Consider the following 56305-nt stretch of genomic DNA (forward strand, 5'->3'; position numbering starts at 1 on the left):
AAGTCGGCCGGGCCGACTTCCTGCGCAACGCCGTGGAAGCCCCGGCGGCGAGGCGAAGCCGGATGGGGTGGGAGCGGGAAAGCGAATGGGCCCGCGCGCTCGGGTGAGCGGGCGGGCCCCTTCGGGTGTCCGGCTAGGGCGTTTCTTTCCGATCATCGGATCGTTGGTCTGGTCGTGCCGTTGACTGACGCGCAGTGGGCGCGGATAGAGCCGTTGTTGCCGGACCGGACGCCGAGACGGGGCGGGCGTTGGCGCGACCACCGGCAGGTGATCGACGCGATCGCGTGGAAGTTCCGGACCGGCTCGCAGTGGGTGCACCTGCCCGCCGAGTACGGCTCGTGGAAGGGCGTCTACACGCGGCTGAGGAACTGGGCGATCGACGGCACCTGGGAGCGGGTCTTCACCGCCCTGCTCGCCCAGGCCGACGCCGAGGGCGACCTGGACTGGGTCGTCTCGGTCGACTCCACGATCGTGCGAGCGCACCAGAACGCGGCCGGGGCCCGCCAAAGGGGGCCCCGGCCGACGAACCCGATCACCATGCGATCGGACGCTCCCGCGGCGGGCTGACCACCAAGATCCACCTTGCCGCGGACGGCCGATGCCGCCCGCTGTGCTTCCACCTCACACCCGGCCAGGCCGGCGACGCACCCGCGTTCGAGCACGTCATGGCCGCCCTTCGCGTGCCCAGGCCGATCGGTCGGCCACGCACCCGGCCCCTCGTGGTCCTGGCCGACCGGGCCTACTCGTCACGGCCATCCGCGAGCACCTGCGCAGGCGCGGGATCCGGGCGGTGATCCCGCAGCCCGCCGACCAGATCGCCAACCGCAAGCGCAGGGGCCGTCGCGGCGGTCGCCCGCCGGCCTTCGACCGCGAGGCCTACAAGCAGCGCAACACCGTCGAGCGGTGCATCAACCGCCTGAAGAACTGGCGTGGCCTGGCCACCCGCTACGAGAAGACCGCCACCGTCTTCCAAGCCGAACTCCACATCGCCGGCATCTTCATCTGGTCCGCCCGCTGATCCAAAAGAAACGACCTAGCCCACGGAGGAGTAGGCGATGATGCCGCGGCGGAGGCCGTCGACGGCCTTGCGGGCGGTCCGGCGGAGTTCGACGTCCTCGCCGGCGGCGTCCTGGATCTGGCCGAGGACGTCGATCAGCTGCTTGGTCCAGCGGACGAAGTCGCCGGCCGGCATGTCGGCGTCGCGCAGGACCTGGTCGAGGTTGTGGCCGAGCGCCCAGCGGTAAGCGACCCAGGCGAAGCCGAGGTCGGGCTCGCGCTGGCCGACGCCCTCCGCGGTGTTGATCCGGTGCTGCTCCTCCAGGGCGTCCAGGTGGCCCCAGATCCGGACCATCTTGCCGAGCGCCTCCTTGGCCGCGCCCTCCGGCACCCGGGGGGCGCCGGCGTCGTCGGACTGGCGGGCCTCGTACACCAGCACCGAGGCGCAGGCGGCGAGTTCGGCGGCGGCCAGGCCGCTCCAGACGCCCTCGCGGATGCATTCGGAGGCGAGCAGGTCGAGCTCGCCGTACAGCCGGCCGAGCCGCTTGCCGTCGTCGGTGACGGTGTCACCGCTGAGGTAGCCGAGGTCGGTGAGCAGTCCGCAGACCCGGTCGAAGGTGCGGGCGATGGTGTGGGTGCGCGAGCGCATCCGGCGTTCCAGCAGCTCGGTGTCGCGGTGCAGCCGGTGGTAGCGCTCGGCCCAGCGGGCGTGGTCCTCGCGGTCGGAGCAGCCGTGGCAGGGGTGCTGGCGCAGTTCGGTGCGCAGCCGGGTGATCTCCGGGTCGTCGGCGGCGGCCGCGCGGCCGCGCCGGAACCGCTCGGGCTCCAGGTGACCGGCCTTGGTGCGCAGGGCCGAGGCGAGGTCGCGCCGGGACTGCGGGCTGCGCGGGTTGAAGGACTTGGGGATGCGCAGCCGCTCGACCGCGACGACCGGGTGCGGGAAGTCGATCATGGCGAGCCGCTTGACCTGCCGCTCGGCGGTGAGCACCACCGGGCGGGGGCCGTCCTGGTAGTCGGGGTGGCGCGGGCCTCCCCGGCCGGAGCGGTTGACCGGCGGCAGGCCCGGGTCGAGGACCAGGGCGAGGCCGGCGAACTTGCCGGTGGGCACGTGGATGACGTCGCCCGGCTTGAGCTGCTCGATGGACTCGACGGCGGCCGCGCGGCGCTGGCTGCTGCCCTCGCGGGCCATCTCGTTCTCGCGGTCCTTGAGCTTGCGGCGCAGCTCCATGTACGCGTCGAAGTCGCCGAGGTGGCAGGTCATCGACTCGCGGTAGCCCTCCAGCCCCTCCTCGTTGCGCTGCACCTGACGGGCGATGCCGACCACCGAGCGGTCCGCCTGGAACTGGGCGAAGGAGGTTTCCAGCAGCTCGCGCGAGCGGTGCCGGCCGAACTGGGAGACCAGGTTGACGGCCATGTTGTAGGAGGGCCGGAACGAGGACTTCAGCGGGTAGGTGCGGGTGCCGGCCAGGCCGGCCAGCGCCTCGGGGTCGAGGCCGCGCTGCCAGAGGACCACGGCGTGGCCCTCGATGTCGATGCCGCGCCGCCCGGCCCGGCCGGTGAGCTGGGTGTACTCGCCGGGGGTGATGTCGGCGTGGGTCTCGCCGTTCCACTTGACGAGCTTCTCCATGACCACCGAGCGGGCGGGCATGTTGATGCCGAGCGCCAGGGTCTCGGTCGCGAAGACGGCCTTGACCAGGCCCTTCACGAAGAGCTCCTCGACGACCTCCTTGAACCGGGGCAGCATCCCGGCGTGGTGGGCGGCGATGCCGCGCTCCAGCCCGTCCAGCCACTCGAAGTAGCCGAGGACGTGCAGGTCCTCGTCGGGGATGTCGGCGCAGCGCTCCTCGACGATCGCCCGGACCCGGGCGCGGTCCGCGTCCTTGTTGAGCCGCAGGCCGGAGCTGAGGCACTGCTGGACGGCGGCCTCGCAGCCGGCCCGGCTGAAGATGAAGGTGATCGCGGGCAGCAGGCCCTCGGCGTCGAGCCGGTCGATGACGTCCACGCGGCTCGGCGTCCAGACCCGGCCGGGCCGGCCGTTGGGCATCGAGCGGCCCCGGCCGCGGCCGAAGCGGTCGCGCGGGTTGCGGTCGAGCTCGGAGCGGGCGAGCCGGACCAGCTCGGGGTTGACGGCCTTGCCGGGGTTCTTCAGGTTGTGCTTGGGGCGGCCGTCGCGGTCGGGGTCGGCGAACAGGTCGTACATCCGGTTGCCGGCCATCACGTGCTGCCACAGCGGCACGGGGCGGGTCTCGGAGACGATCACCTTGGTGCCGCCGCGCACGGTGTCCAGCCAGTCGCCGAACTCCTCGGCGTTGGAGACGGTCGCGGAGAGCGAGACGAGGGTGACCGACTCGGGGAGGTGGATGATGACCTCCTCCCAGACGGCGCCGCGGAGGCGGTCGGCGAGGTAGTGCACCTCGTCCATCACGACGTAGCCGAGGCCGTCGAGGGTGCTGGAGCCCGCGTAGAGCATGTTGCGCAGCACCTCGGTGGTCATCACCACCACGGGTGCGTCGCCGTTGACGGTGTTGTCGCCGGTGAGCAGGCCGACCTTGGCGGCGCCGTAGCGCTTGACCAGGTCCCCGTACTTCTGGTTGGAGAGCGCCTTGATCGGCGTGGTGTAGAAGCACTTGCGGCCCGCGGCCAGGGCCAGGTGCACGGCGAACTCGCCGACGATGGTCTTCCCGGAGCCGGTGGGGGCGGCGACCAGGACGCCGGATCCGGCCTCCAGCGTCTCGCAGGCCTCCAGCTGGAAGTCGTCCAGCGGGAAGTCGTACAGCTGCTGGAAGCCGTACAGGGCGGTGGCCTGCTCCTTCGCCCGGCGACGGCTGGCCGCGTACGCCTCGGCGGGGCTGAGCTCCTGGTCGTCCTGGGGCTCTGGATCGGGGGTGTTCATCGCCGTCCGGGTGTGGTTGGTGTGATCTCGCATCTCAGCGAGAGGTTACCCGGGAGGAGTGACATCGATAGCACCGTTTTTCCGTGACCTGGACGACCGGGACCACCGGGGCCACCGGCGCCGGCCGACGGCCCGGCCCCGGCCCCGGCCCCGGCCCCGGGGCTCAGCCCTTCAGCAGTTCCACCAGCCCGTCCGCCAGCCGCTCGTACTCCTCCGGCCGGTTGTACAGCTGCGCGCTGACCCGCAGCACCCCGCCGCCGGCCCACGGGCGGACGGCGATCCGGGTGCCGAGCCGGTGCCACACCTCGGCCATCAGCGCCTTCACCTGCGGCTCGGTCTCGCCGAACCCGTCCGGCAGCCGGACGGTGCTCATCCAGACCCCGGGGGTCGCGGGCAGCGGCGCCAGGCCGGCCCGCTCGGCCAGCACCCGGCGGCCGTACGCGGCGAGGGCGGTGTTGTGGGCGGCCACCTCCGCGTGGCCGAGGTCGCGCAGCAGCTCGAAGCCGGCCGGGGCGGCCAGCCAGGGGGTGTAGTCGCAGGTGCCGCGCCACTCCACGTTGCCCGGGAAGCCCTTGTCGTGTTCCCAGGACAGTGCCAGCGGGCGCACCCGGGCGGTCCACTCGGGGCGGACGGCGAGCACGCCGGTGGCGCGCGGGGCGAAGGCCCACTTGTGCAGGTTGCCGAACCAGAAGTCGGCGTTCGGATCGATCGGGGCGGGCAGCATGCCGGGGGCGTGGGCGCCGTCCACCACGGTGGTCACGCCGCGGGCGCGCAGGTCGGCGAGCAGGGCCGGGCCGGCCACCAGGCGGGCGGTGGGCGAGGTCAGCTGGTCCAGGATCGCGACGGTGGTGCGTCCGTCCACGGCGGCGAGCACCGCCTCCCGGACGGCCTGCTCGTCCGGGGCGTCCAGCGGCACCTCGACGACCACCACGTCGGCGCCGGTCTCGGCGGCCCTGCGGACCGCGGCCCGGGTCACCGCGCCGTAGCCGTGGTCGGTGACCAGGATCCGGTCGCCGGGGGCGAACGGGATGCTGTCCAGGGCGATCGCGACGGCCTCGGTGACGTTGGCGACCAGCGCGAGCCGGTCCGGGTCGGTGTCCAGCTCGGCGGCGAGAAGGGCGCGGGCGGCGGCGATCCGGGCGGGGAGGTCGGCGAAGAAGCCGTCCGGGTCCCGCTCGTGCTCGGTGCGCAGCCGCTCCTGCGCCCGCTGCACCGGGACGGGCACGGCGCCGAACGAGCCGTGGTTCAGGTGCGCGGTCTGCGGGGACACGCTGAACAGCCGGTCGGCGGCGGGCAGGGGGGCCGGGGGTTCGGCGGTCCGCAGGTCCTCGGTCACGGTTTCCTCCGCTGGCCGGCGCACCGGTGGTCGGCGCGCCGGTGGCTCGACGTCTCGGCGGGCCGGTCGACACCGGCACGCACTGATGTGTGACATTTCACATGACAGACTACTGGTCGGGGCCCACACCTCGCGACCACCATCGGGCCGTGACCAACACCGACGCCTTCCTTGCCCTCAGCGCCCGTACCGGCCGGTTCGCCTTCGGCGCGCCGCGTGCGTACACCCTCGCCGAGGACGGTACCCGGCTGCTGCTGCTCCGCTCCACCGGTCCGGAGGATCCGGTGGACCGCCTCCACCTGCTCGACACCGCGACCGGCGAGGAGCGCCTGGTCGCCGACCCGGCCGCGCTGCTGCCCGGCCGCACCGGCCGCCGCGACGACCTGCCCGTCGTCGAGCGCCGGCTGCGCGAGCGCACCCGGCTGGTCGCCGCCGGCATCGGCACGTACGCCGCCACCGCCGACCTCGCCACCGCCGTCTTCACCCTGGACGGCCGACTGTTCCGCACCGACACCACCGCCGGCACCAGCGACGAACTCCCCGTCGCCGGGCCCGCGTTCGACCCCCGGCCGGACGCCACCGGGCAGCGCGTCGCCTACGTCGCCGAGGACGCCCTGTACGTCACCCCGGCCCTCGAACCGTTCTCCCCCGTCGACGGCGCCCGCTGGGGCGTCGCCGAATTCGCCGCCGCCGAGGAGCTCGGCCGCTCCCGCGGCCACTGGTGGCGCCCGGACGGCGGCGCGCTGCTGGCCGCCCGGGTGGACGAATCCGCCGTCCCCCGGCGCTACTTCGCCGACCCGGCGCACCCCGGCGAGGCCCCCGAGGACTTCGCCTACCCGCAGGCCGGCGGCCCCAACGCGGACGTCCAGCTCTGGGTGCTCGGCCTCGACGGCACCCGGGTCCGACTGCGCTGGGACGCCGAGGAGTTCCCGTACGTCTGCGCCGCCTCCTGGGCCTCCGCCGAGGAGGTGCTGCTCACCGTCGCCGACCGCCTGCAGCAGAACGTGCTGCTGCTGAGCGTCGACCCGGCCACCGGCGCGAGCACCGAACTCTCCCGCACCACCGACGAGTTCTGGGTGGACGACCTGCCCGGCACCCCGGCCCGGCTGGCCGACGGCCGGCTGCTCACCGTCCACGACACCCCGCAGGCCCGCGGCCTCGCGCTGGACGGCAAGCCGCTGGACACCGCCGGCCTGCAGATCCGCCGGGTCGTCGGCCGGCTGAACGGCCGGCTGCTCTGCGAGACCGGCGAGGGCGACCCCTTCGACCAGTACGTCCACCTGGTCGACCCGGACGGCGGCGCCCCCGAACCGCTCGCCTCCGGCCCCGGCACCCACACGGCCCTCGCCGCCGCCGACACCCTGCTGCTCACCTCGGCCGGCCCGGAGGGCGTGCGGCGCGTCGTCAGCCGCGACGGCCGCGAGCTGCCGCTCACCGACCACAGCGCCGCGCTGCCCCACCGGGTGGAACCGCGACTCGCCCGGGTCACCGGGCGCGCCCTGCCCAGCGCCGTGGTCTACCCGCGCGACCACGTCCCGGGCCGGCGGCTGCCCGTCCTGCTGGACGTCTACGGCGGGCCCGGCTACCAGGCGGTGGCCAACGAGCCGCGCCGCTGGCAGCTCAAGCAGTGGTGGGCCGACCAGGGCTTCGCGGTCGTCACCGTCGACAACGGCGGCACCCCGTTCGTCTCCCCCGAGTTCACCCGCACCATCTTCCGCCGCTTCTCCCAGGTGGCGCTGGACGACCAGGTCGACGCCCTGCACGCGCTCGCCGAGCGGCACCCGGACCTCGACCTCGGCCGGGTGGGCGTGCGCGGCTGGTCCTACGGCGGCTACTTCGCGGCGCTCGCCGTCCTGCGCCGCCCGGACGTCTTCCACGCCGCCTGCGCGGGCGCCCCGCCCACCGACTTCCGGCTCTACGACACCGCGTACACCGAGCGCTACCTCGGCCTGCCGCAGGACAACCCCGAGGGCTACGCCGACGACTGCCTGATCACCGACGCGCCCGGCCTGGCCAGGCCGCTGCTGCTGATCCACGGGCTGGCCGACGACAACGTCCACCCCTCGCACACCCTGCTGCTCTCCCAGGCGCTCACCAGGGCCGGCCGGCCGCACAGCGTGCTGCCGCTGCCCGGGGCCACCCACATGACCCCGGGCGGCCTGATGGAGCAGCTCGCCGAGGCCGAACTCGCCTTCCTGCGGGCGTCCCTGGGGTAGTCCGTTGCACCGCCCGGGCCGGACTGCGACACTCCGCACGATCGCCGCCCGGTCCGGGCGGGCCAGGACGACGGGGAGAACGCGGATGAGGATCGACCGACCCGGCCCGGTCGGGCGGCGGCAGTGGACGCCACTGGCCGCGGGCAACGCCGGACTCGCCTTCGGGCTGGAGCTCGCCCTGCTGGCGTCGCTCTGCTACTGGGGCTTCCAGGCCGGCCCGAATGCCGGCCTGCGGCTGCTGTTCGGGCTCGGCGCTCCGGCCCTGGCGGCCGGCGTCTGGGCGCTGTTCCTGGCCGCGGGCGGGCCGGCCGTCCGGCTGCCGGTCGGTGCGGAGATCGTGGTCAAGCTGCTGGTCCTCGGCACCGGCGCGCTCGCCCTGCACGCCACCGGGCGGAGCACCCTCGCGCTGGTGTACGGCGCGCTGGTGGTGGTCAGCGTGGCCCTGGAGTACACCACCGGCTGACGGTCCGGCAGGCCAAGGGCGTCGTACCTCCTGGTGCGGCGCCCTTCCGCTTGCTCCACACCTCTTCCACGTGACCCGTCACATGTGAAATATTACCTGCGCTTCACCGACTGATGACCTGAAGGACCCCCATCCCCCCGAAAGGACCGGTCAGTTGCGCAGACTGTCCGCCGCCCTCGCCGCCGCGCTCACCACCGGCGCGATAGCGGCCACCCTGCTGGGCACCCCCGCCCAGGCCGCACCCCCGACCCCCGCCGCCCTCGCCGCGGCCCAGGCCGACGCCGAACAGGGCGCCGAGGCCCCGCCCGCCCCGCTGGCCCCCCAGGAGCGCGAGCGCCAGGCGCTGCGCGGCAAGGCCCTGGAGCAGCTCAACAAGGGCTCCGTCGCCAAGAGCGCCGGCAAGCGGGCCCCGGCGAAGGTGAAGATCGGCAACGACTACGTCCAGCTCGCGCACCAGCGCACGGACAAGGTCTTCGTGATCCTCGCCCAGTTCGGCGACGAGGTGGACAACACCACCCAGTGGAACGGCCAGCCCCGCTACGGCGGCACCCCCGGCCCGGCCCACAACCTGATCCCCAAGCCGGGCAAGGACGACAACCACACCCTGTGGTCGCAGGACTTCAACCGCGACTACTACCAGAAGCTGTTCTTCGACGACTCGCCCGGCGCCGTGTCGATGCGCAACTACTACCGCACCCAGTCCTCCGGCCGGTACGACGTCGAGGGCACCGTCAGCGACTGGGTCACCCTCCCGTACAACGAGGCCCGCTACGGCAGCAACAAGGGCCCGCAGGGCTCCGGCGCCTGGACCCAGGGGCAGGAGTTCGTCCGGGACGCCGTCAAGGCCTGGTACGACGGCGAGATCGCCAAGGGCCGCTCCGCCGCCGACATCAAGGCGCAGCTCGCCCAGTACGACGTCTACGACCGCTACGACCACGACAAGGACGGCGAGTTCGCCCAGCCGGACGGCTACCTGGACAACGTCGTCGTGGTGCACGCGGGCGTGGACGAGACCTGGGGCGGCGGCGCCCAGGGCGCCGACGCTCTGTGGGCGCACCGCAGTTGGACCTTCCCGGACGCGACCGGGCAGACCGGCCCGGAGGGCAACAAGATCGGCGGCGCCCCCGTCGGCGACACCGGCCTGTACGTCTACGACTACGTCCAGGGGGGCGAGAACAGCGGCGTCGGCCTGTTCGCCCACGAGTACGGCCACAACCTCGGCCTGCCCGACCTCTACCCCACCAACGGCGGTGACAACAGCGTCAACTTCTGGTCGCTGATGTCCTCCGGCTCGTACCTGGGCAAGGGCCCGAACACCACCGGCGGCTACCCCGGCGACCTCGACGCCTGGAGCAAGCTGCAGTTCGGCTGGCTCGACTACGACGAGGCGCAGGCCGCCACCCGCTCCACCCACGCCCTCGGCGTGAGCAGCTACAACACCGACCAGGCCCAGGCCGTCCTGGTCCACCTGCCGGACGGCACCACCCGCACCGACCTCGCCGACCCGTACGAGGGCGCCAGGCAGTGGTGGAGCGACACCGGCGACAACCAGGACAACTCCCTGACCCGGGACGTCGACCTGCGCACCGCCGCCGGTCCGGCCGCCCTGGACGCGGCGGTCTGGTACGACACCGAGCAGGACTACGACTTCCTGACCGTCGAGGCCTCCACCGACGAGGGCAAGCACTGGACCGCCCTCGGCGGCACCGTGGACGGCGCCCCGATCGGCAACACCAGCGCCAACACCCCCGGACTGAGCGGCGCGTCCGGCGCCTACAAGCAGCTGCACATCCCGCTGGACGGCTACCTCGGCCGACAGGTCCGGCTGCGCTTCCACGTCACCTCGGACAGCAACACCCACGGCCGGGGCGTGCTGGTGGACGCCGTCAAGGCCACCGCCGGCGGCGCCGAGCTGTTCACCGACGGCGCCGAGAACGGCGCGAACGGCTGGACCGCCAACGGCTTCACCCCCATCGACGGCCGCACCGCCGTCAAGCAGCACCCGCGCGCGTACCTCGCCGAGAACCGCCGCTACACCGGCTACGGGGCGTTCCTGAAGACCGGCCCGTACAACTTCGGCTACAGCGGCGTCGCGGGCAAGGCCAACGTGGTGGACAACTACCCGTACCAGGAGGGCGTCCTGATCTGGCTGTGGGACACCTCGTACGGTGACAACAACACCAAGGACCACCCCGGCGGCGGGCTGATCCTGCCGATCGACGCCCGCCCGGCGCCGATCCGCTTCGCCGACGGGACGCTGGTCAACGGGCGGGCGCAGACCTACGACGCGACCTTCTCGCTCAAGCCGACCACGCCGTTCACCCTGCACAAGGGCGGCGTCGCGGTGCGCATCCCGTCGAAGCCGGCCGTCCCGGTCTTCAACGACCGCACCGGGGTCTACGGCGACCCGGCCACGCCGCAGCTGACGGTGAAGGTGCCGGACACCAACACCAAGATCGAGGTCGTCCGGGAGTCCCAGGGCGGGAAGATCACCACCGTCCGGGTGGGCCCGGCCTCCTGAGCCGGGAAGCCCCGCGGAAGAGGCCCCGGATCCCCCCGACGACAAGGGATCCGGGGCCTGCTCGTGCCCGCCCCGTCGGGGCCCGCTCTTACCCCGCTCGTGCCCGCCACGGGGCCCGCCCGTGCCCGCCCCGGCTCAGCGCCCGAGGCTGCGGGCGGTGCGCGCGGCCGTGGCCACCCCGAGGGCGGTGATCGCGGCGATCCCCAGGGTCATGTACCGGGCCGAGTCGACCGGGGTGTCCCCGCCCAGGTTGACCAGGGTGCCGGCCAGCGCCGAGGTCACCGAGAAGGCGATCAGCTGGGTGGTGTTGATCGCCGCGGCCGCCTTGCCGCCCTCCGCCGGGTCGCCGCTGCTGCGCATCGCGGCCACGCTGAGGTGCGGGAAGGCCAGGCCTATCCCGGTGCCGGCGCCGAAGAGCGCCACCGCCCACAGCACCACCCGCGGCCCGGAGGCGTGCCCGGTCTGCGTCAGCCCGTAGACCAGCAGCCCGCCGACCAGCACCAGCGGTGCGACGCGGATCGCCAGGGCCCGGCCGCGGGCCGTCCCGATCCCGACGCTGAACAGCTGGGCGGTGGTCCAGCCGGCCGAGGTCGTGGCCCCGAGGAACCCGGCCACCAGCGGGGAGAGGCCGCCCAGCTGCTGGCCGAACAGCGGGATGAAGTTCTCCGTCACCACGCCCGCGCAGAGCACCGCGACGGTCAGGTAGAGCCACTTCAGCGGGTTGCCGGCCCGGTAGGTCTGCTGCGGCAGCACCGTGGCCGCCCCGCGCCGCTCGGCCGCCACGAAGCCCACCAGCAGCGCCAGTCCGGCGAGCAGGCACAGGGCCGTCGGCCAGCCGCTGGGCACCGTCGAGCTGACGCTGAAGGCGGCGGCCGCCAGGGTGAGCAGCAGCAGCGAGGGCAGCGGCACCGGGCCGCTGCCGTGCCCCGCGCCGGGGCGCCCGGGCAGCACCCGGCGGGCCAGGACCGCCAGCACCAGCGCGGCGACCAGCAGCAGGACGTACGCCCCGCGCCAGGCGCCGAGCTGGGCGAAGAGCCCGCCCAGCGACGGTCCGACCAGGGTTCCGACGCCCCACATCGCGGAGACCAGTCCGGCCGCGCGGGTCCACAGCCGCTCCGGCAGGGCTCTGCGGATCACGGCGTAGCCGAGCCCGGCCACCAGCCCGCCGCCGAGGCCCTGCACCACCCGGCCGAGGATCAGCGCCGCCATCGACGGGCTGAGCGCGTTGACCACCGCGCCGGCGCCGAAGACCAGGAAGCCCAGCACGTAGGCCCGGGCGGCGCCGAGGCGGTCCAGCAGCCGGCTGACCAGCATCGAGGCGATGACGGCGGCCATCAGGAAGCCGGTGGCCACCCACGCGTAGTACCGCTCGCCGCCGATGTCGGCGACGATCGAGGGCATCAGGGCGGCGGTGAAGTAGAGGTTCATCGCGTACAGCGCGACGCCGCCGGCCAGGATCGAGGCGGAGGCGGCGTAGCGGCGGGAGAAGAGTTCGCGCCACCCGCCGGGGGCTCCCGCGGACGGCGACTCCGACGGGTAACTGTCCAGCTCGGCGGTGGTGGTGTCGTTGTCGACGGCAGCTGATTCGGTCACGTCCGGTACGCTAGGACTTCAAGAGAACTTGAAGTCAAGGAGCCGCCATGACCACCGCGCCGGTCGATCTGCTGAGCGTCGGCGAGGTGGCCCGGCGGGCCGGGATCGCCACCTCGGCGGTGCGCTTCTACGAGGACCAGGGGCTGATCTCCTCCGAGCGCACGACGGGCAACCAGCGGCGCTACCGGCGGCACGTGCTGCGCCGGATCTCGCTCATCCTGGTCGCCAAGCGGCTCGGCATCCCGCTCTCCGAGGTCGCCGAGGTGTTCACCGGCCTGCCCGAGGACCGGATGCCCGGCAAGCACGACTGGGAGCGGATCTCCCTGCGCTGGGCCGAGCAGCTGCGCGCCCGCCGGGCCGAACTGGAGCGGCTGGAGGACGAACTGACCGGCTGCATCGGCTGCGGCTGCGTGTCGCTGCGCCGCTGCCGGGTGCTCAACCCGGGGGACGAGCTGGCCGCCGAGGGGCCCGGCCCGCGCCGGCTGCTGCCGGAGGAGGGCCTGCTGCCCGCCGAGGAGTGAGCGGGCAGCAGGACCGAGCGCGGAGAGTGGGCGGGGAAAGGGTGGAACCCGGTCGGACGCGGCCCTCGCAGGGTTCCCCGCCGCGTCCGACCGGGGGCTTGTGCGGCCTCAGGCCTCCGGGAAGTGGCAGGCGGCCTGCCGCTCGTCGGGCCCGGCGATCCTCAGCAGCGGCCGCTCGGTCCGGCAGATGTCCTGGGCCTTGGGGCAGCGCGGGTGGAAGGTGCAGCCGGGCGGCGGGTCGGCCGGGCTCGGCGGGTCGCCGAGCAGCACGATCCGCTCCCGGTTGCGCTCCGCCTCCGGGTCGGGCAGCGGGACGGCGGACAGCAGCGCCCTGGTGTACGGGTGCGCGGGAGCGCCGTACACCTCGGCCTTGTCGCCGATCTCCACGATCCGGCCCAGGTACATCACCGCGACCCGGTCGCAGACCCGCTTGACCACCGAGAGGTCGTGCGCGATGAACACGTACGCCAGCCCCAGCTCCTTCTGGAGCCGCTCCATCAGATTGACCACCTGGGCCTGGATGGAGACGTCCAGCGCGGAGACCGGCTCGTCGGCGATCACCAGCCGCGGCGAGGTGGCCAGCGAGCGGGCGATGCCGATGCGCTGGGCCTGGCCGCCGGAGAACTCGTGCGGGTAGCGGTCCAGGTGCTCGGGGATCAGCCCGACCAGCTCCATCAGCTCGCCGGCCCGCTTGCGCGCGTCCGCCGCGCTCCCGCCCTGGACCAGCAGCGGCTCGGAGATGATCCGGGCCACCGTCTGGCGGGGGTTGAGCGAGGAGTACGGGTCCTGGAAGACCATCTGGAGGTCGCGCCGGTGCGGGCGCAGCCGGGCCTGGGAGAGCCCGCCGATCTCGGTGCCGTCGAAGGTGACGGTGCCCGAGGTCGGGTCGAGCAGCCGGACGATCATCCGCCCGGTGGTGGACTTGCCGCAGCCGGACTCGCCGACCAGGCCGAGCGTCTCGCCCGCGCCGACGTCGAAGCTCACCCCGTCCACCGCCCGGATCGGCGCCCCGGGCCGGCCGGTGCGGCCGCGCCGGCCGGGGAAGGTCTTCACCAGGTCCCGGACGGACAGCAGCGGCGCGGTCGCGCCCTTCGTCGACGGTGTGGTCATCACAGCACCCCTTCCGGCACCAGCGGCAGGTGGCAGGCGGCCTGGTGGCCGGGGGCGAGCCGGTCGAGCACGGGGCGCTCGGCCAGGCAGCGGGTCTGCTCCTCGGCGGACGCCGCGGTGGTGCGGGCGCAGCGCGGGGCGAAGGAGCAGCCGGGGGCGGGGGCGATCAGCGACGGCGGGCTGCCGGGGATGGCCCGCAGCGGGGCGTCGTCGGCGTCGTCCAGGCGCGGCAGCGAGTCCAGCAGGCCGCGCGTGTACGGGTGCGCGGGCTGCGCGAACAGCCGGTCCACCGGGGCCTGTTCGGCGGCCCGGCCGCCGTACATGACCAGCACCTCGTGGGCGACCCGGGCGACCACGCCGAGGTCGTGGGTGATCATCACCACGCCGAGGCCGCGCTCCTGCTGGATCCGGGCGATCAGGTCGAGGATCTGCGCCTGGACGGTGACGTCGAGGGCCGTGGTGGGCTCGTCGGCGATCAGCAGCTCGGGCTCGCAGGCGAGCGCCATGGCGATCATGACGCGCTGGCGCATGCCGCCGGAGAACTGGTGCGGGTACTCGTCGACCCGGCGGGCCGGCTCCGGGATGCCGACCTCGGCCAGCATCTCCACCGCCTTGGCCCGCCCGGCCTTGCGGTTGGCCTTGAAGTGCACCCGGTAGTGCTCGGCGATCTGCTCCCCGACGGTGTAGAAGGGGTGCAGGCTGGACAGCGGGTCCTGGAAGATCATCGCGATCCGGCGGCCCCGGACGGTGCCCAGCTCCCGCTCCCCGAGCCCGTTCAGCTCCTGCCCGTTCAGCCGGATCGAGCCGGTGACGGCGGCGCCGCGGTGCAGGCCCATGACGGCGAGCGAGGTGACGGACTTTCCGCTGCCCGACTCGCCGACCAGCCCGAGGGTGCGCCCGGCCTCGACGACGAAGGAGATCCCGTCCACCGCGCGGACGGTGCCGCGCGGGGTGTCGAAGGCGACCTTGAGGTCCTCGACCTCCAACAGCCTGGTCATCAGTACCTCACTCTCGGGTCGACGAACGCGTAGAGCAGGTCGACCAGCAGGTTCGCCGCGACGATGAAGAAGGCCGCGAGCAGGGTGACCCCGAGGATGACGGGCTGGTCGGAGCGGGCCAGGCCGTCGTAGAACAGCCGGCCGACGCCGGGCAGGCCGAAGATCGACTCGGTGATGACCGCGCCGGCCAGCAGGCCGCCGAGGTCCATGCCGAAGATGGTCAGGATCGGCGTCATCCCGGCGCGCAGCCCGTGCTTGACGGTGACCGTCCGCGGCGGCAGGCCCTTGGCCCGGGCGGTGCGGATGTACGGCTCGGCCATCGCCTCGATCATCGAGTTGCGGCTCTGCCGGGCGTACATGGCCGCGTACAGCAGGGCCAGCGCGATCCACGGCAGCAGCAGGTTGGAGCCCCACTCGAAGGGGTTCTCGGTGAACTTGTGGTACGAGGGGTAGGGCAGCAGCCCGGCCGTCCTGACGACGCCCCAGATCAGCATGATCGAGGTGAAGTAGACCGGCAGCGAGGCGGCGCCGACGGACAGCACCATCAGCGTCTTGTCGACCGGTCGGCCCTTGCGCAGCGCCGAGGTGACGCCCGCGCCGAGGCCGAGGACCAGCCAGAGCACGGCCGCGCCGAGGGCCAGCGAGACGGAGACCGGCAGCCGGTCGGTGAGCAGGTCCCAGACCGGCAGCCCGTACTCGTAGGAGTAGCCGAGGCAGGGGAAGCCGCAGTGCACCGCGCTGGGGCCGGAGCCGTAGTCGCGGCCGGCGAAGATGCCGCCGAGGTAGGCCAGGAACTGGTCCCAGACCGGCTTGTCCAGGCCCATCGCCGCCTTGACGTCGGCGAGCCGCTCGGGGCTGCAGGTCTTGCCGCAGGCGGCCGCGGCCGGGTCGTTGGGCAGCAGGTAGAAGATGGTGAAGGTGATGGCGCAGATGGCGAGCAGGATGCCCGCCACACCGAGCAGGCGGCGGCCGAGGTAGAGGATCACGACCGGCCTCCCCGGGGGTCGAGGATGTCGCGCAGCGCGTCCCCGAGCAGGGTGAAGGCGAGCACGGCGACGAACAGGAAGGCGGTCGGGATCAGGAAGTAGGTCGGGTCGGTCTCGTAGTGCACGATGCTCTCGGCGATCATCTGGCCCCAGGACGCGGTCGGCGGGCGGACGCCCACGCCGAGGTAGCTGAGCGCGGCCTCGGTGGCGATCATGCCGGGGATGAGCAGGGTGGTGTAGGCGATGATCGGGCCGGAGACGTTCGGCAGGATCTCGCGGGTGAGGATCCGCCAGGAGCGCGCCCCGCCGACCTTGGCGGCCTCGACGTACTCGCGGTGCTTGAGCGAGAGGGTCTGGCCGCGCACCACCCGGGCGATGCCGGGCCAGGTGAACAGCCCGATCACCAGGGTGATCAGCAGGATCCGGTTGACGTCCTTGGCCACCGACATCATCGCGATCATGAAGATCAGCGAGGGGAAGGACATCGTGAGGTCCATCAGCCGGGACAGCAGCGTGTCGACGCGGCCGCCGAAGTAGCCCGCCGCGATGCCGGCCAGGGTGCCGGCGATCACGACCACCGCGGTCGCGGTGAACGCGATCAGCAGGGACACCTGACCGCCGTGCAGCACCCGGGCGAACAGGTCGCGGCCGCTGCCCGGCTCGACGCCCAGCCAGTGCCGGGCGCTGATGCCGCCGAAGTCGCCCCTGGGCACGCCGCCCAGGTACGGGTCGACGGCGCGCTTGTCGAACTCCTCGGGGGTCCAGCCGCCGAGCGCGCTGAGCGGTCCGGCCAGCGCCGTGATCAGGATCAGCACGCCGACGGTGATCAGCCCGAACCGGGCCGAGCCCTTGGCCCACAGCTGGTCCCAGACCAGCCGCCAGGGCCCGCGCCCGGCACTCTTCTTGGCGCCCCCCGCCGTGGCGTCGGCCACGGCGGCGGGCTCAGTGGTGGTACTCATCGCTGCCGGCCCCTCACTTGCCCTTGGCGGGGTCCTTGAGGCCGATGGCACCCAGGTCGAGCATCCCGGCGAAGCCCGAGTTGCCGAAGGCGCCGGCCACGTTGGTGCCGACCAGCAGGGGGCGGCGCTGCCAGATCAGCGGGACGGCCGGGGCCTTCTTCGCCAGGTCCTGGTCCAGCTGCTGCCAGGCCTTGTTGGCCTCGCTGACGTCCGTCATGGCCGCGATCTGGTCCATCCGGTCCATCGTGGCCTGGTCCTTGAACTGGCTCAGGTTGCCCTGGTTGCCCTTCTCCTTGATGGTGCGGCCGTCGAACTGGAACGGCAGGAAGGTCGCACCGGAGGGGTAGTCGGGACACCAGCCGCTGATGGTCAGGTCGGGGGCGTTCTTGATGTCGCCGACGGTGTCCTGGAAGGCGGACGGGTCGGTGGTGTTGATGGTGACCTGGACGCCGGCCTTGGACAGCGACTGCTGGATCGCCTCGGCACGGCTCTTGTCGCCGAGCGAGACGGTGAGCGAGACCTTGAGGTCGCTCTTGCCCGCCTCCTGGAGCAGCTTCTTGGCCTTCTCCGGGTCGCCGGCCGCCGGGACCTTCAGCGGGTCGGACTTGACGCCGCCGGTCAGCGAGGGCGGCAGGTAGGAGGTCGCCACGTCGGCCATCGCCGGGCCGCCGAAGGCCGTCACCTGCCCCTCGCGGTCGACCGCCCACATCATCGCCTCGCGCACCTTCGGGTCGTCGAAGGGGGCCTTGGCGGTGTTCATGTACAGCATGTCGGTGCAGCCGGTGACCTCGGCGGCCATCCGGGCCTTGACGTCCGGCTTGGGCAGCACCTTGGCGACGGTCTCGTGCGCCATCCACGGCATGTTGATCGCGTTGGCGTCGGCGCCGTCGCTGGCGATGATCCGGTCGTCGGCCTGGCCGCCCTTGATGCCCTGGGTGACCACGACCTTGTCCGGGTAGGCCTTGCGGACGGTGTCGGTGGCCGGGTCCCAGTTGGTGTTGCGGACCAGCACCAGCTGCTTGCCGCGGTCGTAGGTCTCGATCTTGTACGGACCGGAGGAGAACGGCCGGGCGTCGTACTGGGTGCCCTTCTCCTGGGACTGCGGCACCGGGGAGAAGGTCGGCAGCGAGACGGTGGAGGAGAACTCGGCGACCGGGCGCTTCAGGTGGAAGACGATCGTCCTGTCGTCCGGGGTCTCGATGCTCGCCAGGTGCTCGCCGTTCAGCGGGCCCTTGTAGTTCTCGCCGCCGGCCAGGTACTGGATCGCGTAGTCGGGGCCGCCGGTGAGGTCCGGGGAGTAGGACCGCTCGACGTTGTACTTGATGTCGGCGGACTTGATCGGCGTGCCGTCCTCGTACTTGAGGCCGTCCTTGAGGGTGAAGGTCCACACCTTGCCGCCCTCGGAGGACTTGCCGAGGTCGGTGGCGAGGTCCGGGACGATCTCGCTGCCCGCCGCGCCCGGCTCGGCCTTGAAGGTGGTCAGGGTGCGGTAGAGCAGCCGGGTGCCGAAGTCCATGTGCGGCACCACCCAGCTGCGGGCCGGGTCGAGGTGGGCGAAGTCCTGGTTGGTCAGGACGGTGAGGGTGCCGCCCTTGACGGGGGTGCCGCCGATGACCGAGCCGGACGCGGCGCCCGGGCCCTTGCCGTCGGAGGGGGCGGCGTCGCTGCCGCTGTCACTCTTGTCGTTGGAGCAGGCCCCGAGGCCGAGGGTGAGGGTCGCCGCGAGGGCCGCCGCGAGGGCGGCGTGGGTGCGCCTGGTCATGTGCAACTCCGCTGTGGGGGGCCCGATCCGCCGGATCTGGCCGCTGCGCTGTGTGACCCGTAACATAGTAATGTGAAATTGCACTGCACAAGAGGTGACGGCTCCCGTTACCGAGCTGTGTCCGTGCCAGGCATCTCCCCAGCCCCACCAAGGAGTTCACCGGTGACCCTTCCCCCGACCGGCCTCAACACCGGGAGCCACGACCTCCCGGTCTCCCCCGCCCTCGCCTCGTTCATGGGCACCCGGTGGGCCGCCACCCCCATTCCCACCGACCTGCGCGTCCCCGGCCACGACCGCTTCCCCGGCCGCCGCGCCCGGCTCTCCGCCGCCTTCCCCGGCGAGCGGCTGATCGTCCCGGCCGGCCGGCTCAAGGTCCGCTGCAACGACCTCGACTACCGCTTCCGCCCGCACAGCGCGTACGTCTGGCTCACCGGCCTCACCGGCGAGGACCAGGCCGACCACGTCCTCGTCCTCGAACCGGCCGGCCCCGAGGGCCACGAGCCGGTGCTCTACCTGCGCCCCCGCTCCCCCCGCGACGGCGGCGAGTTCTACCGCGACCGCCGCTACGGCGAGTTCTGGGTCGGCGCCCGGCCCGACCTCGCCGAGGCGGCACAGCTCACCGGGGTGCGCACCGAACACCTCGACGACCTCGGCAAACTGCTCACCGGCCCCCAGCCGCCCACCCGGGTGCTGGCCGGCACCGACCCGCTGGTCGACGAGGCCACCGGGCGCCCGAACGGCGACCACCGGGACAGCGAACTGGCCGCCGTCCTCTCCGAGTTGCGCCTGGTCAAGGACGAATGGGAGATCGGACAGCTGCAACTGGCCGTCGACCACACCACCACCGGCTTCGAGGACGTCGTCCGCGCCCTGCCCACCGCACTGCGCCACCACCGCGGCGAGCGCTGGATCGAGGGCGTCTTCGACCTGCGCGCCCGCGCCGAGGGCAACGGCACCTCCTACACCACCATCGCCGCCTCCGGCGCCCACGCCTGCGTGCTGCACTGGATCCGCAACGACGGCGCCCTCGACCCGAACTCCCTGCTCCTCCTGGACGCAGGCGTCGAGACCGACACCCTCTACGCCGCCGACATCACCCGCACCCTCCCGCTCAGCGGCACCTTCACCCCGGTCCAGCGCCAGGCCTACGACCTCGTCCTCGCCGCCCAGAGCGCCGGCATCGCCACGCTGCGCCCGGGGGCCCGGTTCCGCGACTTCCACCGCGCCGCCATGCGGGTCATCGCCGAAGGCCTCGCCGACTGGGGCGTCCTGCCCGTCTCCGCCGAGGAGGCCCTCGCCGAGGACAACGGCCTCTACCGCCGCTACACCCTCTGCGGCAGCGGCCACATGCTCGGCCTCGACTACCACGACTGCGCCAAGTCCCGCGCCGACCGCTACCTCGACGGCACCCTGGAGGAGGGCATGGTCCTCACCGTCGAGCCCGGCCTCTACCTCCAGCCCGACGACGAGACCCTCCCCGCCGAACTCCGCGGCCTCGGCATCCGCATCGAGGACGACCTGGTCATCACCGCCGACGGCGCCCACCTGATGTCCGGCGCCCTCCCCCGCACCGCCACCGACGTCGAATCCTGGATGGCGGACCTGCTGTCCTGAGGAGGCAGCGGACGATCAAGCCACCTTGATCGTCCGCTCCCCTCGCCGAATCGTCACCTCGACCTCGCCGCCGATCGCCGCCGAATACGCCCGCAGGTTGTCCAGGCTGTCCACCTGCCCGTGCTCGATCTGCGACACCCGCGCCTGACTCACGCCCATCAGCGCCGCCACCTCCTTCTGGGTGAGGTTGGCCGACTTCCGCATCTCGGCCAGCTCATGCCCCCGAATCTGAGCAAGCATCTCCTGGCGGACCTGCGCCCGCCTCGTCTCCGCCTCCGGCGTCACCAGCTCGGGAAACCGCTTCACGACCTCGGCTCGCACCTCGGTCCAACTACGCCCCGCGAATTCCCGCTCAATCCACCCCTGCGAGGGACAACACGCCGAGTCCTGCGCGCCCCCGACGCCCTACCCCCGCGCCGCCTGCCACAGCTCCGCGACGATCTGCTCCGCAGGCCCCGTGCGGGCCAGGTGGTGGGCGGTGCCGGCCCAGAGGTGCATGGCGGCCGTGTCGCCGCGGCGGGCGGCGGCGGCGCGCAGGGGGGTGGTGAGGCGGTTGACCTCGGGGTAGGCGGGCGGGGCGTACGAGCCGTGGCGGTCGATGAAGGCGTTGCGCAGGCCGCGGGCCGGGCGGCCGGTGAAGGCGCGGGTGACGACCGTCTCCGGCAGCTCGACGAGCGCGGCCCGGTGGGCGGCCGCGGCCCCGGACTCGTCCGACCGCAGCAGGGCCGTGCCCAGCTGCACCGCCACCGCTCCCGCCCGCAGGGCCGCCGCGACGGCCGGGCCGTCGCCGAGCCCGCCCGCGGCGATCAGCGGTAGCGCCGTCACCTCCCGCACGGCGGCCAGCAGGTCGAGAAGCGGCAGCTCCCCCGGCTCGTCCGTCACCCGGTGGGTGCCGCGGTGGCCGCCCGCCTCCGGGCCCTGCACGCACAGCGCGTCCATCCCGACCGCCTGCGCCGCCCGCGCCTCCTCCGGCGTGGTGACGGTGCCGATCTGGGTCGTCCCGGCCGCCCGCAGCGCCGCCGCCTCCTCGGCCGTCGGCAGCCCGAAGGTGTACGAGACCACCGGCACCGGGTCCGCGAGCAGCGCGGCCAGCTTGGCCTCCCAGTCGTCCCGGTCCGGCCCGTCCTCCTCCGGCAGCGTCACGCCCCACCGCTCGGCCTCGGGCCGCAGCCGCTCCCGGTAGGCGGCGACGGCCGCCCGGTCCCCGGGCGTGCCCGGCACGAAGAGGTTCACCCCGTACGGCCGGTCGGTCGACGCCCGCACCGCGGCGATCTGCTCGGACATCCCGGCGGCGGTCCTCATCCCGGCGGCCAGGAAGCCCAGCCCACCGGCCCGGTTCACCGCCGCGACCAGTGCGGGCGTCGAGGGGCCGCCCGCCATCGGGGCGGCGATCACGGGGACGGCGAGCTCGTCGAGCCGGACGGTCATCGGGCGCTCCTCACACTGCTGCGGGTACGGAACACCCCCACCCTACGCTCGGCGGATCAGCCCCCGCCGCCGTGCCTCGCGCACCGCCGCCGTGCGCGAGTCCACGCCCAACTTGGTGTAGATGTGCACCAGATGGGACTTCACCGTGGCCTGGCTCAGGTGCAGCCGCTGGCTCACCTGCTGGTTGGTCAGCCCGTCCGCGACCAGCCCCAGCACCTCGGTCTCCCGGGCGCTGAGCGCCGCCGCCGGCGTCCGCATCCGCTCCAGCAGCCGGTCCGCGACGCTGGGCGCCAGCGCGCTGCGCCCGGCCGCGGCGGCCCGTACCGCCTGGGCGAGCTCCTCCGGCGGGGCGTCCTTCAGCAGGTAGCCGGTGGCGCCCGCCTCCAGGGCCGGCAGGGTGTCCGCGTCGGTGTCGTACGTGGTGACCACCAGGACCCGCGGCGCGCCCGCCCGGGCGGTGATCGCCGCGGTGGCCTGCGCCCCGTTCATCGCCGAGCCCGGCCCGAACTGGAGGTCCATCAGCACCACGTCCACGCCCGGTTCCGCCGCCAGTTCGACGGCCCGCTCGGCGGTGGCCGCCTCCGCCACGATGGCGAAGTCCGGCTCGCACTCCAGCACCGCCCGCAGCCCGGCCCGCACCACCGGGTGGTCGTCCGCGATGAGCAGCCTGATCACGGGCCGGCCTCCGGGGTGACGGGCAGCTGCACCGCCACCGTGGTGCCCTGCCCGGGCGCCGACTCCACCGTGAAGCGGCCGCCGAGCGCCCGCGCCCGGGCCCGCATCGAGGGCAGCCCGAACCCGCCGTCCCCGTCGGGGCGGCCGGCCGCCACCACCGCCGGGTCGAACCCGGCGCCGTCGTCGTACACGTCCAGTGCCACTTCGCCCTCCATGTAGCTGAGCGTCACGTCGGCCCGCGAGGCGCCCGCGTGCCGGACGGTGTTGCCGAGCGCCGACTGCGCGATCCGCAGCAGCGCGACCTCCTGCGCGGCCGGCAGCCGGACCGGGTCGCCGAAGACGTGCAGGTGGACGGGCAGCGTGCCGTGCGCCGTCGTCGTCGCGCACAGCCGCTCCAGCGCGACCGGCAGCGGGTCGCCGTCCAGCGCGGGCGGGGTGAGCGCCCGGACGAACCTGCGGGCCTCGTCCAGGTTGTCCTGGGCGGCCTGCCGCGCCTGCTCGACGTACCCGGCGGCGGCCTCGGTGCGCTCCGGCAGGGCCCGCTGGGCCGCCCGCAGCAGCAGCTGGATGGAGCTGAGGCTCTGCGCGAGGGTGTCGTGGATCTCCCGGGCGAGCCGCTCCCGCTCGGCCAGCACCCCGGCCGCGTGGTGCGCGGCGGCGAGGTCGGCCCGGGCGGCGGTCAGTTCGTCGATCAGCCGGCGGCGCTCCTCGCTCTCCCGGTACAGCGCCTGGTAGCCGAGCACGGTGGCGGTAGCGACGGCCGCGCCGAGCGCGGGCCCGATCGAGGCGGCGAAGCTGAAGCTGTGCTGGTGCCAGGACCAGGCGGCGATCGACGCGGCGGCGGTCAGTCCGACGGCGACGAGCCCACCGCGCCGCCCCAGCAGGTGCAGTTCCAGGAAGTACAGCGGGAACGCCAGCCAGACCCCGTCCTGGGTGGCGATCAGCACGCCCGCCCAGGTGGCGCCGAGCAGCACCAGCCAGAGCGCGGCCGCCCGGCGCGAGCGGCGCACGGCGGCCAGCTGCGGCCCGACGGTGTAGACGGCGGCCATCGCGGTGGCCGCGGCGGCGACGGCGGCGGGATCGCCGCCCCGGTCGACGAAGACGGCCCGGGCGACGGCGAGCGCGAGCAGGCCCGCAACGAGCAGGTGCAGGCAGACCTGGAGGACGCGGGCGACGGGGGTGGTTCTGGATCGTTCGGTCGCCATCCGTCCAGCCTAAGTTCCGCGCCGGCGTCCGGCATCAATCAAAAGGTTGAACTCGGCCTCTTCCCTTTGATGCCCAGGATGCAATCCCCGGCGCGATGCCCCGGGGCCCCTCCGTCCGGGACGGTGGAAGAGTCGAAAACACCTGTGCAGAGGAAGGTTCACCGTGTTCGTCGCCTGGAGGGACCTGAGGTTCGCCAAGGGGCGGTTCGCCTTGATGGGGACCGTCATCGTGCTGATCACCGTACTGGTCGGCCTGCTGTCCGGGCTGACCGCCGGGCTCGGCCGGCAGAACATCTCCGCGATCACCGGCCTGCCCGCCGACCACCTGGTCTTCGGCAAGCCGGCCGACGGGCAGAAGCTCTCCTTCACCGATTCCCAGGTCACCCCCGACCAGTGGCAGGGCTGGGCCCGCGAGCCCGGCGTCACCTCCGCCCAGCCGCTCGGCATCACCACCACCAAGGCCGCCGCCGGGCAACGCACCGCCGCGCTCTCCGCCTTCGGCGTCCCGGAGGACTCGGGGCTCGCCCCGCAGGGCACCCGGATCGCCCCCGGCCAGGCCGTGCTGTCCAGGACCGCCGCCGAGAACCTGGGCGGCCTCGCCCCCGGCGCCGAGTTCACCCTCGGCGGCCACCCGCTGCGGGTCGCCGCCGTCCAGGGCGACGCCGCGTACAGCCACACCCCGGTGATCTGGACCTCCCTCGGCGACTGGCAGCAGGCCGCCCCCGGCGGCACCGGCCACGCCACCGTCATCGCCCTCACCACGGCGAAGGGCGCCGACCTGGCCGCCGCCGACGCCCGCCACGGCACCGAGACCCGCACCCGCGACGACGCCCTCACCGCGATCGGCTCCTACACCTCGGAGAACGGCTCCCTCCAGCTGATGCGCGGCTTCCTGTTCGCCATCTCCGCCCTGGTGATCGGCGCGTTCTTCACGGTCTGGACGATCCAGCGCAGCGGCGACATCGCCGTCCTCAAGGCCCTCGGCGCCTCCACCCGCTACCTGCTGCGCGACGCCCTCGGCCAGGCCGTCCTGCTGCTGGTGCTCGGCACCCTGCTGGGCACCGCGGTCGCGGCCGGCTTCGGCGCGCTGATCGGCTCCGCCGTCCCCTTCGTCCTGGACGCCCCGACCGTCCTGCTGCCCGCCGCCGTCATGATCGCCCTCGGCGCGATCGGCGCGGCCCTGTCCATCCGCCGGATCACCTCCGTCGACCCGCTGACCGCCCTGGGGAGCGCCCGATGAGCCTGACCCTCGACCGCATCACCCTGACCTACCCGGACGGCGACGGCCGGCTCACGGCCCTGGACGAGGTCTCGCTGACCGTCCCCAAGGGCTCGCTCACCGCCGTCGTCGGCCCCTCCGGCTCCGGCAAGTCCAGCCTGCTGGCGGTCGCCGCCACCCTGATCACCCCGGACTCCGGGCAGGTCGTCATCGACGGCACCGACACCACGGGCCTCGACCGGGCGGAACTCACCGCGCTGCGCCGCACCAGGATCGGGATCGTCTTCCAGCAGCCCAATCTGCTGCCCTCGCTCACCGCGGTGGAGCAGCTGCAGGTGATGGCCCACCTGGACGGCCGCGCCCCGCGCACCGCCCTGCCCCGGGCCCTGGAACTCCTGGACGCCGTCGGCCTGCGCGACCAGGCCGCCCGCCGCCCGCACCAGCTGTCCGGCGGCCAGCGCCAGCGGGTCAACATCGCCCGCGCGCTGATGAACGACCCCACCGTCCTACTGGTGGACGAACCGACCAGCGCCCTCGACCACGAGCGCGGCGCCGCCGTCCTGGACCTGATCACCGACCTCACCCACCGCCGGGCCACCGCGACCGTCCTGGTCACCCACGACCGCACCCACCTGACGGCCGTCGACCAGGTCGCCGAGGTCCACGACGGCCGGCTGACCCTGCCCGCGGCGGCGCTCTGACCTACTTCTTGGCCGTCAGCACGTCGTCCACCGAGAGCGTCACCGACGCTCCGATCGACTCCGGCAGGGTGAAGGACTGCCCGGGGTGGTGGACGGCGTGCACCCGGTACTCGCCGTCGTCGGGTTCGGTCAGCACCATCACGCGCTGGTTCATCCGGTCCACGATCACGTAGACCGGCACCCCCGCCGACGCATAGACAAAGGGCTTCTTCTTCAAGTCATCGCTGTAGTTGGACGAAGTGACTTCCAGAACGAGCCGGAAGACCGCCGGGTCGTAGCAGTTGTACTCGATCAGGTGATCGTCGATGTCGGCATCGACAACAGCCAGGTCGGGAACCGCATAGTCGGATGGCCCGTCCGGCAGCCAGATTCCAACGCCCTGAAGGACATCGGTCCCGCCTCCGTCGAGGCCGGCCTCGAACAGGACACGCATCAGGCGGCTCAGCGACTTGCTGTGCGAAGCATTCGGCGGCGGCGTCACGGCGATCTGGCTCCCGACGATCTCGACCCGGTAGCCGGGGAACTGTTCGGAGATCAGCTCAGCGGCTTCGAGCAGCGTCGGCTGCTCCATGGGCTCTTCCACTGCTGCGGCGGACATGGAATTCCTCCTGGCTGCCGATGTCGAGAGCATCATCGTAGAACTCGGACGCCTCCCGGCGCCCGATCCTCAGTCCTCACCCGAACGAGTGGTTCAGCTCCGGCGGGCCCCGAGTCGCAGGGCCGAGGCCTCCGGCTCGGCGGGCTTCTCGCCGCCGGCCCACAGCGAGCGGACGTGGCTGAGGTGGCGGGTCATGCAGGCCTCGGCGCCGGCCGAGTCCCCGGCGAGCATCAGGTCCAGCAGCTCCAGGTGCTCCTCGGCCGAGGAGACCAGCTCGCCGCGCTCGTCGAGCCGGTTGAGGCCGTACAGCCGCGAGCGCTTGCGCAGGTCGCCGACGACCTCGACCAGGCGGGAGTTGCCGGCCAGCCCCAGCACGTCCAGGTGGAACTGGCGGTCGGCCTCCAGGTAGCCGATCAGGTCGTGCTTGCGGGCCGCCGCGACGATCGCCTCGGCCTGCGGGCGCAGCCGTTCCAGCTGCTCCTTGGTGGCGGTGCGCGCCACCCGGCCGACGGTCGGGACCTCGATCAGGGCGCGGATCTCGGTGAAGTCGTCGAGGTCGCGGTCGGTCAGCTCGGTGACGCGGAAGCCCTTGTTGCGGACGGCCTCGACGAGGCCCTCGCGGGCGAGGTCGAGCATGGCCTCGCGGACCGGGGTCGCGGAGACCCCGAAGTCGGCGGCGAGCGCGGGTGCGGAGTAGACCACGCCGGGGCGCAGTTCGCCGGAGATCAGGGCCGCCCGGAGTGCGTGGGCGACCTGGTCGCGAAGCCGCTCCTGTACGGAGATCAGGGTGCGGGATTTGAGGTCGGCCATGGTGTTCCTCCGGGTGGGTGCAGAACACCAGCGTACAATGTCACGTTACGTTGCGTACGCGACAGCTGGTGATTCGAACACCCGTCACCGGCCCGCCGGGCCGGCCCTCCGTGACGCCGAATGCCATGGTGGCAGCGGCCGTCGGCCGTGACAACGGCCGACGGCACACGATCTTCGGGTCCGCACGGAGGGCTACGCCCGACGGAACCGGCCCACCAGGCTGCTCAGACTGGCCGCACCCTCGCCGGCCGCCACGCCCCGCCGGACCGCCTCCGCGAGGACGGCCGGCAGGGCGCCGTCCACCCCGGAGGCCTCCGCGGTGTCCCGGACGTGCTCGATGCTCGCGAGCGCCATCGCCAGCCGGTCGACGTCCCCGCGGTGGTCCCCGGCGGTGATCCGCGGCGCGTAGAACTCGATCATCCGCGGCACCAGCGAGGCGGTGGGCAGGGCGTACGGCCGGAACTCCTCGGCCGAGATGCCGTTGGCCTCGGCGATCGCCGTGGCGTGCAGGTAGCCGACCATCGAGGACCAGAACAGGTCCATCTGGATCTGGTAGTACAGCTGCGCCAGCCCGGGGTCGTCGCCCCGGTAGTCGGCCCCGGTGAGCACCTCCAGGGCGGCCCGGTGCCGCCGGAACAGCTCGACCGGGCCGCTGTAGAAGGTGGACGACTCGGGGCTGCCGATGCCCGACGGCGGCACCTGCACCCCGCCGGTCAGGTGGCCGGCGCCGCGTTCGGCCAGCCAGCGGGCGGCCTCGCGGGCCCGCCCGGGAGTGTCCGAGCCGAGGTTCACGATCGTCCTCCCCCGCAGCGCCGGCTCGACCGACTGCAGCACCTCGAACACCGCGTCGTAGTCGGTGAGGCTGAGCACCACCAGGTCGTTCGCCGCCACCGCCGCCTCGGCGTCGGATGCGGCCCGCGCACCCCGGGCGACGAGCGCGTCGGCCCGCCCGGCGGTGCGGTTCCACACCGTGACGGCGTACCCGGCGTCCAGGAACGCCCCGGCCATGGCCCGCCCCATCGGGCCGAGCCCGATCACCGTCACTGATCGCCGCGCCTGCTGCTCCACGGACATGCGCTTCCCCTCCTCTGGAACGAACGCTCTATCCAGAGCGCCGGGCCGACGCTAGCACAGGACTGGAACGAACGCTCTACCCAGAATCTCGGCTAGGATCGCGGCGTGAACACGCCCGAGAGAGCCGACGCGAGAACGAGCGCGAGGACGAGCTCGAAGACGAACGCGAAGGCCGAAGCGAAGCCCGGCACCCGCGAGCGGATCGTCCGGGCCACCTCCCGGCTGCTGCAGCGCCAGGGGTACGAGGGCACCGGGATCAAGCAGATCTCCCGCGAGGCCGAGGCCACCCTCGGCTCCGTCTACCACTTCTTCCCGGGCGGCAAGCAGGAGTTGGCCGCCGAGGCGATCCGGCACGGGGACGAGGAGTTCGCCGTCCTGCTGCGCGCCGGGCTCGGCTCCTCGCCGGACCTGGGCGAGGCGATGACCTCCTGCACCCGGATGCTCGCCACGGAACTGCGCGAGTCCGACTGGCAGGACGGCTGCCCGATCACCAGCACGGCCCTGGAGACGGTCGGCCGGGTGCCGGTGATCGAGGAGGCGGTGACCGAGGCCTTCGCCAACTGGCGGGCCGTCGTGGCGGAACGGCTGCTCGCCGCCGGCATCGGCGAGCAGGACGCCCGCGAGCTGGCCGGCACCGTGATCAGCACCCTGGAGGGCGCCGAGCTCGCCGCCCAGGTCGCCCGCAGCGAACAGCCGCTGCTGGTCACCGGCAAGCACCTGGCCCGCCTGCTCACCGCCTACGCCGACGACCGGGCCTGACCCGCGGCACCGGGCCGCCTGCCCGAAAGACGGGCCGAAGGACGAGCCGAAAGACGGGCCCGAGAAGCCCGGGAGACGGCCGGAAAACGTGAGGAGCCGGCGCAGCGGGGGGTCCCTTCCCGCTGCGCCGACTCCGGTTTCACAACTCCCAACCACGGCCAGGAGTAACGCACTTGTCGATCGAAGCCGCGCTGTACGACGGCCGCCCGAACAACGGCCGCCGCACCAGCCCGAACCTGCTGCACCTGTCCACCGGCCACGGCGCCGGTCTCGCCGACGCCCTGGCCGCGCACGCCCGCCCGTCCGACCACCGGCTCGGCCGGATCGACCCGTACGGCGACACGCTGTTCAACGAGCAGGACGCCGGCGCCGCCTTCGAGGAGGCCACCGCGCTGCTCGCCCGCTGCACCACCGGGGAGCAGCGGGCGGCCGTCCGCGACCTGCGCAACCTACTCGCCAACTGCGCCGCCACCCCGGGCAGTTGGCTCATGTTCCTCGGCGACTGAACCGCTAGGACGCGGCCCGGTACACCTCCGCCGCGACGGCCAGGTCCTGCCAGGCCATCCCGACGCTCTTGAAGAACCGCGGCCGCCCGTCCGGCACCAGCGCGTCGCCGCGCACCAGCTCGGAGAGGTTCCACAGCTGCCGCCCGGCCACACCCGCCATCAGCAGGTCCCCGGCCTCCCGGCCCGCGACCGTGCGCGCCTCCACGTACAGCTCGGCCCGCTGGACCAGCAGCTCGTCGACCTCCCGCGCGTCCGGCTCGTGCGAGCCCACCGCGGCCACCGCCGCGTGCGCGGGCACCAGCGCGCCGTCGAACAGCGGCGTGCGCGCGGTGGTGCAGCAGACCACCAGGTCCGCCTCGCGGACCGCCCGCGGACCGCCGACCTCGGCCGTCAGCCCGAGCTCCCGCCCGTACGCCGCCAGCGCCTGCGCCCGGTCGGCGTTGCGCGCCACCACGGTGAGCCGGCGCAGCGGCCGGACGGCGAGCAGGGCGTCCAGGTGCCCGTACGCCTGCGGCCCGGAGCCGAACAGCACCAGGTGCTCGGCCTCCGGCACCGCCAGCCGCCGCAGCGCGGCCGCGGTGACGGCGGGCGTGCGCAGCGCGGTGAGCGCGGCGCCGTCCAGCAGGGCGAGCGGCTGCAGGGTGGGCCCGTCCAGCAGCAGGTAGCTGCCGGTGATCCGGGGCAGCCCCCGCTCCGGGTTGGCCGGCGCGACACCGGCGATCTTCACGCCCGCGTACGGCCCGGCGGCGGCCGGCATCATCAGCAGTTCCCCGGCGGGCACCGGTACGGCGGATCGGGCGGGTGCCGCCTCCGGGTCGAACCCGTCCAGCAGCACCCGCTCGATCGCCCCCACCGCACCGGCGGGCCCGACTCCGCCGGTGCCCGCCACGGCGTACTGGAGCGGCACAACCGCCGTACCGGGCAGTGCGGTCGGGCTCGGGTCGCCCGGAACCACAGCGGTCCGGCTCTCGGATGTCCGGCTCTCGACGGCCCTGCTCTCGGATGTCCGGCTCACAGCAGGAACCCCGCTCCCAGCTCGTCGTCCGGCTCCAGGACGAAGCCGTGCTCGCCGGTGCGGAAGGCCGCCCCGCCGACCTCGGTGACCACGCCCTCGCCCTGCGGGTCGCCGCCCGGCAGGAAGCGGCCGGAGAAGACCGTCCCGATGATCGACTCGTGCCGCAGCGGCTCGCCGGGGGCCAGCCGCCCCTCGGCGGCGAGCACCGCCAGCCGGGCGGAGGTGCCGGAGCCGCAGGGCGAGCGGTCGATCTGGCCGTCGGCGAAGACGGTGACGTTCCGCTGGTTCAGCACCCCGTCCACCGAGGGGAGTTCGTCGTACAGCACCACGCCGTACACACCCGAGAGCCGGGCGTCCGTCGGGTGCGCGACCGCCTCGGCGCCGGCCAGCGCGGCCCTGATCTCCCGCCCCACGGCGGTGAGTTCGGGCAGCTGCTCCGGTTCCACGGCGAGCCCGAGGGCGGCCGCGGACACCGAGGCGTAGCAGGCGCCGGAGTGCGCCACGGCGACCTCCACGGTGCCGAGCGAGGTCTCCACCGGCAGCTTCAGCGCGGTCACCCGGCTGGGCACGTTGCGGAAGGTCACCCCGGTGGTGTGTCCGCCGGCCCGGTGCACCAGGGCGGTGACCCGGCCGGACGGCACGTCGATCCGCACCCGTGCCACGCCGTCCGCGGGGGCGGGCACCAGTCCGGAGTCCACGGCCCAGGCGCCGAGCGCGATGGTGCCGTGCCCGCAGGCGGTGGAGTAGCCGTCCTTGTGCCAGAACAGCACGCCCAGGTGCGCCTCGTCGTCGTCCGGCGGCACCAGGAAGCCGCCGTACATCCCGGCGTGCCCGCGCGGCTCCTGGACGAGCAGCTGCCGGATGTCGTCCAGCGCGCTGGGCCGGGGCGCGGTCGCGCTGCCGCCCGCGCCGAGCGCGATGGCCCGGCGTTCGGCGACGGTGTCGCCGGGGATCGGCGGGACGCCGTCCAGCACGATCCGGAACGGCTCGCCGGCCGTGTGGTAGTCGACGGTGCGGACGAACATCAGGCGCCACCTCCCGGCAGCACGCTGACGGTCCGGCTGACGGTGTAGAAGTCCAGGGCCGCCTGGCCCTGCTCGCGCTCGCCGTGGCTGGCGCCCTTGGCTCCGCCGAAGGGCAGGTGGAAGTCGACGCCGCTGGACGGGGCGTTGACCCGGATCATGCCCGCGTCCAGCCGGTCGGCGGCGGCCAGCGCCACGTCCAGGCTGCGGGTGTGCACCGAGGTGGAGAGGCTGTGCGGGGTGTCGTTGGCGAGCGCGATGGCCTCGTCCAGGTCGGCCGCGGCGTGCAGCACGGCGATCGGGCCGAAGAACTCCTCGCGGGCCAGCGGGTGTTCGGCCGGCACCTCGGCGAGCAGGGTCGGCTCGACGTACCAGCCGTCCCGCTCGGGCACCCGGCCGCCGGTGAGCACGCTCGCCCCGGCCTCGACGGCCGAGGAGACGGCGCCGGTCAGCCGCTCCCGGGCGGCGGCGTTGATCACCGGTCCGCAGACCGCGTCGTCGACCGCCGCCAGCGCCTTGACCAGCGCCTCGCGCAGCGGCTCGTGGGCGGCGCCGACCGCGATCACCCGGCTGGTGGCGGTGCACTTCTGCCCCGCGTACCCGGCGATGGCCGCGGCGATGTGCCCGGCGGCCTGCGCGATGTCGGCGTCCGGCAGGACCAGCGCGGCGTTCAGCCCGCCGAGTTCGGCCTGCACCGGCACCCCGCGCTCGGTCGCGGCCCGCACCACGGCCCGGCCGACGCCGGTCGAGCCGGTGAAGGAGATCACGTCCGCGGTCTCCACCAGCGCCGCGCCCTCCTCGGCCCCGCCGGGCAGCACCGTGAACACGTCCTCGGGCAGCCCGGCCAGCTCGGCCAGCCGCAGCGCGCAGGCCGTCGCCTCGGGCGCCGGCTTCAGCACCACCGCGTTGCCGACGGCGAGGGCCGGCGCGGCCTTCCAGGTCGGGATCGCCAGCGGGAAGTTCCACGGCGCGATCAGCCCGGCGACCCCGTAGGGGCGGCGCCGGGTGAGCAGCAGCCCGGGGCCGGCGGCGGTCTCGTGCACCGCCCCGGAGGGCGCGTACGGCGCCTGCGCGTAGTAGCGCCAGATCGCCGCCGTGCGGGCGACCTCGCCGAGCGCCTCGGCCAGCGGCTTGCCGACCTCGCGCACGATCAGCGCGGCCAGCTCGTGGGCGTGCGCCTCCACGGCGTCCGCGATCCGGCCGAGCGCCGCCGACCGGGCGCCCGCTCCGGCGGCGAGCCAGTCGCCCTGCGCCGCCCGGGCCCGCCCGACGGCGGCCCGCACGGCCTCGGCGCCGGGCTCCTCGACGGCGACCACGAGGTCGGCGGGGTCGGCGGGGTTGTACGAGGTGATGGTCACAGCCAGCAGCCCTTCGAGGGAGGTACGGGGAACGAAGGAGGTAGGAGGGGTCAGAGCAGGAAGCCCGCCGGGAACGGGTCGCTCGGGTCGAGGAAGTACTGGGCGGTGCCGGTGACCCAGGCCCGCCCGGTGACGGTGGGCACCACCGCGGGCCGCCCGGCCACCTCGGTCTCCTCGACCAGCCGCCCGGTGAAGGTGGTTCCGATGAAGGAGTCGTTGCGGAAGTCCCGCCCGAGGGGCAGTTCGCCGCGCGCGTGCAGCTGGGCCATCCGCGCCGAGGTGCCGGTGCCGCAGGGCGAGCGGTCGAACCAGCCGGGGTGGATGGCCATCGCGTGCCGGGAGTGCTCGGCGGTGGAGCCGGGGGCGAGCAGCTGGACGTGGTGGCAGCTGTGGATGGACGGGTTCTCCGGGTGCACCGGCCGGTCCGGGCTCGCGTTGATCGCGTCCATCATCGCCAGGCCGGCGTCCAGGATCTCCTGCTTGCGCTCGCGCTCGAAGGGCAGCCCGAACTCGGCGAGCGGCAGGATGGCGTAGAAGTTGCCGCCGTACGCGAGGTCGTAGGTCACCGTGCCGTAGCCGGGCACCTCGATCTTGCGGTCCAGGGCGACCGAGTAGGAGGGCACGTTGCGGATGGTCACCGCCTTGGCGGCGCCGTCCTCGACGTGCACCTCGGCGACCACGAGTCCGGCCGGGGTGTCCAGCCGTACGGTGGTGACCGGCTCGACCACCGGGACCATCCCGGTCTCGACCAGCACGGTGGCAACCCCGATGGTGCCGTGCCCGCACATCGGCAGCAGTCCGGAGACCTCGATGTAGAGCACGCCGAAGTCGGCGTCCGGCCGGGTCGGCGGCTGGAGGATCGCGCCGCTCATCGCGGCGTGGCCGCGCGGCTCGTACATCAGCAGGGTGCGGAAGTGGTCCAGGTGCTCCTGGAAGTGCACCCGGCGCTCGGCCATGGTGGCGCCGGGGATGACGCCGAAGCCGCCGGTGATCACCCGGGTCGGCATGCCCTCGGTGTGCGAGTCGACGGCGTGGAACACGTGGCGGCTGCGCATGGGTCACAACTCCCGTACAGGTTCGGATGGTGGGGGGTGGGCCGGGCCGACTGCCGCCGCAGCCGGCCCGGAGGCCCGGGTTCGCGCCGGTGTCAGACCAGGCCGTCGGCCAGCGCCTTCTCGGTGGCCGCGCGGACGGCCGCCTCGATCTCCGGGACGAGCGGCTGGCGCGGGGCGCGCACCGGGCCGCCGGGGCGCCCGGCGATGTCCATGGAGAGCTTGATGGCCTGGACGAACTCGGTCTTGGAGTCCCAGCGCAGCAGCGAGTGCAGCGACTTGTAGAGCGGCAGCGCGCTCTCCAGGTCCTTGGAGACGGCGGCGTCGTAGAGCGCCACCGAGGCGGCCGGCAGGGCGTTCGGGTAGCCGGCGATCCAGCCGACCGCTCCGGCGAGCGCCAGCTCCAGCAGCACGTCGTCGGCGCCGATCAGCAGGTCCAGCCCGGGGGCCAGCTCGGCGATCTCGTACGCCCGGCGGACGTCGCCGCTGAACTCCTTGACCGCGACGATCGAGCCCTCGGCGTGCAGCTGGGCGAGCAGCGGGGGGACCAGGTCGACCTTGGTGTCGATCGGGTTGTTGTACGCCACGATCGGCAGGCCGGCCTTGGCGACCTCGGCGTAGTGGGCGCGCACCGAGGCGTGGTCGGCCCGGAAGGCGTTCGGCGGCAGCAGCAGGACGGAGCCGGCGCCGGCCTCGGCGGCCTGCTCGGCCCAGCGGCGGGACTCGGCGCTGCCGTAGGCGGCGACGCCGGGCATGACCCGGGAGCCGTCGCCGGCCGCCTCGACGGCGACCTCGACGACCTTGGCGCGCTCCTCGGCGGTGAGCGTCTGGTACTCGCCCAGCGAGCCGTTGGGGACGACGCCCTCGCAGCCGGAGTCGATCAGCCAGCGGACGTGCTCGGCGTAGGCGTCGTAGTCGACGGAGTGGTCCGGGCGCAGCGGGAGCGTGGTGGCGACCATGACGCCGCGCCAGGGACGGTTGGTGTCGTGCTGGGTGATGGACACATGAGCTCCTTGATGAGGTGTGACATTTTACAAGAGCGGACGGGCCGGAGACAAGGTCCCCGGCCCGCCGTTCGACGGCGGGCCCGTTACGACTCCGGGGTGGGCCCCGCCGCCAGCTGGGAGAGCGGCACCGGGCAGCCCAGCGGGCGGCGGTCGGGCCCGGGCTCACCCGAACCGGCCAGGCAGGCCACGGCCGGACCGCACATCCGGCCCTGGCACCAGCCCATCCCGGCCCGGGTGAGCAGCTTGACGGTGCGCGGATCGCCCGCGCCCAGGTCCTCGACGGCCTCCCGGATCGCCTCGACCGGCACCTCCTCGCACCGGCAGACGTCGGTGTCCGGACGCAGCCAGCCGGTCCAGCCGGAGCCCGGCCGGTGGGCGGCGGCCATCAGGTCGGCGAAGGCCCGCAGCCGCGAGCGGCGGCGCATCAGCGCGGCCGCGGGCCGCTGCCCGGCCACCGCGTACGCGGCCAGCTCGCCCTCGGCGAGCGCGAGGTCCGCGCCGCCGACGCCATTGGTCTCCCCCGCGGACCAGAGGCCGGGCACGCTGGTGCGCAGCCGGGCGTCGACCTCCAGCGCGACCGCGCCGTCCGGCCCGGTCACGGTCCGCGCCCCCAGCTCGGTGGCCAGGTCGATCTGCGGCAGCAGGCCGTGGCCGACGGCGAGCGCGTCGCAGTCGATCCGCCGCCCGGTGCCGGGCACCGGCCGCCAGTCGGCGTCCAGCCGGGCCACCGTGACGCCGGTGACCCGGTCCGTCCCGTGCGCCTCGACCACCGCGCTGCGCGGGCGCAGCCGCACGCCGTGGCGCAGCAGCGCCCCGCCGTGCCCGGCACCCTCGACCAGCTTGCCGGGCACGCCCGCCAGCACGCCGGGGTGCCGCGCGTACCCGAGGTAGGCGGTCGCCTCGACCACGGCGGGCACCTCGGCCCCGGCGGTGACCAGCGAGGAGGCGGCCGCGAGCAGCAGCGGGCCGCTGCCGGCCACCACGATCCGCTTCCCGGGCAGCACCAGCCCGGCCTTGAGCATGGCCTGGGCGCCGCCCGCGGTGACGACCCCGGGCAGGGTCCAGCCGGGGAACGGCAGCTGCCGCTCGTACGCGCCGGTGGCGAGCAGCACCGACCGGGACCGGACGGTGGCCCGGTCGGTGCTCTCCGGCCCGCGGGTGACGTGCACCGCGAAGCCGTCCCCGGTGCGCTCCAGGGCCCAGACCTGGTGCCCGGCCAGGAAGGCGGCCCGCCCGGCGCGCTCGTGCGCGTCGAGCCGGTCGGCCCGGCCGGTGTAGGCGGACCAGTGGTGGTGCAGCCGGTCCGGCCGCGCCGCGCCCAGGCCGGGCGCCGGGTGGCGGTAGTACTGCCCGCCGGTGCTCCGCCCGCCGTCCAGCAGGGCGCAGCGCAGCCCGAGGTCGGCGGCGGTGACGGCGGCGGCCAGCCCGGCCGGGCCGGCGCCGACCACCACGAGGTCGTACGGCTGGCTGTCGTGGGCGTCAGACGGCGAGGTCGGCACGGCCGTGGCCCTCCTGGGTGGTGACGGTGGTGCCGGGCTCCGCGGGGAGCAGGCAGGTGCGCTGGTTGGGGCGGCCGTCCACGGTGGCCAGGCAGTCGAAGCAGGCGCCGATCCCGCAGAACGCCCCGCGCGGTTTGCCGCCGACCCGGGTGGTGCGCCAGGCGAGCACGCCGTCGGCCCAGAGCGCGGCGGCGATCGACTGCCCGGGCAGCGCGGGGACGGGCCGCCCGTCGAACTCGATGTGGTGGGCGGGCCCGGGCTCGGCCTGGACCAGCCCGGCGGGGGTGCGGCGGCGCATCGGCGGCTTCTCCAATCCTGGACGGAATCTCATGTGTGGCGATGGCGGGCCGGCGCTCACCCGGCCGGGAAGCGGTCCGCCCGGAACGGTGCGAGGTCCAGCTCCGGCCGCTTGCCGGTGAGCTGCTCGCTGATCAGCAGCCCGGTCGCCGGGGCCAGCCCGATGCCGGCCCCCTCGTGCCCGCAGGCGTGGTAGAGCCCGGGCACCCGGGGGTCCGCGCCGATGGCCGGCAGGTGGTCCGGCAGGTACGGGCGGAAGCCCCGGTAGGTGCGCATCACGGTGACGTCGGCGAGCACCGGGAACAGCGCGGCGGCCTGGGCGGCGAGCCGGCTCAGCACCTCCTGGGAGAGCGTGCGGTCGAAGCCGACCCGCTCCCGGCTGGCACCGATCAGCACCGGCCCGCCCGGGGTGCCCTCGATCACGGCGGAGGTCTCCAGCCCGGCCGATCCGCTGGCCACGTTGGCCACGTAGTCGGCGGCGTAGACCTTGTGCCGCACGACCCGCGGCAGCGGCTCGGTGACCAGCACGAAGCCGCGCCGGGGCAGCACCGGCAGGTGCACTCCGGCCAGCGCGGCGATCTCGCCGCCCCAGGTGCCGGCCGCGTTCACCACGGCGGCGGCGGCCAGGCTCCGCCGGTCGGTCCGCACGCCGCGCACGGCGCCGTCCGGGCCGCGGTCGACGGCGGTGACGCTCTCCCCGGTGATCAGCTCGGCGCCCATCCGGCGGGCCTCGCGCAGCAGGTGGGCGGCGGCCAGGGCGGGCTGGACCTGGGCGTCCTGCGGGTAGTGGAAGCCGCCGGCCAGGCCTTCGGCCAGGTGCGGCTCCAGCTCGCGCAGCCGCTCGCCGGGCACCTCCTCGGCCTCGACCCCGACGGTCCGCTGCCCGGCGGCGAAGGCCCGCAGCGCGTCCTGCCCGGCGGCGGTGGAGGCGACCACCACGCCGCCCTTGGGCTCGTACTCGATCGCGGGGCCGAGCCGCTCGGCGAGTTCGCGCCAGAGCCGGGTGCTGAGCAGGGCGAGGTCGAGTTCGGGGCCGGGCTCCTTGTCGGAGACCAGCAGGTTGCCCTCGCCCGCGCCGGTGGTGCCACCGGCCACCGGGCCGCGGTCCACGACGGCGACGGCGAGCCCGGCGCGGGCGGCGTAGTAGGCGCAGGCGGCGCCGACCACACCGGCGCCGACCACGACGACGTCCAGGGGAGGTCTCTCGGTCTTCAGCACGGCAGTAATATGTCACATGCCATGCGACCTGCCAAGACCGCCCCGCCGAAACCCGGGACCACCCCCACCAGCGGAAAGGCCGGAACGGCGGGGAGCCCCGGCCCACCGCTCGGCAGAACGGCGGACCGGGGCTCCCTCAAGCCCTACCGGCTCAGGTGATGTCGTCCATCTCCTCGCGACGGGACGCCGGCACCGACGCACCGGCCGCCGGGGTCGCCGAGGCCCGGACGGACTCCGCACCGGCCACCGGCTGCACCGAGAGGTCCACGTGCGAGGCCTCCTCGTCGTCCAGCCCGGCGTCCGGGTTGCGGCGCGCCTTGCGCTTGTCGTTGAAGAGCGCGATCCCCACCGCGATGAAGTACAGCGCCCAGATCGGCATCGACAGCAGCAGCATGCTGAACGGGTCGGCGCCCGGAGTGGCGAACGCGGCGAACACGGTGATCGCCATGACCATCCCGCGCCACCAGCTGAGCAGCCGCTTGCCGGTCACGATGCCGACCAGGTTGAGCATCACCAGCAGCAGCGGGAACTCGAAGGCGAGGCCGAAGACCAGCACCATCCGGGTGGCGATGTCGAAGTAGTCCTCGGGCGGCAGGATCGGCGTGGTGTCGCTCGGAGTGAACGAGATCAGCATCTCGACCATGGTCGGCATGACCATGATCGCGGCCGCCACGCCCGCCAGGAACAGCGGGGCGCCGCACGCCATGAAGATGACCGCGTACTTCTTCTCGTTCCTGTGCAGGCCGGGCGCCACGAAGGCCCACACCTGGTACAGCCAGACCGGGACGGCCGCCACCACGCCCGCGGTCAGCGCGACCTTCAGCATCCAGTTGAAACCGGCGGTGAGGCCGATGTTGGACACCTGGGCGCAGCGCCCGTGGTACTGGTCCGCGTCGACCTTGGTGTTGCACTGCGGCAGCGGCTGGAGCAGGAAGTGCTCGATCTGCTTGTGGTAGATCGCCGCGACGATCGCGAACAGCACGATCGCCAGGACCGACTTGACCACGCGGTTGCGCAGTTCCCGCAGGTGGTCGGCGAGGGCCATCCGCCCCTCAGGATCCTTTGACGCCTTCGGCGCCTTGGAGAGCTTGCTCAACCCCGGTCCTCAACTCGTGCGTCGGGGCCCGCCGGTCGACGGGCCTCCGTGGTCGCGCGCCTCCCGCACGTCGTGCGCGCGGCGTGCGTCAGCTGCCTCACGTGCGCCGCGCTCAGTGCGGGCGGTCGCCGTCGGGCGCGGAGGCCCCGGCGGCGGGCTCGTTCACCGGACGGGCCGTGGCCGAAGCGCCCGGAGCGGACTGGATGGTCCGGCCCGCGGCACCGTCGACCGGGGCCGCTGCCCGGGCGGGCGGGCTCGACTGCTCGGACCGGCCGTCCGAACGCATCGCCTGGGCCTCGCTCTTCAGGATCCGCATCGACTTGCCCAGCGAGCGCGCCAGGTCGGGCAGCCGCTTGGCTCCGAACAGCAGGATGGCGAGAACCACGATCACCACGATCGCGGTCGGCGAGATGCGCATGCGCGACCACCTTCAGTCATGGCGGCCCGACGGGCCGTCCGCTGCGGATGGTAACCGCTGCGGATGACGCCACGACGACGGCCGCCCGAACAGGACAGCGGCCCCCGGTACGCGGTTCAGGAGCCAACTGAGAGCGTAACCCGCCCCCACCCGCGCGCAGCAGCCCCCGTACCACCCGGAGCCGCGCCGTGCTAGGCGGCCGGGACCCGCTCCGCCGCCGGGGCGTTCGCCGCCGGCATCGCGTCCGCCAGGTCCTCGGCCGCCGCGGCCAGCGCCCGCGAGGCCCGGTCCACGCCCTCGGCCAGCGCCCGCACGTCCAGCCAGAGCCGGATCGCGAGGACCCCGAGGACCAGCAGGCCCGCGGTGGCGAGCAGGACGGCGGCGACGAGCATCCAGGACATGCGCCCACCCTATACGGGGGTCACCCCTCCGCCGGGACGAGCCGCATGGTGCGCACCCCGGCCCCGGTGAGCGCCTCGACGATCTTCTCCCCGGCCGGCTTGCGCACCGCCGCACCGCACCGCGGGCAGCCGAAGCTGTAGTGCGCCTGGGCCGGGGTGCGACCGAGGGTCAGGCGGAAGTCCTCGGCCGGGAGCTCCACCTTCTCCCGGCACTCGGAGCAGTACACCTTGAATCTGGTCCCGGGTTCCACCGCTCAGGCCCGCCCCTCCCCGTAGGCGGCCAGCGCCTCCCGCGCGGCCGAGCGCGCCTGCTCGGCCAGTTCGGGCGGCGAGACGATCCGGCCGTCCCGGCCCAGCCGCAGCGCCAGCGGGCGCAGCTGGGAGGGGTCGGCGCTGCGCAGGGTGATCCGCAGCCCGCCGTCGGGCAGTTCCTCGGCCCGGTCGTGGGTGTAGTACTCGGCCACCCAGCGCCCCCCGGAGGAGACCTCGACGACCACCTCGGGGTCGTCCGCCGCCGGGTTGACCAGCCCGCCGCTCAGGTCGCGGGGCTCGCGCCGGGGCGGGTCGGCCGGGACGTCCAGGACGCGGATCTCGGCGACCCGGTCGAGCCGGAACATCCGGTGGTCCTCGGAGGTGCGGCACCAGGCCTCGAGGTAGGTGTGGCCCTCGGTGAGCAGCCGGATCGGGTCCACCTCGCGCTCGGTCATCCCGCCGCGCCCGTGCGAGTAGTAGCGCAGCCAGAGCCGGCGGCCCTCGCTGAGCGCGCGGTCGATGTCGGCGAACACGTGGCTCTCCGCCTCGAAGGTCACGCCGACCCGGGCGCTGCCCTCGGCACTCTCCCCGGCCGCGTTCTCGATCTTGGCGACGGCCCGGGTGAGCGCCTCCCGGTCCCCGGCCCGCAGGCCCGGCAGCCCGGCCACCGCGCGGGCGGCCACCAGCAGCGCGGTCGCCTCGTCGGCGGCCAGCCGCAGCGGCTGGGCCACGTCGTCGACGTTGTGCCACCAGATCCGCTCGCCGTCGGTGTCGATGTCGAGCAGGTCGCCGCCGCGGAAGCTGGTGCCGCACATCGGCAGCACGTTGAGGTCCGCGATCAGCTCGCGCTCGCTGATCCCGAACGCCCGGGCCACCTCGGCGACCTCGGCCCCGGGCCGCTCGCGCAGGTAGGTGACCAGCGACAGCATCCGTCGCGTCTGGTCGATGGCATTACTCACGGCCGCTCTCCCTCGATACCCGCGACCGCCCGCAGCCGGTCGACCACATCCGCCCGCAGCTCCTCCGGCCCGAGCACCAGCACGTCCGGCCCGAACTCGGCCAGGTCCGCGCCCAGCCCGTTGCCGTACGGGATCTCCAGCTCGTCCCAGGCCTCGTCCACCCGGGTGCTGCCCAGCGCCTTGGTGCGCAGCGGGAAGCCGGCGCCCCGGCGGACCCGGACGGTCGCGGTGGCGGTGGCCCCCTCCCCCGCGAACTTCGCCACGGTGGCCCGGACGTCCACGTGCTCGGGCACGGTGCCGAGGAACGCCCCGGACCTCGCCTTCACCTTGCCGGTGATCCGGCTGAGCCGGAACACCCGGGCGTCGCCGCGGTCGCGGTCGTACCCGGCCAGGTACCAGTGCCCGCGCCAGCACTCCAGCGCCCACGGCTCGACGCTGCGCTGCTCAGCGGCGGCGGCGCCGGCCTTGCGGTACTCGAAGGAGACCGGACGGCGGTCCCGGGCGGCGGTGAGCAGCGGCTCGAACGCGGCCTCCCGGGCGGGGATGCGCGGCTCCAGGGCGGTGCGGCCCTCGGCCTCGGCGAACGGCACCCCGGCCGCGCGCAGCTTCTGCAGGGCGCCGCTGGCCGCACCGGACATCTTGGCCTGCTGCCAGACCCGGGCGGCCAGGGTCAGCGCGGCCGCCTCCTCGGCGTCGAGGGCGATCTCGGGCAGCCGGTTGCGGTCGGCGCGGGCCAGGTAGCCGAGCTCGCCGTCCAGGGTGCTCTCGTCGACGTCGATCACCAGGCCGAGCTCGCGCAGGTCGTCCTTGTCCCGCTCGAACATCCGGTTGAAGGCGTCCTCGCTGCCGTTCTGCCAGGCCTCGCGGTACGCCTCGATGGACTCCCGCAGCTCCTTCTTGGAGAGCGGACGTCGGGTGTTCATCAGGCACAGGGCGAGATTCATCAGCCGCTCTGCCTTCGCGATCGCCATCGCTGACCCTTCCGGTGTGCCGCGCCGAGCGCGGGGTGCGCCAACCGGGCGATCACCACCCGGCGGGACCGACCGTACCGGTAGCGGTACGCACCGCAAAAGCGGCATCCCCGAACACCCCCGGACATGCCCGTGGGCCGGGCCCCCGGAGGGGTCCGGCCCACGGCGCGAGCAGGCTCAGACCGCCAGCAGGTCGACCACGAAGATCAGGGTCGAGCCGGCCGGGATGAGCGGCGTCGGCGACTGGTTGCCGTACGCCAGGCGCGCCGGGATGGTCAGCTCGCGACGGCCGCCGACCTTCATGCCGACGACGCCCTGGTCCCAGCCCTTGATGACGCGGCCGCCGCCCAGCGGGAAGCGGAACTCGTTGGGGCTCCGGTTCCAGCTCGCGTCGAACTCCTCGCCGGTCTCGAAGGTCACACCGACGTAGCGGACGCTGACGTTCTGACCCCGCTTGGCCTCCTCGCCGTCACCGACGACGATGTCGCGGATCTGCAGCTCCGTCGGGGCGTCGCCGATCGGGAAGTCGATCTCGGGCTTCTCGTTGAGGTTGACGCTCACAGTCCCTCTTCTCACATTCGCTCTGCTGTCACGACCAAGCGGCGGGCGCCCGCACCCGGTCCGTTCTTCCCGGACCACGGTACGGGCGCCCGCCGCCCGTCCGGGTCCGGCCACGCGGCCGGACCCGGAGGTCACACGTACACCATTGTCACCCGAAAGTGGATCAGCCCTGACCCGCGTCGAGGATGTCCACCACGAAGACCAGCGTCGCGCCGGGCGGGATGTCGCCCTGGCCCTTGTCGCCGTAGCCCAGCGAGGCGGGGATCACCAGCTCGACCCGGCTGCCGACGGTCTGGCCCTCCAGGCCCTGGTCCCAGCCCTGGATGACCTGGCCGCCGCCGACCGGGAAGGTGAACGCCTGGCCCTTGCTGAGCGAGGAGTCGAACACCTTGCCGCTGGAGAACAGCGCGCCGGTGTACTGGACGACGACCTTCTCGCCCTTCTCCACCTTCGGCCCGGTGCCCTTGATCAGGACGTGCGACTTCAGCTCGGTCGGGTCCTTCGCGCCGGCCACCGGGGTGATCTCGGCCGGCTTCTTGCCGTTGTCCTTGACCTGCGGGAAGTCCGCCGGCGGCGGGGTGACGGTTCCGCTCACCACGGCGTCGGGCGCGTTGGCGTTGCGGACGTCGATCACGAAGATCAGGTCGTCCTTGGGGCCGATCGACATGTCGGCCTTGCCCTGGGCGCCGAACGCGGCGGCCGGCGGGGCCACCACCAGCAGCCGGCTGCCGGCCTTCTTGCCGATCACGGCCTGGTCCAGGGCCGGGATCAGCGCGTCGGTGCCGGCCTGGAAGATCTGCGGCTTCCCGTCGGCGTCGTACGAGCTCGGGATGTCCTTGCCGGTGTTCCAGTCCTTGGCGGTGTAGTCGACCGAGGCCCAGGAGTTCTTCTCCACCTTGGCGCCGGTGCCCTCGGTGAGCACCTTGACGACGAAGGAGCCGTCGGAGGCCTCGCCCGGCACCTGGATCTCGGCCTTCTTGCCGAAGTCCCCGGCGACCGTCGGCAGCACCTTGGCGCTGTCCTTGATCGGCGGCACCGGTTCGGCGGTCGGCGTGGGCGGCGCGCTCTTGGCCGCGTCCGGCTTGGCCGCGGCGCTGTCCTTGGAGCCGTCCTTGTTCACCACGTAGAGCGTGATGCCGCTGCCGACCAGCAGCAGCGCCAGCACCGTACCGAGGATCACGCCCAGCTTGCCGACACCGGGCGGGTTCTCGTCGTACCCGGCCTCCGAGCTGTCGGTCTTGCGCACGTTGGAGGCGAAGATCTGCGGGGCGTCGTCGTCCGTCCTGGTCCCGCCCGCGGGGCGCGGCGCCTCGCCGGGCTGCGCCCAGCCGGCCTGCTGCGCCAGGATCGCCGGGGGGACGACGATCGACTCGCGGTCCCCGCCGACCGGGCCGCCGGGACGGGAGGCGGCCGGGTCACCCGCAGAGCTGTCGTTCGCCGCGGTACCGGCCCCGCCCGGGCTCGGCGTCTTCTCAGTCATGACTCCCCATCCATCTCGCCACGAGGTCTTCCAGGTCTGCGTCCGGCGTGGGCACGCCGGCCTGATGTCGCACCGCCCGCCCGGACCTCGGCACCGGGCGGCGCCTGCCACAGTGCGTGGGCAGTATGACAGCTCAGGATGAGGGCGGACGCTTCGCTGTACGAGCGTCCGCCCAAGCGTACGGAATCCCCTGGGTGAGTTCCTAGACCGCTTCGAGAATGTCGATCACGAAGACCAGCGTCGAGTTCGCCGGCACCGAGCCCTGCGCCTTGTCCTGGTAGCCGAGCGCCGGCGGGACCACCAGCAGGACCCGGCTGCCGACGTTCTGCCCGACCAGGCCCTTGTCCCAGCCCTCGATCACGCTGCCGGTGCCGATCTGCACCGCCTGCGCGCCGCCGTGCGTCCAGGAGGAGTCGAACTGCTGGCCGTTGGCCCACAGCACCCCGGTGTACTGCACCACCAGGGTCTGCCCGCTCTTGACCTGCTTGCCCTCGCCCTTGATCAGCACCGCCTGCTGGAGGTCGGTGGGCGCGGCCTGCCCTTCCGGGATCGTGATCGTCACCGGCGCCTTGCCGTTGTCCTTGACCTGCGGCAGCGTCGCGGGCGGCTCGGTCATCGTCCCGGTGAGCGTGGAGTCCGGCGGCAGGCTCTCCATGATGTCCAGCACGAACACCACGGTGTCGCCCTTGCTGACGCCAAGCTGGCTGGAGCCCTGCTCGCCGAAGGCCGCCTCCGGCGGGGCCACCACCAGCAGCCGGGAGCCCACCTTCTTGCCGATCACGCTCTGGTCCAGCGCCGGCACCAGCTGCCCGCTGCCCGCCTGGTAGAGCTGCGGCTTGCCGTTGGCGTCGTACGAGCTCGGCAGGTCCTTGCCGGTGGTCCAGTCCTTGGCGGTGTAGTTGACCGTCACCCAGTCGCCCTTGTTGACGGTCGCCCGCTCACCCTCGATGACCGTGTTCACCACGAACTGGCCGCTGGGCTGCTGGCCCTCGGGAATGGTGATGGTGGCCTTGCTGCCGAATCCGCCACCCGAAAGAGTGGGCATCGGCGACGCCTCCGCGACCGGCGCGGGGACCGTCGGGGCGGCGCTCGCCGTGGACGGCGTCGCCGGGCCGGCCGCCTTGGGGGAACTGCTGCAGGCGACCGCGAGCAGCAACGGCAGGGTGAGAAGCAAACCGGCGGTGCGGCGCACGGTGGTCCTAACTGTCGGTCGAAGTCGGCTCTCCTGACTCGACGGACAGCGTATGCCCGGCACGCGTCCGGCCCCGGTAGACACCACCGGGGCCGGCCACCGCCTTGATCACAAGGCCTCGATCACACCGCCTCCACTACATCCCCGCGATCAGCTTCTCCACCCGCTCGTCCACCGAGCGGAACGGGTCCTTGCACAGCACCGTGCGCTGCGCCTGGTCGTTCAGCTTCAGGTGCACCCAGTCCACCGTGAAGTCCCGGCGCTGCTCCTGCGCCCGGCGGATGAAGTCCCCGCGCAGCCGGGCCCGGGTGGTCTGCGGCGGGATCGACTTGGCCTCGAAGGTCTTGAGGTCGGTGGTCACCCGCTGCGCCTGGCCCTTGCCCTGGAGCAGGTAGAACAGGCCGCGGCGGCGGTGGATGTCGTGGTACGCGAGGTCGATCTGGGCCACCCGCGGGTTGGACATGCTCATCCCGTGCTTCTCGCGGTAGCGCTCGATGAGCTTGTACTTCATGATCCAGTCGATCTCCTGGGCCACCCCGTCCAGCCGCTCGGTGCGGACGGCCTCCAGGGTGCGGCCCCACAGGTCGAGCACCCGGCCGACGGTGCCGGTGTTGATGCCCTTGCGGTCCGCGAACTCCAGGGCCTTCGTGTAGTACTCCTCCTGGATGTCCAGCGCGCTGGCCTCCCGGCCGTTGGCGAGCCGCACCTGGTGGGTGCCGGTGAGGTCGTGGCTGACCTCGCGGATCGCCCGGATCGGGTTCTCCAGGGTGAGGTCGCGCATCACCACGCCGGCCTCGATCAGCCGCAGCACCAGGTCGGTGGAGCCGACCTTGAGCAGCGTCGTGGTCTCGGACATGTTGGAGTCGCCGACGATCACGTGCAGCCGGCGGTAGCGCTCGGCATCCGCGTGCGGCTCGTCCCGGGTGTTGATGATCGGGCGCGAACGGGTGGTGGCGGAGCTGACGCCCTCCCAGATGTGCTCGGCCCGCTGGCTGACGCAGAACACCGCGCCGCGCGGGGTCTGGAGCACCTTGCCCGCGCCGCAGATCAGCTGCCGGGTGACCAGGAACGGGATCAGCACGTCGGCGAGCCGGGAGAACTCGCCGTGCCGGGCCACACAGTAGTTCTCGTGGCAGCCGTAGGAGTTCCCGGCCGAGTCGGTGTTGTTCTTGAAGAGGTAGACGTCCCCCGCGATGCCCTCCTCGTGCAGCCGCCGCTCGGCGTCCACCAGGAGGCCTTCGAGGATCCGCTCGCCGGCCTTGTCGTGCGTCACCAGCTCGACGACGTCGTCGCACTCGGGGGTGGCGTACTCGGGGTGGGAGCCGACGTCGAGGTAGAGGCGGGCGCCGTTGCGCAGGAAGACGTTGCTGCTTCGGCCCCAGGAGACGACCCGGCGGAACAGGTACCGCGCGACCTCGTCCGGTGACAGCCGCCGCTGCCCGCGGAACGTGCAGGTCACGCCGTACTCGTTCTCCAGCCCGAAAATCCGGCGGTCCATGAGCACTCCATTCTCTGTCGGAGCTGTCCGAAACCGCCTCCACGACGGCTGGGCCGCCGCAGGGGCACCGGAGTCCCGCACGACGGCGGCGGGGCCGCCGTACGGAACTCCACAGGTACTGCTACACCGGCGTGCCGTCCGCCGGGTTGTCGTCGTCGTCCGCCTCGGCGGACTGGTCCCCGTCGAGCAGCCGGCCCAGCTGGTTGCCCAGGATCCGCTTGAACTTGCGCTGCTGGAACCGCTGGCGGTCGAGGACCGCGACCTCCAGCTGTTCCGGCGTGAGGCTGCGCGGGCTGCCGCCGTTGGGGTCGCGGGCGAGCGAGTCCACCGCGACCTTCACCGCCTCGGTGAGGCTCAGGCCGACCCGGTGGCGCTGGCCCAGGTAGTTGCCGATCGAGTCGGCGTTGCCGCCGACCACCACGTAGTTCTTCTCGTCCACGACCGAGCCGTCCGGCGTGAGCCGGTAGATCTGGTCGTTGTCGGAGGTGCGGCCGACCTCGGCCACGATCAGCTCGACCTCGTACGGCTTCTCGCCGACCGAGGAGAAGATGGTGCCCAGCGTCTGGGCGTACACGTTGGCCAGGCCCCGGGCCGTGACGTCGGCCCGGTCGTAGGAGTAGCCGCGCAGATCGGCGTAGCGGACGCCGCCGATGCGCAGGTTCTCGAACTCGTTGTAGCGGCCGACCGCCGCGAAGGCGATCTTGTCGTAGATCTCGGAGACCTTGTGGAGCGCCCTGGAGGTGTTCTCCGCGACGAAGACGATGCCGTCGGCGTAGGTGAGCACGACCACGCTGCGGCCGCGCGCGATGCCCTTGCGGGCGTACTCCGCGCGGTCCGCCATGGCCTGCTGGGGTGAGACGTAGAACGGTGTCGACACCGGCGGTCGTCCCTTTCCTGTGAGGTGGTGGCGTGGGGAGTGTCCTGTGGAACTCAGCCGGGTCCGCCTAGATCCACAGGACACCCCCTAGATCAGCGGGGCCTGCGGGCCGTTGGGCCGGGCCAGGCGCTCGTCGGTGATGGCGACGGCGACCTCCGTGACCTCCGCCTCGGTGAGTCGGCGGAAGCCGTCCTCGGTGATCAGCGAGACGATCGGGAAGATCTTGCGGGCGAGGTCCGGGCCGCCGGTGGCGGAGTCGTCGTCGGCCGCGTCGTACAGCGCCTGGACGACCATGGTGACGGCCTGGTCGGCCGTCAGCCCCTCGCTGTAGAGCTTCTTCATCGAGCCGCGCGCGAAGACCGAGCCGGAGCCGGTGGCGGTGAAGCCGCGCTCCTCGGACCGCCCGCCGGTGACGTCGTAGTTGAAGATCCGGCCGCGGCCGAGGTCCAGGTCGTAGCCGGCGAACAGCGGCACCACCGCGAGGCCCTGCATCGCCATGCCCAGGTTGCCCCGGATCATGGTGGTGAGCCGGTTGGCCTTGCCCTCCAGGGAGAGCGTGGTGCCCTCGATCTTCTCGTAGTGCTCCAGCTCCAGTTGGAACAGCCGGACCATCTCGATCGCGAGGCCCGCGGTGCCGGCCACGCCGACCGCGCTGAACTCGTCGGCCGGGAACACCTTCTCCATGTCGCGCTGGGCGATCACGTTGCCCATCGTGGCCCGGCGGTCACCCGCGATCACCACGCCGCCGTCGAAGGTCGCGGCCACGATCGTGGTCCCGTGCGGGGCCTCGACCACGGCGCCCTCGGGGAGCCCGCGGCGACCGGGGACCAGCTCCGGCTTGTGCTCGGCGAGGAAGTCGATGAACGAGGACGACCCCGGGGTCAGGAAGGCAGCCGGTAGACGCCCGGTGCCACGAGTGTTGGCTTCCACACGATTCCTTCCAGGTAGCTTGAAGCGCGCGCTGCCCGCACCCTACCCGCCCGACGATCACTGTCCACGGGTGGAGGGGCCGGTGCCGGACGGCCGGGCGGTGCTCGCCGCCCGGCCGCCCCGGACGGTCGCGACCGTGAATTCGGAATGCCCGGGTGCGGGCTATTGCCCGCCCTTCTGGACGAATCCGCGCACGAAATCCTCGGCATTCGACTCGAGGACCTCGTCGATTTCGTCCAGCACCGCGTCGACGTCGTCGCTCAGCTTTTCCTGGCGCTCCTTGAGGTCGTCGGAATTCTGGCTTTCCGCGGCCTGCTCCTCGACCTCCTCGGAGGAACGGTTTGCCCGCTGCTGGCCGCCGCCGGTGTCCTTGCTCGCCATTTCCCTCACCCCGCTCGATTCGTCTGGCACGGTTCGGTCGTTGCTTGCTGCACCGACCCTATACACAAGGTGCGACTGCCGCTCCCGGTTCGCCGGTGGCGCTTCCTGTCCAACACCCGCTGCCACCCCGAATGATTCCCATTCGGCGGACGTTCACCCATGGTGATCGAAAAGTTACCCGCCGGCCAGCACCCGGAGCAGGTCCTCGGCCGTGCGGCAGCGGTCCAGCAGCTCCTTGACGTGGTTGCGGGTGCCGCGCAGCGGCTCCAGGGTGGGGACGCGCTGCAACGAGTCCCGGCCCGGCAGGTCGAAGATCACCGAGTCCCAGGAGGCCGCCGCGACGTGGTCCGCGTACTGCTCCAGACAGCGACCGCGGAAGTACGCCCTGGTGTCCTCCGGCGGCTTGGAGACGGCCCGCTCCACCTCGTCCTCGGTGACCAGCCGCTCGAACCGCCCGCGGGCCACCAGACGGTTGTAGAGGCCCTTCTCGGGCCGTACGTCGCTGTACTGGAGGTCGACCAGGTGCAGTCGCGGGTTGTCCCACTCCAGGGCGTCCCGGCTGCGGTAGCCCTCCAGGATCTCCCGCTTGGCGATCCAGTCCAGCTGCCGGGACAGCGACATCGGGTCGCGCTCCAGCCGGCCCAGGACGTCCTCCCAGCGCGCCAGCACGTCCACCGTCTGCTCGTCCGCGTCGGTGCCGAAGCGGTCCTCCACGTACTTGCGGGCCAGCTCGAAGTACTCCAGCTGGAGCTGGACGGCGGTGAGCCGGCGCCCGTTGCGCAGGGTGATCAGGTGCTTGAGCGTCGGGTCGTGGGAGACCCGGTGCAGGGTGCGCACCGGCTGGTCCACCGCGAGGTCGGCGGCGATGAAGGAGTCCTCGATCATCGACAGGACCAGCGAGGTGGTGCCCAGCTTGAGGTAGGTGGAGATCTCGGAGAGGTTGGCGTCCCCGATGATCACGTGCAGTCGGCGGTACTTCTCGGCGTCGGCGTGCGGCTCGTCCCGGGTGTTGATGATCGGGCGCTTGAGCGTCGTCTCCAGGCCGACCTCGACCTCGAAGTAGTCCGCCCGCTGGCTGATCTGGAAGCCGTGCGCGGCGCCGTCCTGGCCGATGCCGACCCGGCCGGCGCCGGTGACCACCTGGCGGGAGACGAAGAACGGGGTGAGGTGGCGGACGATGTCGGCGAACGGTGTCGCCCGCTTCATCAGGTAGTTCTCGTGGGTGCCGTAGGAGGCGCCCTTGTTGTCGGTGTTGTTCTTGTAGAGGTGGATGGTCTGCCCGTTGGGCAGTTCCAGCGCGCGTTGTGCCGCGGCCGCCATGATCCGCTCGCCGGCCTTGTCCCAGAGCACGGCGTCACGCGGGTTGGTCACCTCGGGCGAGCTGTACTCGGGGTGCGCGTGGTCCACGTAGAACCGGGCCCCGTTGGTGAGGATGACGTTGGCGAGGCCGATGTCCTCGTCGGTCAGCTGGCTGGCGTCCGCGACCTCGCGGGCCAGGTCGAACCCCCGTGCGTCGCGCAGCGGGTTCTCCTCCTCGAAGTCCCAGCGGGCCCGCCGTGCCCGGTGCATCGCCGCCGCGTACGCGTTGACGATCTGGGACGAGGTGAGCATGGCGTTGGCGTTGGGGTGCCCGGGCACGGAGATCCCGTACTCGGTCTCGATGCCCATCACGCGCCGTACGGTCATGCGGCCCTCCTTGCCCGGTGCGCCGCCCCCGACGGGCGGAGCACTCTGACGTACCGCCGAACAACACCGACGCCGGGCCTCTGCCCGCGGACGGTGGGTCGAGCCTAGAACCCGGCGCCGAGCGGCGGGCCCGGAGACGCGCCGTCCGGCTGCGGGGCCGCGAGGCGCCACAGCCGGACGGTGTGCGTACAGCTCCGGGGACCGCTGCCGGCCCGGACAACCGCGTGCTTACAGGTACTGCCCCGTGTTGGCGACAGTGTCGATCGAGCGGCCGGACTCGGCGCCCTGCTTGCCGGTGACCAGCGTGCGGATGAAGACGATCCGCTCGCCCTTCTTGCCGGAGATGCGGGCCCAGTCGTCCGGGTTGGTGGTGTTCGGGAGGTCCTCGTTCTCCTTGAACTCGTCCACGCAGGCGGCGAGCAGGTGGGAGACGCGCAGACCGCGCTGACCGTGGTCGAGGAAGTCCTTGATGGCCATCTTCTTCGCGCGGTCGACGATGTTCTGGATCATCGCGCCGGAGTTGAAGTCCTTGAAGTACAGGACCTCCTTGTCACCGTTGGCGTAGGTGACCTCCAGGAAGCGGTTCTCCTCGGTCTCGGAGTACATCCGCTCCACCACCGACTGGATCATCGCGGCCACCGTGGCCCCGACGGAGCTGTCGTGCTCCTTGAGGTCGTCCGGGTGGAACGGCAGCGAGTCCTTGAGGTACTTGGAGAAGATGTCCTTCGCGGCCTCGGCGTCCGGGCGCTCGATCTTGATCTTGACGTCCAGGCGGCCGGGCCGCAGGATCGCCGGGTCGATCATGTCCTCGCGGTTGGAGGCGCCGATGACGATGACGTTCTCCAGGCCCTCCACGCCGTCGATCTCGGCGAGCAGCTGCGGGACGATGGTGTTCTCCACGTCCGAGCTGACGCCGGAGCCGCGGGTGCGGAACAGCGACTCCATCTCGTCGAAGAAGACGATGACGGGCGTGCCCTCGCCCGCCTTCTCCCGGGCCCGCTGGAAGACCAGGCGGATCTGCCGCTCGGTCTCGCCCACGTACTTGTTGAGCAGCTCGGGGCCCTTGATGTTGAGGAAGTAGCTCTTCCCCTGGGGGCGGCCGGTGACCTCGGCGACCTTCTTGGCCAGCGAGTTGGCGACCGCCTTGGCGATCAGCGTCTTGCCGCAGCCGGGCGGGCCGTAGAGCAGCACGCCCTTGGGCGGGCGCAGCTCGTACTCCTTGAACAGGTCGGCGTGCAGGTAGGGCAGCTCGACCGCGTCGCGGATCAGCTCGATCTGGTTGCTCAGACCGCCGATCTGGCGGTAGTCGATGTCCGGGACCTCCTCGAGGACCAGCTCCTCGACCTCGGACTTCGGGACGACCTCGAAGACGTAGCCGGAGCGGGGCTCCAGCAGCAGGGCGTCCCCGGACCGGATGGTCAGCCCACGCAGCGGTTCGGCGAGGCGCACCACCCGCTCCTCGTCGGTGTGCCCCAGCACCAGGGCGCGCTCGCCGTCCTCCAGGAGCTCCTTGAGGGTGACGATCTCGCCGATGTTCTCGAAGGCCATCGCGTCCACGATGTTGAGGGCCTCGTTGAGCATCACTTCCTGGCCGCGCCGCACCTCGTCGAGGGCGACGCTCGGGCTGACGTTCACGCGGAGCTTGCGCCCCCCGGTGAAGATGTCCGCGGTGCCGTCCTCGTTCGCGTCGAGGAAGGTGCCGAAGCCGGCCGGGGGCTGTGCCAGCCGGTCCACTTCCTCCTTGAGGGCCACGATCTGGTCGCGGGCCTCTCGCAGGGTGGAGGCGAGCCGTTCGTTCTGGGCGGTCACGCCCGCCAGGTTGGTCTGGAGCTCGACGATCCGCTCTTCGAGGATCCTCGAATTGCGCGGCGAGTCGGCGAGCTTGCGGCGCAACACGGCGATTTCCTGCTCAAGGTACGAGACCTGAGCGGCCTCGTCGGAACCACGAGCGGGCCTGCCGGTGCTGCGGTTGTAGTCGTCATCGTGGGCTGCCACGGTCCTCACCTCCTCCGGGGAGCTGGACGCTTCCAGACCCTACCTGGGACCAGGGGTCCGTAAACCCCTAGATCAAGAAAGATGGAACGGGCGTGTCCGACCTTCGCCCCAGCGCGCTTCCCCTCTGCTAAGGGGGATACCCACCGCGCACCACCCAAAGCGGGCCAGATGTATCGTCGAGCGAAGTGATATCCGATCGCGACCACAAGTCGAGGTCCGATCGTTGTACGAATGGCGGGATTGCTCCAGGAATAGGGGCGACCCGGGACAGAAACGGCAGGGGACCATGTCGGTGACCGAGCAGACGGCGGCAGCGGCCGAAGAGCTGGAGGTGTGGATCGACCAGGATCTGTGCACCGGCGACGGCATCTGCGTGCAGTACGCGCCCGAGGTCTTCGAGCTCGACATCGACGGGCTGGCCTATGTGAAGGGGCCGGACGACGAGCTGCGCCAGCAGCCCGGGGAGACCGCCCCGGTGTCGCTGACGATCCTTCAGGACGTGGTGGACTCGGCGAAGGAGTGCCCCGGCGACTGCATCCACGTGCGCCGGGTCGCCGACCGGGTCGAGGTGTACGGGCCGGACGCGGAGTAGCCGGCCCGCGGATCAGCGGGTCCGCGCGGTGGTCGGTCCGCGCGGTGGCCGGTCCGTCACACGGCGGAGAGCGGGGCGGCGGTCTGGGAGCGATCCCAGCCGCCGCTCCTGTGCGTCCAGGTGAGGTCGACCGAGATGTCGGGCCGGAACCGCGGCACGTCCTCGCTCGAATACCCCTGCGCGTGGCCGGTGATGGCGCCGTCCGAACGCACCGCGATCCGGCTCACGGTGAGGTTCTCGCGCTCGGTCAGCAGCGTGGCCACCACCTCCGGGCGCCCGCCCGGGCCGAAGCCGAGCAGCAGGACGGCGTCCGGCGGGGTGCCGGTCTCGGTGGCGCAGTGCGCGGTGACCACCGTGGCGGGGCGCCCGTCGCCGAGCCGCGCGGACACGCTGAGCGCCGTCTTGACCGGGAACGGGCCGCAGTCCAGCGGGAGTTGGACCTGGGCCGGGTCGGGGCCCGCGCTCACCGCGAGGGACGTGGGCACGGGGTGCGCGGGCACCGGGGTGCCGGTCGCCGGGGAGGCCGCCAGTGCGGCCCCCACCACCGCGCCGCAGCCGGCCAGGGCGACGGCCCAGTGCCAGGGGGCGGTGCGCGCGTGCCCGGGCCCGGAGCGGCTCCGCGGTGTCCGCTGTCCAGCCGTCGCCGTCGTCGTCCCGACCGCGGTCTCCACCAGGCGTCCCCTCCAGAGCTCCAGGAGCTGGTCTGCGTGCGCGAGCATCGTCCCACACCGTGATCGGCGGGATGCGAAAGGGGTGGTACGAGCGGTGTGCTCGTACCACCCCTTTCGCGGTGGGTTTCGGGGCTCAGCCCAGGTCGGGCTGCTCCGTCTCCGTGTCGCGGGCGGCCTTGCGGGCGGCGGCGCGCTCCTGGAGGGTGGGCTCGGGCGCCCCGTTGTCGTAGTCCTCGCCGTACGCGCCCTTGGCCGGACGGCGGCGGCGCAGCGGCGGCTCCACACCGTCCGCCAGGCGGCGGGCGGTGAGCAGGAAGCCGGTGTGGCCGATCATCCGGTGGTCCGGGCGGACCGCCAGACCCTCCAGGTGCCAGGTGCGGACCATGGTCTCCCAGGCCTGCGGCTCGGTGAAGGTGCCGTGGTCGCGCAGCGCCTCGACGGTCCTGGACATCTGCGTGGTGGTGGCCACGTAGCAGCAGATGAGGCCGCCGGGGACGAGCGCCTCGGAGGCGACGTCCAGGCACTCCCAGGGGGCCAGCATGTCGAGGATGACGCGGTCGACGTCGGTCTCGACCAGGTTGTCCTGGAGGTCGCCGACGGTGAGCTTCCACGCCGGGTGCGGGCCGCCGAAGTAGCGCTCGACGTTCCCCTGGGCGATGTCGGCGAAGTCCTGCCGGCGCTCGTAGGAGGCCAGCATGCCGTGCTCGCCGACGGCACGCAGCAGGTACATGCTGAGCGCGCCGGACCCGACGCCGGCCTCGATCACGCGGGCACCCGCGAAGATGTCGGCCATGGCCAGGATCTGGCCGGCGTCCTTGGGGTAGATCACGGCGGCGCCGCGCGGCATGGACAGGACGTAGTCGGGGAGCAGGGGACGCAGCGCGAGGTACGGGACGTTCCCCGTGGTGCGCACGACCGTGCCCTCGGGAGCGCCGATCAGCTCGTCATGCGGGAACGCACCCTTGTGGGTGTGGAACTGGTTCCCGGCCTGGAGCGTGAACGTGTAGTGGCGACCCTTGGGATCGGTCAGCTGGACCTGGTCCCCGACCTGGAAGGGCCCGCGTCTGCGGGCGGCACCGGTCGGTTCGGACATGCCGACAATCCTAAGGGAAGCGGAGCCTCCCGCCCTACCACCATGATCGGCGGGCGTCGGTCAGCGGCCGGAGACGGCGGCGGTCAGCCGCTGCTCGATGTCGCTGAGCGAGGCGACGCCGTACACCCGGCCGTCCGCCTCGACCACCAGGTACTCCGCCGCCGGGGTGGCCTGGACGGCCCGCAGCAGGTCCTCGCCGCCGAGGTCGGCGCTCAGCCGCATCCCGGGTTCGAGGTCGCGGGCGAGCGGTCCGACGGCCACCCAGGGGCGGCGGTGCTCGGGCACCGACCGGACGGCGGCCTCGCGCACGAGGGCGATCGGCTCGCCCCGGCCGTCCACCACGATCACCGCGCCGGCCCGGGCCTCGCGGGCGCGGCGCAGCGCCTCGCCCAGCGGGGTGTCGGCGGTGACCTCGACGGCCCGCCGGGCCAGCTCGCGCAGCCGCAGGCCGGGCAGCACCTCCTTGAGCCGGGCGTTGCGCAGGCTGCCGGTGGCACCGTTCCAGATGATCGCGGCGAGCACCGCGGCCAGCAGGGCGTCCACCAGGGTGTCGGTGGTGGTGCGCTCGACCCCGCGGGCGGCGCTCAGCAGCGGCAGGCCGATCAGCACCGCGACGGCCAGCCCGCGGCCTACCCAGGCGGCGACCACCGTGCCGGTCATCGGCTTGCCGCTGATCGCCCAGACGACCGCGCGCAGCATCCGGCCGCCGTCCAGCGGCAGGCCGGGCAGCAGGTTGAAGGCGGCGACCACCAGGTTGGAGATCATCAGGCCGGTGAGCAGCACCCCGGGCACGGTGGAGAGCTCCACCGCCCGCACCCCGAGGTAGAACAGGCCGCCGAGCAGCAGCGAGAGCAGCGGGCCGACGAAGGCCAGCCAGAACTCCCGCCAGGGGCTCTCCGCCTCGTTCTCGATCTCGGAGACCCCGCCGAAGAACTGCAGCTGGATCCGCCGCACCCCGAGCTTGTAGCGCAGCGCGACCAGGGTGTGGGCGAGCTCGTGCACCAGGACGGAGGCGTAGAAGGCGACCGCGAAGAAGAACGCGACCAGGTAGCGGGCGCCGCCGAGGTCGGGCAGGACGTCGCCCAGCTGTCCGCCGAACACCCAGGTGATCAGTGCGGCGATGAGGAACCAGGACGGGGTGACGTAGACGGGCACGCCGAAGGGCCGGCCCATCAGGATGCCGCCGCGGCGCTCGGGCGGCGCCCCGGCCGGGCGCCCGTCGCCCGCCCGCGGTGGCCGGTCGGAGGGCTGCTGCCCCCTGCTGTCGCTCACCGTGATCCCTTCGGTCGTCTCCCCCGTCGTGCCCGGTACGCCCACGCTACGTGATCGCCGCCCTCCGGCGCCGCGCGGCCCTCCCCCCGGCTTCATACCCACTCCCGCGCGTCCGTGGCAGCACCGTGGCAGCGGGATGACAGGAAAGGGCAATAGGGTCGTAGCCATGCAGCACACCGACACCAGCAGTGCCGCCGTGCGTCCGGCGGCACCCCCGACCGGGCTCTCCCCGTCCCGAGCGGGGGACTTCCTCACCTGTCCCCTGCTGTACCGGCTGCGGGTGATCGACCGGCTGCCGGAGCCGCCGAGCCCGGCGGCGACCCGGGGCACGCTGGTGCACGCGGTGCTGGAGAGGCTGTTCGACAGCCCGGCGGCCGAGCGGACGCCGGAGCGGGCGCTGGGCCTGCTGCGCCCGCAGTGGGAGCGGCTGCTGGGCGAGCGCCCGGAGCTGGGCACGCTGTTCCCGGAGGACCCGGACGGCGCGGCGCTCACCCGCTGGCTGGCGGACGCCGAGAAGCTGGTCGGCCAGTGGTTCCGGCTGGAGGACCCGACCCGGCTGCACCCGGTGG

The 56305-nt window shown here is 73.1% G+C and carries 52 protein-coding genes and 2 pseudogenes (1 of these 54 cut by a window edge); 12 read left to right on the plus strand and 42 right to left on the minus strand.

What is annotated here, in order from left to right; genetic code table 11:
- The first annotated feature begins 168 nt into the window (after window positions 1–168).
- A pseudogene (locus ACFVHV_RS22105) lies at window positions 169–1018 on the plus strand (IS5 family transposase).
- Between the two features lie 15 nt (window positions 1019–1033).
- Here the strand turns inward: ACFVHV_RS22105 and ACFVHV_RS22110 are convergent.
- Window positions 1034–3889, minus strand: coding sequence for a DEAD/DEAH box helicase (locus ACFVHV_RS22110; protein ID WP_380352907.1), 2856 nt, complete (start codon window positions 3887–3889; stop codon window positions 1034–1036).
- Window positions 3890–4052: 163 nt separating this feature from the next.
- The gene (locus ACFVHV_RS22115) at window positions 4053–5225 is read right to left on the minus strand and encodes an aminotransferase class V-fold PLP-dependent enzyme (RefSeq protein WP_359901066.1); all 1173 of its coding nucleotides are present in this window, start codon (window positions 5223–5225) and stop codon (window positions 4053–4055) included.
- 149 nt (window positions 5226–5374) lie between these two features.
- On the opposite strand from ACFVHV_RS22115, the gene ACFVHV_RS22120 reads away from it, so the two are divergent.
- The 3 genes from ACFVHV_RS22120 to ACFVHV_RS22130 all read left to right on the plus strand — a co-directional run bounded on the left by ACFVHV_RS22120 (window position 5375) and on the right by ACFVHV_RS22130 (window position 10425).
- A complete protein-coding gene (locus ACFVHV_RS22120; protein ID WP_380352878.1) occupies window positions 5375–7441 on the plus strand; it encodes a prolyl oligopeptidase family serine peptidase in 2067 nt (688 codons plus the stop codon).
- An 85-nt stretch (window positions 7442–7526) separates the two neighbouring features.
- Window positions 7527–7904 carry a YrdB family protein gene (locus ACFVHV_RS22125; protein WP_380352880.1) on the plus strand — a complete coding sequence of 126 codons (378 nt, stop codon included), beginning with the start codon at window positions 7527–7529 and terminating at the stop codon, window positions 7902–7904.
- A gap of 154 nt (window positions 7905–8058) precedes the next feature.
- A complete protein-coding gene (locus ACFVHV_RS22130) occupies window positions 8059–10425 on the plus strand; it encodes an immune inhibitor A domain-containing protein (protein ID WP_380352881.1) in 2367 nt (788 codons plus the stop codon).
- Between the two features lie 135 nt (window positions 10426–10560).
- On the opposite strand, the gene ACFVHV_RS22135 is transcribed toward ACFVHV_RS22130, so the two are convergent.
- Window positions 10561–12018: an MFS transporter gene (locus ACFVHV_RS22135; protein WP_380352883.1), complete on the minus strand. Its 1458-nt coding sequence runs from the start codon at window positions 12016–12018 to the stop codon at window positions 10561–10563.
- Window positions 12019–12065: 47 nt separating this feature from the next.
- Here ACFVHV_RS22135 and soxR point away from each other — a divergent pair, with 47 nt between their 5' ends.
- Window positions 12066–12539 (plus strand): redox-sensitive transcriptional activator SoxR, encoded by a 474-nt coding sequence (soxR, locus tag ACFVHV_RS22140; protein WP_359901080.1) that lies wholly within the window; start codon window positions 12066–12068, stop codon window positions 12537–12539.
- Between the two features lie 108 nt (window positions 12540–12647).
- On the opposite strand, the gene ACFVHV_RS22145 is transcribed toward soxR, so the two are convergent.
- Genes ACFVHV_RS22145 through ACFVHV_RS22165 form a run of 5 tightly spaced genes read right to left on the minus strand, consistent with a single transcriptional unit; the run spans window position 12648 to window position 18354 of the window.
- Complete coding sequence (locus ACFVHV_RS22145; protein ID WP_380352885.1) at window positions 12648–13649, minus strand: ABC transporter ATP-binding protein; 1002 nt, start codon at window positions 13647–13649, stop codon at window positions 12648–12650.
- Window positions 13649–14647: an ABC transporter ATP-binding protein gene (locus ACFVHV_RS22150; RefSeq protein ID WP_380352887.1), complete on the minus strand. Its 999-nt coding sequence runs from the start codon at window positions 14645–14647 to the stop codon at window positions 13649–13651. Before ACFVHV_RS22150 ends, ACFVHV_RS22145 begins: the two co-directional genes overlap by 1 nt.
- Window positions 14647–15633, minus strand: coding sequence for an ABC transporter permease (locus ACFVHV_RS22155; protein ID WP_359901089.1), 987 nt, complete (start codon window positions 15631–15633; stop codon window positions 14647–14649). The genes ACFVHV_RS22150 and ACFVHV_RS22155 overlap by 1 nt, the downstream gene beginning before the upstream one ends.
- Window positions 15630–16592 (minus strand): ABC transporter permease, encoded by a 963-nt coding sequence (locus tag ACFVHV_RS22160; protein WP_359901091.1) that lies wholly within the window; start codon window positions 16590–16592, stop codon window positions 15630–15632. Before ACFVHV_RS22160 ends, ACFVHV_RS22155 begins: the two co-directional genes overlap by 4 nt.
- 13 nt (window positions 16593–16605) lie before the next feature.
- Window positions 16606–18354: an ABC transporter substrate-binding protein gene (locus ACFVHV_RS22165; RefSeq protein ID WP_359901094.1), complete on the minus strand. Its 1749-nt coding sequence runs from the start codon at window positions 18352–18354 to the stop codon at window positions 16606–16608.
- A 162-nt stretch (window positions 18355–18516) separates the two neighbouring features.
- Here ACFVHV_RS22165 and ACFVHV_RS22170 point away from each other — a divergent pair, with 162 nt between their 5' ends.
- Window positions 18517–19968, plus strand: a complete 1452-nt coding sequence (locus ACFVHV_RS22170; RefSeq protein ID WP_359901097.1) for an aminopeptidase P family protein — start codon at window positions 18517–18519, stop codon at window positions 19966–19968.
- 15 nt (window positions 19969–19983) lie between these two features.
- On the opposite strand, the gene ACFVHV_RS22175 is transcribed toward ACFVHV_RS22170, so the two are convergent.
- The 4 genes from ACFVHV_RS22175 to ACFVHV_RS22190 form a co-directional block, all read right to left on the minus strand.
- A complete protein-coding gene (locus ACFVHV_RS22175; protein WP_359901100.1) occupies window positions 19984–20274 on the minus strand; it encodes a helix-turn-helix transcriptional regulator in 291 nt (96 codons plus the stop codon).
- Window positions 20275–20373: 99 nt separating this feature from the next.
- Window positions 20374–21396 carry a nitronate monooxygenase gene (locus ACFVHV_RS22180; protein ID WP_359901103.1) on the minus strand — a complete coding sequence of 341 codons (1023 nt, stop codon included), beginning with the start codon at window positions 21394–21396 and terminating at the stop codon, window positions 20374–20376.
- Between the two features lie 42 nt (window positions 21397–21438).
- The gene (locus tag ACFVHV_RS22185; protein ID WP_359901106.1) at window positions 21439–22071 is read right to left on the minus strand and encodes a response regulator transcription factor; all 633 of its coding nucleotides are present in this window, start codon (window positions 22069–22071) and stop codon (window positions 21439–21441) included.
- Window positions 22068–23276 (minus strand): sensor histidine kinase, encoded by a 1209-nt coding sequence (locus ACFVHV_RS22190; RefSeq protein ID WP_359901109.1) that lies wholly within the window; start codon window positions 23274–23276, stop codon window positions 22068–22070. Before ACFVHV_RS22190 ends, ACFVHV_RS22185 begins: the two co-directional genes overlap by 4 nt.
- A gap of 163 nt (window positions 23277–23439) precedes the next feature.
- Here ACFVHV_RS22190 and ACFVHV_RS22195 point away from each other — a divergent pair, with 163 nt between their 5' ends.
- Window positions 23440–24516: an ABC transporter permease gene (locus tag ACFVHV_RS22195; RefSeq protein WP_359901111.1), complete on the plus strand. Its 1077-nt coding sequence runs from the start codon at window positions 23440–23442 to the stop codon at window positions 24514–24516.
- Complete coding sequence (locus ACFVHV_RS22200) at window positions 24513–25196, plus strand: ABC transporter ATP-binding protein (protein WP_380352890.1); 684 nt, start codon at window positions 24513–24515, stop codon at window positions 25194–25196. Before ACFVHV_RS22195 ends, ACFVHV_RS22200 begins: the two co-directional genes overlap by 4 nt.
- A 1-nt stretch (window position 25197) precedes the next feature.
- Here ACFVHV_RS22200 and ACFVHV_RS22205 read toward each other — a convergent pair whose 3' ends face one another.
- From ACFVHV_RS22205 to ACFVHV_RS22215, 3 genes are all read right to left on the minus strand, one after another.
- A complete protein-coding gene (locus ACFVHV_RS22205) occupies window positions 25198–25794 on the minus strand; it encodes a Uma2 family endonuclease (protein WP_359901117.1) in 597 nt (198 codons plus the stop codon).
- A 93-nt stretch (window positions 25795–25887) separates the two neighbouring features.
- A complete protein-coding gene (locus ACFVHV_RS22210) occupies window positions 25888–26604 on the minus strand; it encodes a GntR family transcriptional regulator (RefSeq protein ID WP_380352892.1) in 717 nt (238 codons plus the stop codon).
- Between the two features lie 192 nt (window positions 26605–26796).
- Window positions 26797–27678, minus strand: a complete 882-nt coding sequence (locus tag ACFVHV_RS22215; protein ID WP_359901123.1) for an NAD(P)-binding domain-containing protein — start codon at window positions 27676–27678, stop codon at window positions 26797–26799.
- 201 nt (window positions 27679–27879) lie between these two features.
- Here ACFVHV_RS22215 and ACFVHV_RS22220 point away from each other — a divergent pair, with 201 nt between their 5' ends.
- Together ACFVHV_RS22220 and ACFVHV_RS22225 are read left to right on the plus strand one after the other, a co-directional pair.
- The gene (locus ACFVHV_RS22220) at window positions 27880–28437 is read left to right on the plus strand and encodes a TetR/AcrR family transcriptional regulator (RefSeq protein ID WP_359901262.1); all 558 of its coding nucleotides are present in this window, start codon (window positions 27880–27882) and stop codon (window positions 28435–28437) included.
- A 173-nt stretch (window positions 28438–28610) separates the two neighbouring features.
- Window positions 28611–28943 (plus strand): hypothetical protein, encoded by a 333-nt coding sequence (locus ACFVHV_RS22225; RefSeq protein ID WP_380352894.1) that lies wholly within the window; start codon window positions 28611–28613, stop codon window positions 28941–28943.
- 4 nt (window positions 28944–28947) lie between these two features.
- Here ACFVHV_RS22225 and ACFVHV_RS22230 read toward each other — a convergent pair whose 3' ends face one another.
- The 24 genes and pseudogenes from ACFVHV_RS22230 to arc form a co-directional block, all read right to left on the minus strand.
- Complete coding sequence (locus ACFVHV_RS22230) at window positions 28948–29958, minus strand: ornithine cyclodeaminase family protein (RefSeq protein ID WP_380352896.1); 1011 nt, start codon at window positions 29956–29958, stop codon at window positions 28948–28950.
- Window positions 29955–30983: a proline racemase family protein gene (locus tag ACFVHV_RS22235; RefSeq protein WP_359901131.1), complete on the minus strand. Its 1029-nt coding sequence runs from the start codon at window positions 30981–30983 to the stop codon at window positions 29955–29957. The genes ACFVHV_RS22230 and ACFVHV_RS22235 overlap by 4 nt, the downstream gene beginning before the upstream one ends.
- A complete protein-coding gene (locus tag ACFVHV_RS22240; protein ID WP_359901134.1) occupies window positions 30983–32338 on the minus strand; it encodes an aldehyde dehydrogenase family protein in 1356 nt (451 codons plus the stop codon). Before ACFVHV_RS22240 ends, ACFVHV_RS22235 begins: the two co-directional genes overlap by 1 nt.
- 50 nt (window positions 32339–32388) lie before the next feature.
- The gene (locus ACFVHV_RS22245) at window positions 32389–33393 is read right to left on the minus strand and encodes a proline racemase family protein (RefSeq protein ID WP_380352898.1); all 1005 of its coding nucleotides are present in this window, start codon (window positions 33391–33393) and stop codon (window positions 32389–32391) included.
- Window positions 33394–33485: 92 nt separating this feature from the next.
- Window positions 33486–34349 (minus strand): dihydrodipicolinate synthase family protein, encoded by an 864-nt coding sequence (locus ACFVHV_RS22250; protein ID WP_380352909.1) that lies wholly within the window; start codon window positions 34347–34349, stop codon window positions 33486–33488.
- 131 nt (window positions 34350–34480) lie between these two features.
- Complete coding sequence (locus tag ACFVHV_RS22255; RefSeq protein ID WP_359901142.1) at window positions 34481–35896, minus strand: FAD/NAD(P)-binding oxidoreductase; 1416 nt, start codon at window positions 35894–35896, stop codon at window positions 34481–34483.
- On the minus strand, window positions 35877–36194 hold the full coding sequence (locus ACFVHV_RS22260; protein ID WP_359901145.1) for a (2Fe-2S)-binding protein: 318 nt from the start codon (window positions 36192–36194) through the stop codon (window positions 35877–35879). Before ACFVHV_RS22260 ends, ACFVHV_RS22255 begins: the two co-directional genes overlap by 20 nt.
- 56 nt (window positions 36195–36250) lie before the next feature.
- The gene (locus ACFVHV_RS22265) at window positions 36251–37411 is read right to left on the minus strand and encodes an FAD-dependent oxidoreductase (protein ID WP_359901148.1); all 1161 of its coding nucleotides are present in this window, start codon (window positions 37409–37411) and stop codon (window positions 36251–36253) included.
- Window positions 37412–37562: 151 nt separating this feature from the next.
- Window positions 37563–38456: a twin-arginine translocase subunit TatC gene (gene tatC, locus ACFVHV_RS22270; RefSeq protein ID WP_380352911.1), complete on the minus strand. Its 894-nt coding sequence runs from the start codon at window positions 38454–38456 to the stop codon at window positions 37563–37565.
- 163 nt (window positions 38457–38619) lie between these two features.
- Entirely contained in the window at window positions 38620–38925 is a 306-nt protein-coding gene (tatA, locus tag ACFVHV_RS22275) for a Sec-independent protein translocase subunit TatA (protein ID WP_359901154.1), read from the minus strand.
- A gap of 191 nt (window positions 38926–39116) precedes the next feature.
- The gene (locus ACFVHV_RS22280) at window positions 39117–39326 is read right to left on the minus strand and encodes a hypothetical protein (protein ID WP_359901157.1); all 210 of its coding nucleotides are present in this window, start codon (window positions 39324–39326) and stop codon (window positions 39117–39119) included.
- A gap of 20 nt (window positions 39327–39346) precedes the next feature.
- Entirely contained in the window at window positions 39347–39577 is a 231-nt protein-coding gene (locus ACFVHV_RS22285; protein WP_049652006.1) for a hypothetical protein, read from the minus strand.
- 3 nt (window positions 39578–39580) lie between these two features.
- Complete coding sequence (locus ACFVHV_RS22290; protein WP_359901265.1) at window positions 39581–40507, minus strand: WYL domain-containing protein; 927 nt, start codon at window positions 40505–40507, stop codon at window positions 39581–39583.
- A gap of 26 nt (window positions 40508–40533) precedes the next feature.
- Entirely contained in the window at window positions 40534–41508 is a 975-nt protein-coding gene (locus tag ACFVHV_RS22295; protein WP_359901160.1) for a WYL domain-containing protein, read from the minus strand.
- Between the two features lie 177 nt (window positions 41509–41685).
- Window positions 41686–42069, minus strand: a complete 384-nt coding sequence (locus ACFVHV_RS22300; RefSeq protein WP_359901163.1) for an FKBP-type peptidyl-prolyl cis-trans isomerase — start codon at window positions 42067–42069, stop codon at window positions 41686–41688.
- Window positions 42070–42232: 163 nt separating this feature from the next.
- Window positions 42233–43549: an FKBP-type peptidyl-prolyl cis-trans isomerase gene (locus tag ACFVHV_RS22305; protein ID WP_359901166.1), complete on the minus strand. Its 1317-nt coding sequence runs from the start codon at window positions 43547–43549 to the stop codon at window positions 42233–42235.
- A gap of 202 nt (window positions 43550–43751) precedes the next feature.
- Complete coding sequence (locus ACFVHV_RS22310) at window positions 43752–44741, minus strand: FKBP-type peptidyl-prolyl cis-trans isomerase (RefSeq protein ID WP_359901168.1); 990 nt, start codon at window positions 44739–44741, stop codon at window positions 43752–43754.
- A 136-nt stretch (window positions 44742–44877) separates the two neighbouring features.
- Window positions 44878–46239, minus strand: coding sequence for a Pup--protein ligase (gene pafA / locus ACFVHV_RS22315; protein WP_359901171.1), 1362 nt, complete (start codon window positions 46237–46239; stop codon window positions 44878–44880).
- 121 nt (window positions 46240–46360) lie between these two features.
- Window positions 46361–47116: a proteasome subunit alpha gene (gene prcA / locus ACFVHV_RS22320; protein ID WP_380352902.1), complete on the minus strand. Its 756-nt coding sequence runs from the start codon at window positions 47114–47116 to the stop codon at window positions 46361–46363.
- An 87-nt stretch (window positions 47117–47203) separates the two neighbouring features.
- Window positions 47204–48001, minus strand: a complete 798-nt coding sequence (prcB, locus tag ACFVHV_RS22325; protein ID WP_380352913.1) for a proteasome subunit beta — start codon at window positions 47999–48001, stop codon at window positions 47204–47206.
- Window positions 47998–48075, minus strand: a pseudogene (locus ACFVHV_RS22330) (recombination endonuclease VII); the annotation flags it as partial. The gene prcB and the pseudogene ACFVHV_RS22330, both read right to left, overlap by 4 nt.
- Window positions 48076–48208: 133 nt before the next feature.
- Window positions 48209–48427, minus strand: a complete 219-nt coding sequence (locus ACFVHV_RS22335) for a ubiquitin-like protein Pup (protein WP_188299085.1) — start codon at window positions 48425–48427, stop codon at window positions 48209–48211.
- Window positions 48428–48601: 174 nt separating this feature from the next.
- Window positions 48602–50113 carry a depupylase/deamidase Dop gene (dop, locus tag ACFVHV_RS22340; RefSeq protein ID WP_380352904.1) on the minus strand — a complete coding sequence of 504 codons (1512 nt, stop codon included), beginning with the start codon at window positions 50111–50113 and terminating at the stop codon, window positions 48602–48604.
- Window positions 50114–50341: 228 nt separating this feature from the next.
- Window positions 50342–52108, minus strand: coding sequence for a proteasome ATPase (arc, locus tag ACFVHV_RS22345; RefSeq protein ID WP_359901182.1), 1767 nt, complete (start codon window positions 52106–52108; stop codon window positions 50342–50344).
- Window positions 52109–52394: 286 nt separating this feature from the next.
- On the opposite strand from arc, the gene ACFVHV_RS22350 reads away from it, so the two are divergent.
- Window positions 52395–52700, plus strand: a complete 306-nt coding sequence (locus tag ACFVHV_RS22350) for a ferredoxin (protein WP_359901185.1) — start codon at window positions 52395–52397, stop codon at window positions 52698–52700.
- 56 nt (window positions 52701–52756) lie between these two features.
- On the opposite strand, the gene ACFVHV_RS22355 is transcribed toward ACFVHV_RS22350, so the two are convergent.
- The 3 genes from ACFVHV_RS22355 to ACFVHV_RS22365 all read right to left on the minus strand — a co-directional run bounded on the left by ACFVHV_RS22355 (window position 52757) and on the right by ACFVHV_RS22365 (window position 55742).
- Entirely contained in the window at window positions 52757–53419 is a 663-nt protein-coding gene (locus tag ACFVHV_RS22355) for a hypothetical protein (RefSeq protein WP_359901188.1), read from the minus strand.
- An 85-nt stretch (window positions 53420–53504) separates the two neighbouring features.
- Window positions 53505–54464 carry a tRNA (adenine-N1)-methyltransferase gene (locus ACFVHV_RS22360; RefSeq protein ID WP_359901190.1) on the minus strand — a complete coding sequence of 320 codons (960 nt, stop codon included), beginning with the start codon at window positions 54462–54464 and terminating at the stop codon, window positions 53505–53507.
- Window positions 54465–54524: 60 nt separating this feature from the next.
- Window positions 54525–55742, minus strand: a complete 1218-nt coding sequence (locus ACFVHV_RS22365) for a site-2 protease family protein (protein ID WP_380352914.1) — start codon at window positions 55740–55742, stop codon at window positions 54525–54527.
- 160 nt (window positions 55743–55902) lie between these two features.
- Here ACFVHV_RS22365 and ACFVHV_RS22370 point away from each other — a divergent pair, with 160 nt between their 5' ends.
- On the plus strand, window positions 55903–56305 hold the 5' portion of the coding sequence (locus ACFVHV_RS22370) for a RecB family exonuclease (protein WP_359901196.1). 497 nt of this gene lie beyond the right edge of the window; the window shows 403 of its 900 coding nt (coding positions 1–403); it begins with the start codon at window positions 55903–55905; the stop codon falls past the right edge of the window.

Source organism: Kitasatospora sp. NPDC127116, from assembly GCF_042677365.1.
GTDB classification, from domain to species: domain Bacteria; phylum Actinomycetota; class Actinomycetes; order Streptomycetales; family Streptomycetaceae; genus Kitasatospora; species Kitasatospora lactacystinica.

Bases quoted from the DNA above. Each gene is read 5' to 3' on its own strand.
- ACFVHV_RS22110 (WP_380352907.1), bottom strand. From the start codon at position 3,889: ATGAACACCCCCGATCCAGAGCCCCAGGACGACCAGGAGCTCAGCCCC.
- ACFVHV_RS22125 (WP_380352880.1), top strand. From the start codon at position 7,527: ATGAGGATCGACCGACCCGGCCCGGTCGGGCGGCGGCAGTGGACGCCA.
- soxR (WP_359901080.1), top strand. From the start codon at position 12,066: ATGACCACCGCGCCGGTCGATCTGCTGAGCGTCGGCGAGGTGGCCCGG.
- ACFVHV_RS22145 (WP_380352885.1), bottom strand. From the start codon at position 13,649: ATGACCACACCGTCGACGAAGGGCGCGACCGCGCCGCTGCTGTCCGTC.
- ACFVHV_RS22150 (WP_380352887.1), bottom strand. From the start codon at position 14,647: ATGACCAGGCTGTTGGAGGTCGAGGACCTCAAGGTCGCCTTCGACACC.
- ACFVHV_RS22160 (WP_359901091.1), bottom strand. From the start codon at position 16,592: ATGAGTACCACCACTGAGCCCGCCGCCGTGGCCGACGCCACGGCGGGG.
- ACFVHV_RS22165 (WP_359901094.1), bottom strand. From the start codon at position 18,354: ATGACCAGGCGCACCCACGCCGCCCTCGCGGCGGCCCTCGCGGCGACC.
- ACFVHV_RS22180 (WP_359901103.1), bottom strand. From the start codon at position 21,396: ATGACCGTCCGGCTCGACGAGCTCGCCGTCCCCGTGATCGCCGCCCCG.
- ACFVHV_RS22190 (WP_359901109.1), bottom strand. From the start codon at position 23,276: ATGGCGACCGAACGATCCAGAACCACCCCCGTCGCCCGCGTCCTCCAG.
- ACFVHV_RS22200 (WP_380352890.1), top strand. From the start codon at position 24,513: ATGAGCCTGACCCTCGACCGCATCACCCTGACCTACCCGGACGGCGAC.
- ACFVHV_RS22205 (WP_359901117.1), bottom strand. From the start codon at position 25,794: ATGTCCGCCGCAGCAGTGGAAGAGCCCATGGAGCAGCCGACGCTGCTC.
- ACFVHV_RS22210 (WP_380352892.1), bottom strand. From the start codon at position 26,604: ATGGCCGACCTCAAATCCCGCACCCTGATCTCCGTACAGGAGCGGCTT.
- ACFVHV_RS22215 (WP_359901123.1), bottom strand. From the start codon at position 27,678: ATGTCCGTGGAGCAGCAGGCGCGGCGATCAGTGACGGTGATCGGGCTC.
- ACFVHV_RS22235 (WP_359901131.1), bottom strand. From the start codon at position 30,983: ATGTTCGTCCGCACCGTCGACTACCACACGGCCGGCGAGCCGTTCCGG.
- ACFVHV_RS22245 (WP_380352898.1), bottom strand. From the start codon at position 33,393: ATGCGCAGCCGCCACGTGTTCCACGCCGTCGACTCGCACACCGAGGGC.
- ACFVHV_RS22250 (WP_380352909.1), bottom strand. From the start codon at position 34,349: ATGGTCGCCACCACGCTCCCGCTGCGCCCGGACCACTCCGTCGACTAC.
- ACFVHV_RS22260 (WP_359901145.1), bottom strand. From the start codon at position 36,194: ATGCGCCGCCGCACCCCCGCCGGGCTGGTCCAGGCCGAGCCCGGGCCC.
- tatC (WP_380352911.1), bottom strand. From the start codon at position 38,456: ATGGCCCTCGCCGACCACCTGCGGGAACTGCGCAACCGCGTGGTCAAG.
- tatA (WP_359901154.1), bottom strand. From the start codon at position 38,925: ATGCGCATCTCGCCGACCGCGATCGTGGTGATCGTGGTTCTCGCCATC.
- ACFVHV_RS22280 (WP_359901157.1), bottom strand. From the start codon at position 39,326: ATGTCCTGGATGCTCGTCGCCGCCGTCCTGCTCGCCACCGCGGGCCTG.
- ACFVHV_RS22290 (WP_359901265.1), bottom strand. From the start codon at position 40,507: ATGCTGTCGCTGGTCACCTACCTGCGCGAGCGGCCCGGGGCCGAGGTC.
- ACFVHV_RS22295 (WP_359901160.1), bottom strand. From the start codon at position 41,508: ATGGCGATCGCGAAGGCAGAGCGGCTGATGAATCTCGCCCTGTGCCTG.
- ACFVHV_RS22305 (WP_359901166.1), bottom strand. From the start codon at position 43,549: ATGACTGAGAAGACGCCGAGCCCGGGCGGGGCCGGTACCGCGGCGAAC.
- pafA (WP_359901171.1), bottom strand. From the start codon at position 46,239: ATGGACCGCCGGATTTTCGGGCTGGAGAACGAGTACGGCGTGACCTGC.
- ACFVHV_RS22335 (WP_188299085.1), bottom strand. From the start codon at position 48,427: ATGGCGAGCAAGGACACCGGCGGCGGCCAGCAGCGGGCAAACCGTTCC.
- dop (WP_380352904.1), bottom strand. From the start codon at position 50,113: ATGACCGTACGGCGCGTGATGGGCATCGAGACCGAGTACGGGATCTCC.
- ACFVHV_RS22350 (WP_359901185.1), top strand. From the start codon at position 52,395: ATGTCGGTGACCGAGCAGACGGCGGCAGCGGCCGAAGAGCTGGAGGTG.
- ACFVHV_RS22355 (WP_359901188.1), bottom strand. From the start codon at position 53,419: ATGCTCGCGCACGCAGACCAGCTCCTGGAGCTCTGGAGGGGACGCCTG.
- ACFVHV_RS22360 (WP_359901190.1), bottom strand. From the start codon at position 54,464: ATGTCCGAACCGACCGGTGCCGCCCGCAGACGCGGGCCCTTCCAGGTC.